We start from the raw sequence: 57,671 nt of genomic DNA on the forward strand, positions 1-57,671 counted from the left end.
CGTGCCCTGCCCGCCGGCGCCGCGCCCCCCGCGCACGACCTCGCCTGGTACAAGGCGCAGCGCTTCCCCTATGCACCAGGTCACCCGGAATGACGGGGAGGAGCAGACCCGGGAGAGGTCTGGTTGCCCGGCGGCGTCCATCTGCGACCGGTGCCCGCGGCGGACTTCGCCCATGATCTCGCCGACGGGCTGCGCCGCCGGCTCGCCGCGTCGCAGGGGATCTCGCCCCCGAATGTCGCCGCGCCGCCGCGGGCCGAGGACGGCCCCCCGGCGCCGTCGGTTACCGTCACCATCGACGACGCGGACAGCGGCGTCGGCGTGCAGGCGCCCCTCACCGACCTGCCCGGCGCGTTCACCTCGGCGCTACCGATCGGGGACGGACGCGCCGGGAGACATCGCCGCGGCCGAGCGATAAGGGCTCCGAATGAGCCGGCTGCTGCTGTTCAACAAACCGTACGGGGTCCTGTCCCAGTTCACCGACCGCGGATCGCCGGCGGTTCGGTCGACGTTGTCGGACTTCATCGACGTGAAGGGCGTCTACCCCGCGGGGAGGCTCGATCGGGACAGTGAGGGCCTGCTGTTGTTATGCGATGATGGCCGGTTCCAGGCGCGCATCGCCGATCCACGCTACAAGATGCCCAAGACCTATCTCGTCCAGGTCGAAGGCGATCCGCGCGCGGCGGATCTGACCCGCCTGCGCCACGGCGTGCGGCTCAAGGACGGCATGACCCTTCCTGCCGAGGTCGACCGCATCGACGCACCCGACCTGTGGCCGCGCGATCCGCCGATCCGCCGGCGCGCGACCATCCCCGACAGCTGGCTGAGGCTCACCATCCGCGAAGGGCGCAACCGGCAGGTACGCCGCATGACCGCGGCGGTCGGGTTGCCCACGCTGAGGCTGGTCCGCTGGTCGATCGGCGACTGGTCGCTCGCCGGGATCGCGCCGGGCACATTCGCGGTGCTGGCGGGCCCGGGCGCGCCCGCCGCCGGCCCGTCGGCGTGATGCCGAGGCGCGCCTGCGGACCGGCGGCTCGGACACAGGGAGGCCAGCAGGGCTCAGATCGCAGATGAATTATCGCCACTCCTTCCATGCCGGCAACAGCGCCGATGTCGTGAAGCACAGCCTGCTCATCGCCCTGGTACGGGCACTGCAGCAGAAAGACGGCGCGTTGACGCTGATCGACACGCACGCCGGCCGCGCGCTGTACGATCTCGGCGGCGAGCAGGCGCAGCGGACGGGCGAGGCCGCGCACGGCGTGCTGCGGGCCTTCGCCGACGCGAACCCCTTGCTGGACAGCTACCGCGCCGCCGTGCGGGCGGTGAATGCCGGGGCGGAGCCGCGGCTCTATCCCGGTTCACCGCAGGTCCTGACGCAGCTGCTGCGGCCGCAGGACGTGCTGATCGTCAACGAGAAGCATCCCGAGGACGCCCGCGCCCTGCGCGCCGCGATGCGCGGCACGCCCGCCGCCGTGCATGAGCGCGACGCCTACGAGTTGTGGCTGGCGCTGCTGCCGACCCGCACCGGTCGCGGCGTCGTGGTGGTCGATCCGCCGTACGAGCAGACCGACGAACGCGCCCGGATCACCGCCACCTTGGCCGCGGCTCACCGCAGATGGTCGCATGGCGTGACGGTGATCTGGTATCCGCTGAAGGACCGCGTGACGCATCAGCGATGGAAGGACGCTCTGCGGCGGCTCGGCATCCCGAAGGTCCTGTCGGTCGAGCATTGGCTGTACGACGCCGATGAGCCCGGCATCTACAACGGGTCCGGACTGTTCATCGTCAATCCGCCCTATGCCTTCACCCAGGCGTTGTCGCCCCTGCTGGAAGCCCTTCGCGTCGCGCTGGCGCCGGAAGGGCACCGCGGGAAGGTCACGGCGGAGTGGTTGAACGGGTGAGACCCGGTCAGCGCTCGGGCGAGGCGGCCGCGGCCGGCTGATCGCGTCATTGTCCGTCCCCGCGGGTGAGCCCGGGCGATCACCGTCGGGACGACACGCGCAGAGGCGATCCCGCTGGGATCGGCCTCGTGGGCGCGTCTGTCGTCAGAGTCGCCGGCGCGGCGCCTGCGGGCTGTCCCGTGGCAGGGTCGCGATCCGCTCGCCCGGCAGCCCGTTCGCGCCGGCAAGGCACCGCCGGGTGCACCTCGGCGTGGCGATCGATCCCAGACGCGTCTACACCTGCGCTCACGTGCCAGTCCGGGCATGCTCGAGGGGTCAACGATGAAGATCAGCGCGCGCAACCAGATCTCCGGTACCGTCGTGGGTATCACGTCGGGAGCCGTGAACGGCTCGATCAAGGTCAACATCGGCGGTGACATCATCGTCACCGCGAGCATCACCGAAGAAGCCATCCAGGAGCTTGGTCTTGCCGAGGGGGACACCGTCACGGTCATCGTCAAGGCGAGCGACGTGATGATCGGCAAGTGAGATGAAGATCGGCCCTTTATGGCTGAAGCTGCAGATCGCCTGCGGCGACGCGCTCGCCCTCGGCCCCGGCAAGGCAGACCTCCTCGGGGCAATCGTCGCGCACGGGTCGATCACGGCAGCGGCACAGGCGCTGGGGATGAGCTATCGCCGCGCCTGGATGCTCGTCGATGAGATGAACCGCTGCTTCGAGCCCCCGTTGGTCGAGACGCTGAAGGGTGGCGGACGCGAGCGGGGCGCGCGGATCACGCCTACGGGGCAGGACGTGCTCAAGGCGTATCGCGAGATGGAGCGAGAGGCGGGGCGCATCGCCGATCACGCGGCCTATCGGCGCCTGCGCTCTCACTTGCGCGACCAGCCGCGATCACCCGAGTGACGTCGCGACACCGGGCGCCCTGCACCGCTTCACTATATACGACGGAATATCGCCTCGATATATCGCCGAGCACAATGCCGCGGCCACGACCGCGAACAGGGGTGTTCCACGATGTCGACGCGTCTCGCCGTATGTCTGTGTGCGGTAGCCATGCCCGCGCTGAGCGCCTCCGCTCTCGCGCAGGACGTACCCGCTCCCACGAACGGCACGACTCGCGACGCCACGACCGCTGAGGGCGACACCGACGGCCTGCCCGACGTCACCGTGACCGCCCGGCGTCGCGCAGAGAACGCCCAGCGCGTGCCCGCGTCGCTGTCGGTCGTCGGCGGTGATCTCGTCGACCGAAGCTACACGGTGAACACACAGGGGCTGACGACGCTGATCCCCAGCCTCAACTACTCGTCGGCCAACCCGCGCAACACCGCTTTCACGATCCGCGGGCTCGGCTCCAGCGTCGTCGCGGTGAGCCAGGCCAATGACGGGCTGGAGCCCGGCGTCGGCTTCTACGTCGACCAGGTCTATCACGCCCGCCCCGCGACCGCGGCGTTCGACTTCGCCGATATCGAGCAGGTCGAGGAGCTGCGCGGCCCGCAGGGGACGTTGTTCGGCAAGAACACCACCGCCGGCGCGCTCAACATCACCACGCGCGCACCGAGCTTCACGCGGGAAGGCTTCGCCGAGCTCTCGTATGGCGAAGACAACTTCGCGCAGGCGAGGGGCTGGGTGTCGGGACCGATCACCGACAGCATCGCCTATCGCGTGTCGGGCGTCTCGACCCGCCGCGACGGCGTGGTCGCCAACGTCCGCACGGGACGCGACACCAACACGCTCGGGACGCAGGCGGTGCGCGCGCAGCTGCTGTTCAAGCCCGACGACACCGTCCAGATGCGCGTCATCGCCGACGTCACCAACTTCCAGGCCTATTGCTGCGGACAGGTATATCTGCGCACGGGCACCAGCCTGCGCGCGGCCGGCCGCCAGTTCGGCGGCCCGGGCGGCCTCGCCGCCCAGTTCGGCTACGCGCCCGCGAGCACGAACCCCTATGACCGCGAGACCGACATCGACGGGCCGCTCGGCGTCGACACCAACGAGGGCGGCGTCAGCGCGATCACGGATTGGAACCTCGGTTTCGCCACGCTGACCTCCGTCACCGCGTGGCGCTTCTGGAACTGGGACGCGGAGAACGACCGCGACTATACCGGCCTTCCGGTGCAGCTGTCGCAGCACATCCCCTCGCGCCAGAACCAGTACAGCCAGGAGCTGCGGCTCGCCTCGAACGGCGACGGGCCGCTGTCCTACGTCGTCGGCCTCTACGGCTTTCGCCAGCGGCTCACCGGTCGGCCGATCAGCATCTACGGCCCCGCGGCGGCGCGCTACCTGATCGGCACCACCACCGGCGCCAACAACACGCCCGTGCCGTCCAACCTGCTCGACGGCTACAGCCAGGACGGGCACACCGACTTCCGCAGCCTCAGCTACGCCGCGTTCGGCGAGGTCAATTACCGGATCGTGCCCGCGGTCACCGCCACGCTGGGGCTGCGCTACACGCAGGAGGAGAAAGACGGTTATTACACCACCACCGTCTCCGGCGGCCCCGCGACGACCAGCGCCGCGCTGATCAACGCGCGGCTGGGCGTGCTGCGGCCGCAGCGTTACGAGGCGCACGACAGCGACGGCAGCCTGTCGGGGCGCGGCAATCTCGCCTGGCAGGTGACCGAGCAGACCATGGCCTATGCGAGCTACGCGCGCGGCTTCAAGTCGGGCGGGATCAACATGTCGGGCCTGCCGCTCGACAACGCCAGCCAGCCGGTGCTCGCCACCGCGGTGGTGCGGCCGGAGCGCAACGAGACCTACGAGGTCGGCGTCAAGAACAATCTGTTCGACCGGTGGCTGATCCTCAACGTCGACGCCTTCTACACCAAGGTCCGCGACTTCCAGGCGACCGTGGTCGAGAACTCGCTGACGCAGACGGTGCAGCTGCGCGGCTATCTCTCGAACATCCCCGCGGTGACGGTGAAGGGCGTCGAGGCCGACGCCACCGCGCTGATCCTGCCCGGCCTCAGCGCGCGCACCAGCGCGGCCTATTCCGAGGGCGAGTACAGCGACTATCCCGCCGGCCCCTGCCCGCTCGAGGTGCAGACCGCGGCGACCACGCAGTGCAGCCTGACCGGCCGCCGCCTCGCCTCGCTGCCGCGCTTCGCGATCACCGCCGGGCTCGACTATGTTCGCCCGCTCGGCCGCGGCGCGCTGACGCTCCACGTCGATACGGCCTCGCGCAGCGGCTACAACGGCGATCCGAGCCTGTCGCGCTTCACCTACATCCGCGGCTACAATCTCACCAACGCCAACATCGGCTACCGCTTCGCCGGAGGCGTGGAGTTGATCGTGTGGGCGCGCAACCTGCTCGACGCCGACTACATCCAGAACGTGACGATCCAGGCGGGGAACTCCGGTCTGATCCTCGGCAGCCCGAGCGATCCGCGGACGATCGGCGGCACGGTGCGGCTGCGGCTGTAGCGCTGCCATCTGGCCCGTGACCAGACGCGAGACCGGTCATCGAGCCCGGTGCGGCAGGACAGCGGACGTGCGGCTTCTCAGCGGGATCGTCCGCGGTTAGCCTGAGGCCATGACGCTCCCTCAGGCCGATGCCCTCGCGTTCGAGACGCCGGAGGATCTCGCCGGCTGGCTCGCCGAGCACCACGCGACCAGCGACGAACTCTGGGTGCGCATCTACAAGGAAGGCTCCGGTAAGCGCTCCGTCAGGTGGGGCGACTGCGTCGTGGAGGCGCTGCGTGTCGGCTGGATCGACGGCCTGAAGCGGTCAGGCGACGCGTGCTCCTACCTCCAGCGCCTCACGCCACGCCGGCCCGGATCGAGTTGGTCTGCCAGGAACCGTGACCATGCCGAGCGGCTGATCGCTGAAGGTCGCATGACGCCGTCCGGACTCGCCCATGTCGAGGCCGCGCGCGCGGAGGGTCGTTGGGACACGGCCTACGAGGGCTCGGCCACGATGGTCATCCCACAGGACTTCCTGGACCTCCTGGCGGCCCTGCCCGAAGCAGAGGCATTTTTCCGGACGCTCGACCGGAAGAACCTCTACCCGATCTACTACCGCCTTCAGACGGCCAAGCGGCCGGAGACGCGCGCCCGCAGGATGAGGCAGATCCTCGAACGACTTGCGCGCGGTGAGCGCTTCCACTGACCGGACGCATGAGCGGACCTGGAGGGAGCTCCGGGCGTCACCCGTCTTCCGTCACTCGGTCGCCGATCGCCGATCGCCACCGCCGCCACCGGGCCCGATGACCGCAGCCCCGCGCCGCGTCTCTCCCGCGGCGGGGCAGGCTCTCGCCATGCGACGCGGATCAAGCGCCGCGGCCGCGGCGATCAGGCTGCGTGCGCGGCCGATACCGCCCGCCGGACGGCCGATTGTGTCGTAATGTGCATGCAACATCAACGTCCCCGGACCGTCACACGGCGCTTCTAACCGACCTCGAACACAGCAGAAATCGGGGAAAACATGTTCAGCACCACGGCGCGAGCGCGCCTGCTGGTCGGGGCGGCGCTGGCGCTGTGCCCGGCGATCGCCCATGCGGGCCAGGTCACCGGTACGGTGTCGGACGCGAGCGGGACGCGGACCTTGCCCAGCGCGCAGGTGTCGATCGTCGAGCTCGGTCGCTCGGTCGAGGCCGACAGCGCGGGCCAGTACCGCTTCAGCGACGTGCCCCGCGGCGAATACACGCTGCGCGTGCGCTACACCGGCGCCGACGCGGTCGACACGCCGATCACGGTCGACGCCGCGGGCATGGTGACGCAGGACGTCGCCGTCGGCGGCGGGGGTGACATCCTCGTCACCGGCCAGCGCGCCAATCTCGCCAGCTCGCTCAGCCGCCAGCGCGGCGCCGACGGCGTCGAGAGCGTGCTGACGCGCGACTCGATCGGCCAGTTCCCCGACCAGAACGTGGCGGAGTCGGTCCGCCGCGCGCCCGGCGTCAACGTGCTCAACGATCAGGGCGAGGGGCGCTTCGTCGCGGTGCGCGGGCTCGATCCCAGCCTCAACGCCGCCTCGATCAACGGCGTGCGCGTGCCCGCGCCGGAGGCCGACACGCGCTCGGTCGCGCTCGACGTGGTCGCGTCCGAGCTGATCGAGTCGATCGAGATCAAGAAGTCTCTCACCCCCGACATGGACGGCGACACGATCGGCGCCTCGGTCGAGATCAACACGACGTCCGCGTTCGACCGCAAGAAGGACCTGCTCGCGGGCTCGATTGAGGGCTCGTACAACCATTATTCGGGCGAGGTGACGCCCAAGGGCAGCGTCAACTTCACCAGGAAGTTCGCCGAGAATTTCGGCGTCTCGGGCGGCGCGTCCTACTATCTGCGCAAGTTCGAGACCGACAACATCGAGATGGACGGCTGGAACACCGACGAGGCCGGCAACGGCTTCGCCGACTCGGTCGAGTATCGCGACTACGACGTGCGCCGGCTGCGCACCGGCGGCTCGCTCTCGCTCGACTGGCAGCCCGCGCCCTCGACCCGGCTGTACGCGCGCGGCATCTACAATCGCTTCTCCGACCAGGAGGACCGCCGCCGGCTGATCTTCGAGATGGACGCCGATCCTGTCGCCTCGACCGCCACCGGCGCCAGCTTCGACAGCGCGGACGGCCGCATCCGCGTCGAGCGCGACCTCAAGGACCGCTTCGAGAAGCAGGTGATCCAGAGCTACTCGGTCGGCGGCGAGACCGAGACGGGGCCGTGGCGCCTGCGATATAGCGCGGCCTGGTCGCGCGCGTCCGAGCTGGAGAGCGGCTCGGTCGACCCGATCACCTTCCGCCGCGACTTCGACGGCGAGGATGGCGACGATCTCAGCGTCGCGTTCGACTATGGCAATTACCTGCGCCCGCGCTTCGCGGTCGGCGGCGCCAGCGCGGCCGCGTTCGACGACGCGGCCGAGTACGGCTTCGACAGTTTCGACCGCACGACGCTGAGCCGCTCGGTCGACCGCGAGTGGAACTTCCGCGGCGACGTGACGCGCAGCTTCGCGCTGGCCGAGGGCACGGTCGAGCTCCAGGCCGGCGGCAAGGCGCGGCTGCGCGAGAAGACCTACGACCTCCAGGTCGACACGTTCGACGGCTATGACGGCGACTTCACGCTCGCCGACGTGGTCGGCCGCCAGAGCTATCGGCTCGCCGCGCTCGGCCCGGTGGTGGCGAAGAAGGGCGAGCGCGGCTTCCTCGACGCCGAGGCGGCGGGCTTCGAGCGCGACTCGCTCGGCTCGGATTTCGCGTCGCTCGCCGAGGATTATCGCGTCGGCGAGGACATCTACTCGGGCTATCTGCTCGGCCGCTACCAGGCCGGGCCGCTGCGACTGATCGGCGGCGTGCGCATGGAGCATACGCGCAACGACATCCGCGGCAGCACGGTGACGCTGAACGAGGACGGCGACGCGGGCGAGCAGCTGCTCGTCACGCCCAACCGTATCCGCCGCCGCTACACCAACTGGCTGCCGAGCGCGGTGGTGCGCTACGAGGCGACCCCCGAGCTGGTGCTGCGCGCGGGCGCGTTCCGCAGCCTGGTGCGCCCGAGCATCGGCCAGCTCGCGCCGCGCTTCGCGCTGGAGCGCGACGGCGACGACCTGGAAGGCGCGTTCGGCAACCCCGACCTCAAGCCCTATCGCGCCTGGAACCTCGACGTCGGCGCCGAATGGTATTTCGCCACCTCGAGCGTGCTCCAGGCCGGCTTCTTCTACAAGGACATCGAGGACTATATCACGACGGTGACGTTCGAGGGCGACGACGCGCCCTACAACGGCAGCTATCGCGGCATCGCCTTCACCGAGGCCGACATCCCGCTCAACAGCGGCAAGGCCAGGATCCGCGGCGTCGAGCTCGGCTTCTCGCAGCTCTTCACGATGCTGCCCGCGCCGTTCGACGGGCTGCTGACCAACCTCAACTACACCTTCACCGACGCCGACGGCGAGACCTTCGACGGCGACACCGGCGGGCTGCGCACGATCCCGCTGCCGGCCTCGTCGCGCCACACGTTCAACGCGGTGCTCGGCTACGAGAAGGGACCGGTGAGCGTCCGGCTCGCGGGCACCTATCGCGACAAATACCTCGACGAGGTGCAGGCGGTGGCGGACGAGGATCGCTACGTGCGCCAGCACTTCCAGCTCGACGCCAGCGCGCGCTACCGCATCACGCCCAACCTCCAGCTCTTCGGCGAGTGGGTGAACATCAACGACGCCAAGTACGTCGCCTACCAGAACGCGCCGGTGACGCGCCGCCTGCTGCAATACGAGGAATATGGCTACACGCTGAAGTTCGGCGTGCGGGCGAACTTCTGATGCGCGCGCTGCTCCTCACCGCCGCCGCGCTCGCGGCCGCGCCGACGCTCGCCCCGGCCCCCGCGACCACGCCCGCCGCCGCACCGCCGATCCCGCGCACGCCGGGCACGCCGTACGCGCCGCGCTCCATCCCCGACCGGATCGTGCTGACCGCGGGCGCCGACCCGTCGCGCGAGATGGCGGTCGCCTTCCGCACCGACCGCGCGCAGGCGAGCGCGGCGGCGGAGATCGCGCTGGCGGTCGACGGGCCGACGCTCGAGCGCGCGGCGCGCACCGTCACCGGGACGACGCGCGCGATCGACAGCGCCAACGGCAGCGCCAACTACCATCAGGTGCGCTTCACCGGGCTCGCGCCCGACCGCGTCTACGCCTATCGCGTCCGCGGCGCGGCGGGGTGGAGCGAGTGGTTCCAGTTCCGCACCGCCGCCACCGGCTTCCGCCCGTTCCGCTTCCTCTATCTCGGCGACACGCAGAACGGCATCCTCACTTATGCCGCGCGCGTGATCCGCCAGGGCTTCATGGCGGGGCAGGTGGCGCTGACGGTCCATGCCGGCGACCTCGCCGCGCAGCGCGACGACCTCGACCACGACGACGAGTGGGGCGAGTGGAACCAGGCGGGCGGCTACAATTACGCCTCGACCCCGCAGCTGCCCGCGACCGGCAACCACGAGTATGTCGACACGCTGCTGCCCGACGGGCGCGAGAGCCGGAAGCTGGGCCCCTATTGGCCGCTCCAGTTCGCGCTGCCGGGCAACGGCGCCGCGCCGGTCAAGGCGACGAGCTACTTCGTCGACTATCAGGGCGTTCGCTTCGTCGTGCTCGACGGCACCGCCGCGCTCGATCTCGGCGCGCTCGACGCGCAGACGAAGTGGCTCGACGCGACGCTGGCGGCGAGCACCGCGCGGTGGAACGTCGTCCTCTTCCACCAGCCGATCTTCACCTGCGCGCGGCCCCAGGACACCGCGGTGCTCAAGGCGGCGTGGAAGCCGATCTTCGAGGCGCGCCGCGTCGACCTCGTGCTGCAGGGGCACGACCATTGCTACAGCCGGCTGACCGCGGAGGCGGGGCGCGACGCGGCGCGCGCGGCGCACGCCAGGGGCGCGGTGCAGGGGCCGGTGTATCTCGTCTCGGTGACGGGGTCGAAGATGTACGGGCTCAACGATCGCGCGCTGAAGCAGCCCGACCGCGTCGCCGAGGCGACCGAGCTGTTCCAGCTCGTTGACGTGGCGGAGAAGCGGCTGAGCTTCCGCACCTATACCGCGAGCGGGACGCTCTACGACGGCTTCGACCTGGAGCGCGGTGGAGACGGGCGAAACCGGTTGCGCGAACTCGGCGCGGCGCTGCCCGCGGAGCGCGTGTGCCGCGGCGCGATCGGACCCGATGGCGGCAACTGCGTGTCGCGCGCCAAGTGACTTCGCGGGCGGCGACGGAGCGCGCGCACGGGCGCCAACCAGGTGCCATAATCGACGCCGCCGCGTCGCGCTGATGTCGCCTCCCGTCGCCGACCTGCCCGCAGCAGGCGATCACGCTGCGGTCGAACCGCCGCTGGCAACTCGCGCGCGCGCCGATCATTCAACCGGCTCAGGAACGGTCGGAGACGCGCCATGAAGACCCGCAAACTCGGTCGCCAGGGATTGGAGGTCTCCGCCCTCGGCCTCGGCTGCATGGGGATGTCGGACTTCTACGGCGGCCGCGACGAGGCGGAATCGGTCGCGACGATCAACCTCGCTCTCGACCGGGGTGTCACCTTTCTCGACACCGCCGACATGTACGGCGTCGGCGCCAACGAGGAACTGGTCGGTCGCGTCGTGCGGGACCGGCGCGAATGGGTCGTGGTCGCGACCAAATTCGGCATCGTTCGCGGCGCGAACGGCGAGGCGCGCGGCATCAACGGTAGGCCCGAGTATGTTCGCGAGGCCTGCGACGCCAGTCTGCGTCGTACCGGCCTCGACGTCATCGACCTGTACTACCAGCACCGGGTCGATCCGGACGTACCGATCGAGGAGACCGTCGGCGCGATGGCCGCGCTCGTGGCCGCGGGCAAGGTCAAGTATCTCGGCCTGTCGGAAGCCGCGCCGGAGACGATCCGCCGCGCCCACGCGGTGCATCCGATCACCGCACTGCAGACCGAATATTCGCTGTGGAGCCGCGACCCGGAAGACGCGATCTTACCGACCGTGCGCGAGCTCGGCATCGGCTTCGTGCCCTACAGCCCGCTCGGGCGCGGCTTCCTCACAGGGCAGATCAGGACGCCCGACGACCTGGCGGCCGACGACACGCGCCGCAACCACCCCCGCTTTCAGGGAGACGCTTTCCAACGCAACCTCGATCTCGTCGGCGCGATCGACGCCATGGCCGCCGACAAGGGCTGCACGCCCGCGCAGCTCGCGCTCGCCTGGGTGCTGGCGCAGGGAGAGGACATCGTCCCCATCCCCGGCACCAAGCGGCGCAGCTATCTGGCCGACAATCTCGCCGCGCTTGACGTGGAGCTGAGCGACGCGGACGTCGCGCGGATCAACGACGTGCTGCCGCCCGGGGCGGCGAGCGGCACCCGCTATCCGGCCGCGGCGATGGTGACCGTCAGCCGCTGAGCGCGTCCTCCGGCGGGTGCCCCAGCGCTGACACCGCCGTCCTGTCAGCTGCCGGCGTGCTGTGCCGATGCCGCGAGTTGATCGAGCTTCCACGGACTGATCTCGAGGAGGAGGCCGCGCTGGCTTCTGCCGAAGGCGCTGAGCGGCACGCGGGCTTGGCCATGCGCTGTTCTGACGACCGCCTCACGATCGGTGACGTAGGTGATCGTGCCGATCGCCGGACCGTAGATGCTGTTCACCGTAGCGCCCACCACGACGTCGGAAGCTCTTGCTCGCCAGGCTGGCAGGAAACGCGGCTTGCTGGCGCGGCCCGCATAGCTCCACGGGTTCGGCCCGTACGAACCCGACGACGTTGAGGGGAGTGGCGGCAAGGGCTGCGGCGTCGAGGATTGCGCCATGGCGGCGCCGGTCAGCGCGGCGCAGGCCGCGATCGAGACAAGGTACGCTCGGATGAACATGGCACCCCCGGCGACGGCCCAAGACGAGAGGAGGCATGGTCGCATCGCGCCACGAGTCGCACAAGCCTCTGTGCGACGTTCGTCTCCCGGCGAGACGTGCTGGCCTAGTCCCGGCGCCTGCCGATCTTCCCGTCAGCCCACCGCAGGAAGGTGTCCATGTTCGGCGCGTCCGTGTGACCGCCCTCGTGCTGGCGCCAGGCGAGTTCGCCGTCGAGCAGGTCGGTGCTCGGCGGCGGCATCACGGCGCTCCGATAGTCGTTGCCGCGGCCGAGATCCCGTTTGCCCAGCAGGGTCCAGGCACGCCCGGCGGCAATCGTCGCCATGTAGCTGCCCTGCTGGTCGAGCCACTCTGCGTCGCCTTGCGCGGGGATGCCGTAGCTCACGAACGCCAGGCGCGGGGCGACGAGCGCGAGCAGTTCATGCGCGTCGACCGGTATGTCCGCCGCCGTCTTCCGGCCCAGCCGGCCCTGCTCCGTCCCGTATCTGAGGAAGTTGCCAGCCATCCAGTGATAGCTGCCGGCTCCGGTGAGATTCTCGACCTGCTCGCCCAGGTTGCGGCGATGCGGCTTCACCCCACCCTCGCCTGACGAGCCGATCAGGACCATCGCGAACCGCTCGTCGAAGGCTGCGGCGACCAGCGCCGCTTTGCCCCAGCGCGACACGCCTTCGATGCCGACATGGGCCGCGTCGACCTCCCGCCGCGTCGCGAGATAGTCGAGAAGGCGGCTCGCGCCCCATCCCCAGGCGCGCAACGCGCCCCATTGCTCCGGCGTACGAGCACGCCCCCGGTTGGCGAGGCCGATCACCCCCTCGCGCAGGCCGGCGCCATCGTCCGCCTGGATGCTCGCGGTGTCGAGCAGCGCCACACCCCAACCGTCCGCGATGAGCTTGGTCACCCGATCGTCGCGGGGCGGTGTCGGCGGGAAACTGCCGGGTTCCACGAAGGCCACGCCAGGGTGCGCGGCGAAGATCGCGGCGAGCGACGGATCGCGCTGGAGCAGCAGCGCCTTCATCGCCCCGTCCAGGCGAGCGGCCTCGCGGGCGTCGGGCTGCGAGGGCGCGGGATATCGTGCCGGCGCGAACATGATGAGCAGGGGGACAGGTCCCTTCGCGTTGGCGGGCAGGACGAGCGTGGCCCTCATCTCGACGGCGATCTGCGGCGCCGCTCGATTGTCGAGCTGCCCGATCAGCTGTTGCGCGATCGCCGGCCGGCCTCCGATGAACTCACGATCGGCGCTGTCGACGCGCCAGGTGACCGACGGCGCGGCGGGGGGAACGCGGCCGTAGATCTCGCGCTCGAACAGCTCGACCAGCTCGGGCCGTCGCTCGCGCTGCCACATGGCCGCGCTGGTCACCGGGCGGCCATCCTGCATCGTCAGGAGATCGGGCCAGACCGGATAAGGGTTCGCCCTCGCAGGATCGTAGTTGGCCGCATTCGGCGCCGACGGGTCGCCGCTGGGACCAGGTCGCAGCTGGACGATGCCTAATTGCCGCATCATGTCCAGGCGGTCCCGTTCGGCCGCCGTGGGCGCGTCACCCGCCGCCGAGAGGAGGAACGCCGCGAGCAGCCATCCACCCGTGCGCCAGCTATCCAGCAGCATCCCTCACCCTCCTCCGGCGCCCGCTCGCGCCGGGCTCGAAAGGTACCGCCCTCATGCGGCGCTGCAAGCCTGTCTGGCATTCGGCTGCCCGGGCGAGCCATGCTCATGGTACAGATCATACTTTCGATCGAGGCGAGTCAGGTGCGCTAAGGGAAGCCTGCGCCTCTCCCGCGACACGTTACAGAAGTGGCTTGATAATAAGTATGATATGTACCAGACACGCCATAGGGAGGTCCCATGCTGTTACGGTTACTGATCGGAGCCGGACTGCTCGCCGTGCCGGGATCGGCCTTCGCGCAAGCACGCTACGACAAGGGCTCGCGCATCTTCCGGCTCGACGGCGGTGAAGTCACCTATGCCTTCAAGGTCAACGCCTCCGGCATCCTCCAGTCGGTGTACTGGGGCAAGCGGCTGCCGGACAGCGCGCCGCTCGCTGCGCCTGAACTGTCCGGCCTCAGCGGCTTCGACGTTGCCACGAACGTAGTGCCACAGGAGTTCGCGGGGCAAGGCGGCGGGCTATACGCCGAGCCCGCGCTGAAGGTCACCTACCCTGACGGGAACCGCGACCTCGTCCTCTACTACCGAAGCCACCAGATCGACGGCGACGCGATCCGGGTGACACTCAGCGACCTGGACCGACCCATCTTCGTCACGCTGACCTACAGGATCGATCGCGCCACCGGGGTGGTCTCCCGCTCGGCGATGATCGAGAACCGCGGCACGGGGGACGTGCGCCTGGACCAGGTCGCCGCGGCGGGGCTCACCCTCCCCGTGGCCTATGACTATAGGCTTCACTATTCCACCGGGCGCTGGGCGGCGGAGTGGACGCTGCAGGAGAGGCCTCTGCGCCCCGGCGCCACCGTGCTCGAGAGCCGTCGCGGCTCCACCGGGAGCGAGAACAATCCGTGGTTCCAGATCACCCGCGCGGAGACGACCGAGGAGAGCGGTCCGGCCTGGATCGGAGCGCTGGGGTGGAGCGGTTCGTGGCGGATGTCCTTCGATCAGGACGTCACCGGGCGCGTGCGAATCGTGGGCGGCTTCAACCCGTTCGACTTCGCCTACAGGCTCCGCCCCGGCGCCAAGCTGGAGACGCCGACCTTCTACGTCGGCTTCTCGGACCAAGGCCGCGGCGGCGCCTCGCGACTCTTCCACCGCTTCGAGCGTGAGCGCATCTTGCCGCGCCACGGAGGCGACTCCCCCCCGCTTCGCAAGGTGCTGTACAACAGCTGGGAAGCGACCGAGTTCAAGGTCAACGAGGCGGAGCAGCTCGCGCTGGCGGATCGCGCGGCGAGCCTCGGCATCGAGCGCTTCGTCATGGACGACGGTTGGTTCGGCGCGCGCGACAACGACCACGCCGGCCTGGGCGACTGGACCGTCAATCCGCGCAAGTTCCCGAACGGTCTCAAGCCGCTGATCGACCGCGTGAAGGCGCTCGGCATGGACTTCGGCCTGTGGGTCGAACCCGAGATGGTCAACCCGGACAGCGACCTCTTCCGGGCCCATCCGGACTGGGCGATGCAGTACAAGGGCCGGCCGCGCACCGAGGGGCGCAACCAGCTGGTGCTCAACCTCGCGCGCACCGACGTGCGCGACCACGTCCTGAAGGTGCTCGACGATCTGCTGACGCGGAACGACATCGCCTTTCTCAAATGGGACTACAATCGCAACTGGTCCGAGCCGGGCTGGCCCGACGCCGACGTCGCCGACCAGCAGACGATCTACGTCGCCTACGTGCGCAACCTCTACTACATCCTCGACGAGCTGCGCCGCCGCCATCCCGCGGTCGAGATCGAGAGTTGCTCGGGCGGCGGCGGCCGGGTCGATCTCGGCATCATGGCGCGCACCGACGAGATGTGGCCGTCGGACAACACCGACCCGTTCGACCGCCTGCAGATCCAGGACGGCTACACCCAGGCCTATGCGCCCGGCACGATGATGGCGTGGGTGACCGACAGCCCCAATTGGGTGAACCAGCGGCAGACCACGCTGCCGTTCCGCTTCCTCTCCGCCATGCAGGGCGGTCTCGGCATCGGCACGAACCTCAACAAGTGGGGCGACGCGGACATGGCGACCGCGCGCTACTACGTCGCCTCCTACAAGCGCATCCGCGAGACCGTGCAGCACGGCTCGCTATACCGGCTCAACCGGGAGAACCCTGCCGACCCGCGGTGGACGAGCCTCTACGTCGCGCAGGACCGCGCCCAGGCGGCGCTGTTCACCCTCGTCGGCTCGACCCACAAGCTCGACGTGATGCCGACGATCCAGCTGCGCGGGCTCGATCCAGACGCCGTCTACCGGATCGAGGCGATGGACTCGACGCCGCTGCCCGCCACGATCCCGGCTCGCGCCACCGGGGCCTATTGGATGAACCACGGCGTGGACATCACGCTGCGGGGCGACTTCGTGGGCGTGGGCATGATCCTGACACGCGTTCGATGACGATAAGTCCGATATATAACGGCACGTTGTAGCTCCGCCGGTCGCGGTTCAACGACCGTCAACCACACTCATGCTGCTTGACAGCGAAGGTCGCGCCTGACCCGCCGGCCCAGGATGGGCGCCTCGCAGAATCAGACTAGACAAGTGCGGTAATATCATATTTGTTCTTCCCAGGCCTGAGAGCCAGCAGGGGAGACGACGATGTCGAACGCGAGATACCTTTCCGTGCTGATGTCGGGGGCGGCCATGAGCCTCCTCAGCCCCGCGTTCTCGGGCACCGCCGTGGCGCAGACCGCGCCGGCGGCTCCCACCGCGACCTCGCCGACCAGCCCTTCCGACGGCGAGCAGGTCGCCCCCGAGGGGCAAGCGGGCGACGACATCGTGGTGACCGGCATCCGCGCCAGCCTCGAGAGCTCGCTCGAGCTGAAGCGGGACACGATCGGCGTGGTGGACGCGATCTCCGCCGAGGACATCGGCAACTTCCCCGACGCGAACATCGCCGAGTCGCTGCAGCGCATCCCCGGCGTCTCCGTCGACCGGGTCAACGGCGAGGGCCGCGGCGTCACCGTCCGGGGGCTTGGCCCCGAGTTCAACACCGTCCTGCTGAACGGCCGGCTGCTGTCGACCGAGGGCGGCGGGCGATCCTTCTCGTTCGACATCCTCTCATCCGAGCTGATCAGCGGCGCGGAGGTCTACAAATCCTCCGAGGCGCGACTGCAGGAAGGCGGCATCGGCTCCACCGTGATCCTCCGCACCGCGCGGCCGACCGATCGCGCGGGCTTCCGCTTCGCCGGTAGCGCGGCGGGGCGCCACGACAACACGGCGGACAAGATCACCCCGGTCATCTCCGGCGTGATCAGCGGCTCGAACGACGAGCGCACCTTCGGCGTCCTGGCGAGCTTCATCTACGACAAGCGCATCTCGCGGCTCGGCAACATCTCGACCGACGGCTGGATCACCGACCAGAACATCGACACCAACGGCGACGGCGTGCGCGACTCGCGGCCCGCCGGCGGCGAGGGCGTCTCGCTTCCCCGGACGCTCAACTTCACCTCCACCTACAACGATCGCGAGCGGATCGGCGGCACGTTCGCGGTCGACTATTTCGCCTCGGACGCGCTCAAGTTCCGGTTCGACGCGCTGTACACGCAGCAGAAGACCGAGAGCGTCACGAACCAGCTCGGCTATTACACCGACCCGGACCGCGTCACCGCCGCGACGGTCAACGGCAACGGCACGGTCACCGACTTCACCGTCCTGCCGGCGACCGCGACGTCCGGCCTCGCCTCGGACAACATCCTGGCGACGAACCCGCAGAACGCGCGCACGTACCAGCTCGGTCTCAACGTGGAATGGAAGCCCGCCGACGCGCTGACCATCGTCGGCGACGTGGCGCACTCGAACACGCGCAACGATTCCGACCAGCTCTTCTACGTCGTCGGTACGCGCCAGATCGGCGTCACCCCGCGTTTCACGTTGGACGGTCCCGACGGCCTGCCGACGATCACGGACACGCTCGCGACGAACGACAAGTCCGCGCCGCGCCTGCACTGCTGCTCCGAGCGCGGCGGCCGCAACCGCGACACCGTCAATCAGGCGACGGTCGACCTGACCTGGGACGTCGGCAGCGTGCTGGACAAGCTGCAGGCCGGGCTGCTCTTCACCAACCGCAAGAAGACCACGGTGGTACGCGAGTCGCCGGAGCCGCTCGGCTGCTTCTACTGCGGCTACCAAGCGCTCGCGCCGGGATCGCTCTTCACGGACTTCAACGCCAACGTCCTCGGCCGCGACCTCACCTGGCTGACCTACGATCGCGACGCGCTGGTGGCCTATTACGGCTCGGCGGCCGCGGTGAACCAGGTCGGTGACAACTCGCAGTCCGCGATCGACGCGCGCAATCGCTTCCTCGCCGTCTACCAGGGCAACAACAACAGCCTCGATCCGATCGACCGTGATCGCGGCTCCGGTACGGTGCGCGAGAACACCTACGCGGCCTACCTGCAGACGCTGTTCAAGGGCGACCTCGGCAGCAGCCGGTGGAGCGCGATGCTGGGCGCGCGGCTGGTCCATACGGACGTCTACGCCACCGGCTTCTCGGTGACGCTGCTCGACGTGATCCAGAATCCGGCCGATCCGACCGCCGCGGTGCCCGTCTACAGCCCGACCGTGCCGGTCGACGCCACGAACCGCTACACCTATGTCCTGCCCACGGTGAACTTCCGCCTCGACGCTACCGACAAGCTGGTCCTGCGCCTCGCCGGCTCGCGCACTCTGACCCGGCCGACGCTCAGCCGGCTCGGGCTCAGCCAGGACTTCGTCTTCCGCCCGCCGAACTCCAACACGGTCAGCGGCGGCAATCCGTACCTGAAGCCCTTCCTCGCCTGGAACGCGGACCTCTCGGCCGATTATTACTTCTCGCGCGCGAGCTACGCGAGCGTGACCGGCTTCTACAAGAAGCTGCAGAACTTCATCATCTCCGGCCAGCAGCCGGAGGAGTATTTCGGCCTCGATTTCATCGCGAACCGACCCTACAACGCGCAGAACGGAGACGTGTACGGCGTCGAGGGCGCGGTGCAGGCGACGTTCGACTTCCTGCCCGCGCCGTTCAATCATCTGGGCGCGAGCGCCAACTACACGCTGGTGAAGAGCTCGATCAGCTTCGACCCATCGCTCAGCAACCAGACCTTCAACGTGGAAGGCCTCTCCGACACCGCCAACCTGGTGGCCTTCTACGAGGACGACCGCTTCCAGCTGCGCGCGGCCTACAACTGGCGCGCTCCCTTCCTGCGCCAGACCTTCGGCCCGCAGAGCCAGCCCGAGAACATCTTCGGCTACGAGCAGATCGACCTGAGCGGATCGATCAAGATCAACGATCGGGTCGCGGTGTTCGGCGAGGTGCTGAACCTCACCGACGAGCAGTTCCGCAGCTACTCGCGCTTCACGGAGCGGCTCATCACCGTGTCCGACCAGGGGCGCCGCATCTCGCTCGGGCTGAGGGCGAACTTCTGAGCACGGCGCCGGCGGCAGCCTTATGGTCGCTCCCGGCGTTCGGGCGTAGGGAGACGGCATGACCACCGCACCGGTCCACCAGCCGCACGTCCTCACCTCCGGCAGCGGGGTGACGGCGACCGTCGGCTCGTACGGCGCGCGCCTCATCCGCATCGACGCTCCCGACCGCGCCGGCCGGGTCGACCGGGTGCTGCTGGGCTACGACGATCCCGAAGCGAACCGCCGCGCCGCCCTGCCGGACGGCGGAGCGTATCTGGGCGCGACCTGCGGGCGCGTCGCCAACCGCATCGCCGACGCCGCCTTCGAGCTCGACGGGGTGCGTCATCGACTCGCCGCCAACGAGGGCGCACATCAGCGCCATGGTGGACCGGTCGGGTTCGATCGCGCGAACTGGTCCGTCCGCGAGGCGAGCGCGAGCCATGTCACGATGCACCACCACAGCCCCGACGGCGACCAGGGTTTTCCCGGCGCGCTCGACGTCACAGCGTCGTTCGACCTCTCGGACGACGGCGAACTCTCCATCGTCTATACCGCACGGACGACGCGACCGACCCACGTCAACCTCGTGTCGCACGGCTACTTCAACCTGTCCGGCGGCAGTGGCACCATCGCCGACCACAGGCTGCGGATCGACGCGGCCTCCTTCCTCGCGATCGATGCCGACCAGCTGCCGACGGAGAGGCGATCGGTGCGTGGCACGCCGCTGGACTTCACCGAGGCACAGTGGATCGGGAGACTGATCGAGAGCGATGACGAGCAGGCCCGTCTTTCCCGCGGCGGCAACCACACCTTCTGCCTCGACGGTGTCGGCATGCGCCCGGTCGCGTGGCTGGAGCACCCGGGCAGCGGCCGCACGCTGACGCTCTCGACCGACCAGCCCGGGCTGCAGCTCTACGCCGCCGGTTGGCTCGACGCCCCCTGGCATCCCCACGCCGCCCTCTGCCTTGAGGCGCAGGCCTGGCCGAACGCCTGCAACCGCGCCGATTTCCCTTCGACGCGGCTCGATCCTGGAGCGCTCTACCGCTCGGAGGTGCGGCTTCGCTTCGGGGTCGCGCCGGCGGGCATGCTCGGCTAGGCACGAGACATGACCGATGCATCAGCAGGGGAGCAACTCGCGCGCGAGGACGGCGCGCCGATGGTGCCGAGCGAAGGTCGCAACCTGACCGCGAGCATCGTCAACGACCTGGGTCTCGCCATCGTCACGCAAGCGTTTCGCGCAGACCAGCCGTTCCCGACCGAGGCCGAGCTATGCCAGCGCTACGACGCCAGCCGACCCGTGCTGCGCGAGGCGGTCAAGATGCTCACGGCGAAGGGGCTGCTGCTGGCAAGAAAGCGCGCCGGCACGGTGGTGCAGCCGGAGCCCAGCTGGAACCTGCTCGATCCGGACGTGCTGCGCTGGATGCTGCAGCGCGACTTCTCGATCGATCTCCTGATCGACTTCACGGAGATACGGATGTCGATCGAGCCGCGGGCGGCGACGCTCGCGGCGCACTCCGCCACGGGGCCGCAACGCCGCGCGATCAGCGAGGCGATCCAGCGGATGTTCGCCGCCGACCACGGCGACGGCGACGCGCTGGACGCCGACATCGCGTTCCATGTCGCGGTGCTGGAGGCGAGCAACAACCGGTTCATGCGCCAGTTCACCGGACTGGTGGAGACGACGCTGCGCTTCTCCATCCGGCGAACCAACGAATACAAGGGGGTTCCGCGTGCCAGCGCGCGGGACCACAAGCGCGTGGCCGATGCCATCCTCGAAGGCGAGCCGGCGCTCGCCGGCACCCGGATGAGCGATCTCATCCGCGGCGCGCTCGAGCTGCTGCTCGTCGCGGGCAAGCACCCGCTGCGACCATGATGATCGGGCTGGACGGGACTGAGGAGCGAGCATGAGCGATCATCCCGGCTTGGCTGCGATGCTAGCGGAGATGCGCCGGCAGCGTGCCGACGCGCTGGCGACGCTTGACGCACCCTGCCCGGCCGCGGACGCCATCGTGGAGAGCGTGCGCCGCACGGGCGCGCTGCTGCTCTACGCGATGGGCGGCTCGCAGCACGTCAACCGGATCGCGGCGCCGCTCTACCGCGATCTCGGCCTGGACGCCCGAACGATGATCGCCTCCGCGGCTCTGAGCGCGCCGCCGCCCGACCGGCCGCGCACCGCGCTGATCCTCTCGCAGTCGGGCGAGTCGGGAGAGATCCGCCAGCTGCTCGCGCGACCTGCCGGATCGGAGGAGCGGTACGGGCTGACGCTCGAGCCCGGGAGCACGCTCGCGCGCAGCGCCCGCGCCGCTGTCGTCGCGCACGGCGGCACCGAGCATGCCTTCGCCGCCACCCGCAGCATCGTGCTCAGCCTCGCGATGCACGGAGCCGTGCTGGAGCGGCTCGGCTCGCCGCAGTCCGCGCTGCGCCAGATCCTGGGGACCGACGCCGTCACCGATATGACCGCGGCGGCCGAGACGCTCTACGGCTGCGACGCCTTTGTCTTCGCCGGCTGGCACGCGATGCACGGCACCGCCGAGAGCGCCGCGCTCTCGCTCATGGAGCTCGCCCGGCTGCCGTCGATCGGCTTCGAGGGCGGGCAGTTCCGCCACGGCCCGTTCGAACTGCTTCGACCGGGGATCGGCGTGACCCTGCTCCGCAGCGCGGGTGCCGACGCCGCGCTGGTGCCGCCCACCGCGGCTGCGGTCGCGCGCACCGGTGCGGCGCTGGTCGTCCTCGACGCCAGCGGCTCGGCACCGCTCGCCGAAGGGACGCAGGTCACGCTCGCCGCCAACGACGGGCTCGCCGCCGCCACGGACATGGTTCTCGCCCTTCAGCAGCTCAACATCGCGATGGCACTCAAGTCGATCCCCGCCGGGATCGGCACGCCGCGTCACACGTCGAAGGTGACCGAGTGACCGGGTGCGCTCAGCGCCACTCGCGCTCGATCTGCTCGAGCGTCTTGCCCCTCGTCTCCGGCAGGCGGCGCAGGATGAACAGCCAGCCCGCGGCGCACACCACCCCGTAGCACCAGAACGTGTATCCCGTGCCCGCCCAGGCGTTGATCAGCGGGAAGGTGTAGGTCAGGAGGAAGCAGGCGCCCCACAGCGCGGTGGTCGCCACCGCCATGCTCGCGCCGCGCGCCTCGCCCGGGAAGATCTCCGCCAAGGCTACCCAGGTCACCGGCGCGAGCGTCATGGCGTAGACCGCGATCGCAGCCACCACCAGCAGCAGCAGCGGCCAGCCCTGGACGCCGGCGACATAGGCGCCGCCGAGCGCGGCGTAGATCAGCGTCAGACCGACGCAGCCGATCAGGAGCAGGCGCCGTCGCCCCCAGCGCTCGACCGTCGCGAGCGCCACCAGGGTGAAGACGCAGTTGACCGCGCCCGTGACGACGATGTTGAACAACGTGTCCGACACCGCGTAGCCCGCGCCCGCGAAGATCTCCTGCGCGTAGTTGAAGATGACGTTGATGCCGCACCATTGCTGCAGCACCGCCAGCACGACGCCGATCAGCAGGACGCGGCGGAAGCGGGGCTCCGCCACGACGGCGCCGAGACTCCGCCCGGGCGCCGCCGCCAGCGCGGCCCCGATCTCCGCGAGCGCGGCGCCGGCATGCGCCTCCCCGCCGAGCCGTCGCAGCACCGCGTCCGCACGGTCCCACCGGCCTCGCTGGGCCAGCCATCGGGGGCTCTCCGGGATCGCCAGGCAACCGATCACGAAGGCGGCGGCGGGCACCGCGGCCGCCGCGAACATCCAGCGCCAGCCGATCGTGCCGTTCCACGAGGCGGCGATGGCCGCGGCGTCGGCGCCCTCGGGTACCGGCGCGGCGATGAGCCAGTTGACGATCTGCGCTCCGAGCAGGCCCAGAACCACCGCGATCTGGTTGAGCACGACGAGACGGCCGCGGCTCCCGGCCGGCGCGATCTCGGCGATGTAGAGCGGCGAGAGGCCGGAGGCCATGCCGATCGCCACACCCCCCGCGATGCGCCACGCCACGAAGGCGCCGAAGCCGCCCGCCAGTGCGGTGCCGATCGACGAGACCACGAAGATCACCGCCGCCGCCAGCAGCGCTGGGCGGCGGCCGCGGCGGTCGGCAAGCACGCCCGAGCCGCTCGCCCCGGCGAGGCAGCCGATCAGCGCGCAGCTCACCGCCCACGCCTGCTGCCACGGCGTCACGAGTCCGAACGCCGCCTCGTAGAAGGGTTTCGCGCCCCCGATGACGACCCAGTCGTAGCCGAACAGCAGCCCGCCCAGCGCCGACACCGCCGCCGCCAGCCAGACCGCGCCGGTAACTCCGGGGGCGGCGGGCGCCGCGACGCCGCGCGTCGGCCCGAGATCGCCGACCTGCATGCTAGAGCCTCCCCATGCGACCGCCGTCGGCGATCACATCCTCCCCCGTGATGAACCGGGCCGCGTCGGAGGCGAGGAAGGCGACCAGCGCCGCGACGTCCTCGGGCCGACCGAGGTCGGCGGGGTCGATCACCTCGGCACCCGAACGGATGTTGGGGCTGGCGCGGAGCATCGCGGTGTCGATCGCGCCCGGCAGCACCGCGTTGACCCGTATGCCCAGCGGCTTGCCCTCGATCGCGGCGGAGCGGGTGAGACTGACCAGCGCGGCCTTGGCCGCGGCGTAGGGCGCGACGAGCGGCGACGTGCGACGGGCATGCACCGACGCCACGTTCACGATACAGCCCCCCGGCCGCATCCGGCGGAAGGCCTCGCCGGTGAGCAGCGCGGCGCCGATCAGGTTGACGTCCAGCAGCCGGCGCCAGTCGGCGGCGTCCAGCTCGACGATGGGCTTGTAGATCATCATCCCGGCGACGTTCACGACGACGTCGATGGTGCCGAACGTGGCATGCGCCTCGGCCACCGCCTCGGCGATGGCCGCCGCATCGGCCACGTCGACGCGGCGCACCAGCACCTCCGCGGCGCCGAGCGAGCGCAGGGCGGTCACGGCCGCGCCATGCGCCTCGTCGCGGGCGTCGAGCAGCAGGAGCCGGTCGCCCTCGCCGGCGAAGGCGCGCGCCGTCGCCATGCCGATGTCGCCGAGCCCCCCGGTGACGATGACCCCACGCCCCGTCACCATTCGCGCAGCTCGCCATGCGGTCCGCGCCACGCCGGGTTGCGCCAGCGGTGCGGCGTCGCGGCCAGCTCCCGGACCGCGTCCTCGTCGACCTCGACCCCCAGTCCCGCACCCGTCGGCACCGCCATGCTGCCGGCGTCGATCGCGAAAAGCGCCGGATTGCGCGTCAGTCCGGTAAGGTCGGGTGACGCCTCGTTGTAGTGGATCCCCATCGAGACCTCCTGGATCACGAAGTTGGGCGTCGCCACCGCGAGATGTAGACATGCCGCCAGCGCGATCGGCCCGATCGGACAGTGCGGTGCGACGGCGACGTCGTAGGTCTCCGCCATGGCCGCGATGCGGCGGCATTCGGAGAGGCCGCCGGCATGGGCGAGGTCCGGCTGGGCGATGTCGACCGCGCCGCTCTCGAAGAACGGGCGGAAGTCCCACCGACTGTAGAGCCGCTCGCCGAGCGCGAGCGGCACGCCGCTGAAGCCGGCCAGCCGGGCGAACACGTCGGGGTTGTCGCCCAGCACGATCTCCTCGGCGAAGAGCGGGCCGAACGGCTCGATCGCGCGCAGGACCTGCCGCGCCATCGGCTGGTGCACGCGCCCGTGGAAATCCACGCCGACGTCGATGCCGGTGGCGCGGACCTCGCCTAGGCGCGCCGCGAGCGCCTCGATCGCGTGAGGGCTGTCGAGCCAGCCCAGGTCCTCGGTGCCGTTCATCTTCACCGCGGTGAAGCCCTGGGCGATGCGCTCGCGCGCGGCCGCCGCCACGTCGGACGGCCGATCACCGCCGATCCACGCGTAGACGGGCACGCGGTCGCGCACGCGTCCGCCGAGCAGCTGGTAGACCGGCACGCCGAGCTTGCGCGCCTTGATGTCCCACAGCGCCTGGTCGACCCCCGCGATCGCGGACAGCAGCACCGGGCCGCCGCGATAGAAACCGAGCCGGTGCGAGAGCTGCCACGCGTCCTCGATGCGGTCGGGATCGTGACCGATCAGCCGATCCCGCATCGCGTCCAGAGCGCCCATGACCGCCTCGACGTGCCCCTCGAGCGTCGCCTCTCCCCACCCCACCGCGCCCTGCGACGTCTCGAGGCGGACGAACAGCCAGCGCGGCGGCACCGCGAACGCCTCGAGCCGGACGATCCGGTCGACCGAGCTGCTCATCGCATCCGGCTCGCCGCAGCGATCCTCGGACTTGGCGTGCCCTTCACGACGTCCCCCACCCAGATATCACGGGAACACCGTACCTGATCGCCACCCGTCGTCAACAAAGATCATATTTAATTGAGCGGCGCCCGTCGCGCTTCCCGTGATCCGTGCTGCCCGCAGCGGTCTCGTCGATATGCAGGGAGCCACGAACGCCGCGGCCCGTGGCCGAGCGGGCCGATTATAGCATACTTGGGACCGGGACGGAGCGGTTCGCCGAACGATCCGTCGTCCGGCTCCTACCCATGGAGACGATGACCGCTCGTGTCAGCTCGACCAGGGCCATCCGTCGTTCCGACGGACCGCACACTGGCGCATCGACCATGCACGCACACACGCGCGATCAGTCGATCGCTCGACGTTACAATGACTAACTTGATGAAGATCAAGGAGGAAATTTGGCGAGCCGTGCGCGTTACCTCGGCTGCACGAGCATACCGTCTCTGCTGCCTTGATCTCCAACCGAGTGCCTCGCGCGTGACAAAGGAGCCGTTTTCCTGACGAGCCTTTCGCGGCCGACCTCGATCCCCGACGCGACGTCGGACGTGGATCCGACGAGCCAGGGTTCTGCGAACCGACTCAACGTTCTCGCGGCGTGCAGCGCGTTCACGTCCCTGCTGATCGGCGTCGTCGTGATGCTCGGCTGGATGCTGGGGGACACGGCTCTCACGCAGTTCTTCACTCCGCGCAGCGCGATGCAGCCCCTCACCGCGGCCAGCGCCATTCTTCTCGGGGCGAGCGTCCTGAGCGCCAACGCCCGACGCATCCGGCTCGCCGCAGCGACCGCGCTGCTCGCCGCCGCCATCGCCGCGCAGTCGCTGGCGGAGCACGTCCTCCACCTCGATTTCGGCACCGATCTGCTGCTGTTCCCGCGCGCGGTCGCCGCCCAGCCGGTCCGTTACGCTTATCCCGGCCGCATGGCCGAGCCGACCGCGGCGTCGTTCCTGCTCATCGCGGTGGCAGTGCTGCTCGCCTTCCGCCGCGGACGGCGCGCGAGCCTGATACTCACCGCCTGCGCCACCGCGGTGCTGATGCTGGTGACGGTCGCGCTGTTGAGTCACCTGTACGCGGTCGCGCCGCTCAACGGGGTCCTGGGCTTCACGCAGGTCGCCGTGCCGACCGCACTCGCGCTGGGAGCGGGCGCGGTCGGCACGCTCGCGCTGCGGCCGAACGCCGGGTGGCTCGGCCTGCTGGTCGGGAGCAGCGTCGCGGCGACCGCCGCGCGCTGGCTGGTACCGACCGTCGCGATCGTGCCCGCGGGTGTAGGTTGGCTGGCCTCACGCGGCTCGGACGTCGGCCTGTACCCAGTCGACTTCCGGCTCGCCTTCACGACGGCCCTGACCGTGATCTTGCTCGTCGCGCTCGCCCTGTGGGGCACGAGGCAGCTCGACAAGCTGCTGACCGTGCGCCGCGCCACCGAGGCGCTGCGTGAGAGCGAGGCGACCTTGCGCGCCTTCTTCGAGACGGAGGGGTTGCTCGCCTCGATCGTCGAGCTGCGCGGCGACGATGCGCGGTACCTCACCGCGAACCGCGCACTGTCTCGGCTGTACGGACACGAGGACGTCAGCGGCCTCAGCATCCGCGACGTGCAACCGCCGGAGACGGCCGCGGCTTTTCTCCAGCGGCTGACGATATCACGAGGAAGCGGCGTTCCCACCAGCCTGGAGCGATCGATCGACGCTGCCGGCGGCGTACGGTGGTTCACCGTGACGATCAGCCCGATCGCTGGCAGCCCGCCCGACGCCCCGCGCTTCGCCACCGCCGCGCTCGACATCACCGACCGGAAGCGCGCCGAGTCGCAGCAGCAACTGCTGCTCCTCGAGCTCAATCACCGCGTCAAGAACACGCTCGCCGTCGTGCAGAGCCTGGCGCAGCAGACGTTTCGCGGCGACCAAGCCTCGCCCGCCGCGCGACGCGCGTTCGACGCGCGCCTGGCCGCGGTGGCGGCGGCGCATCACCAGCTCGTGCGCCAGGACTGGCGCGCGGCGTCGATCAACGTGCTGGTCGCCGACGTGGTCGGCCCAGGATGCGGCGCCAATGCCGAGCGCTTCGATATCGCCGGCCCGGACGTCATGCTGCCGCCGCGCACCGCGGTGTCACTCGCGCTCGCGCTGCATGAGCTGTGCACCAACGCGGTGAAGTACGGCGCGCTGTCGAACGACACGGGCCGGGTCGACGTAAGCTGGACGCTCGTCGGCGCGAGCCCGGACCGGCTCCGGCTGATCTGGCAGGAGAGCGGGGGGCCGCCGGTCACGGTGCCTTCAGCCCGCGGCTTCGGCTCACGCCTGATCGAGCGGGCTCTCGCCGCCGAGCTCGAGGCGCCCGTGGAGCTGAGCTTCCAGCCCGACGGCGTGCGCTGCGTCATCGAGACGATCTTCGCGGACGCGGCGGTGAGCGAGTCCTGAGAAGCCGGCCGGGCAGCCACGCGCCAGCAGGGCCGTGCGCCGCTGCCTGCTGGCGGTGCCGATCGCCCGCTCGCGTGCCCTCGCCGGCGCCGCCGCTCAGTGCCGTGCGCCCGAGAACAGGTTGATCACCACCGTGCCCGCCAGGATCAGAGCGATGCCGAGCAGCGCCGCCGCGTCGAGCCGCTGGCGGTACACGACGAAGCCGACGAGCGAGATCACCACGATGCCGATGCCAGACCAGACGGCGTAGGCGATGCCCATCGGGATAACGCGAAGTGCGAGGGACAGACAGTAGAAGGCCGCGACATAGCCCAGCACCACCACGACGGAAGGCAGCGGGCGGGTGAAACCAGCGGCCGCCTTGAGCGCCGAGGTGGCGATGATCTCGAACCCGATCGCTCCCGCAAGATACAACCAATGCAACTGCAGCGCTCCTGCCCCTCTCATCGCGACGAGAGCAGTTCAGTGCCGTCTCGTCGCCCTTCGCTCACCCAGCCCAGGGACCTAGAAGGTGATATCCGAGCCGTCGTCGTTGTCCGACGTTCGTCTGGGCGGAAACGCCGATGCCCGGCTCGCGCGCCTCCCGCCATCTCCTTCGGCTTTCCCGACAGCACCCGGTTCCGGGGATCGGGCCCGCGCTCACCGCCATCACCGCCCTGTTGCCGTCGAACAGCATCACCGCCGCCGGATTTCCCGTGAACCGGCGAGCGGCGAACGCGTCGACTTGGAACAGGCGGGCTCGCATCGCTCCAAGCTAGCGGGCGGTCGGCGGCGCTTCCAGCGTGTTCGCTCCAGGCTCGCTCGCTCGTCCATCTCGCCACATCCGCCATCGCCCGCCGGGGCCATCGGGATGACGTCAGCGCGGAGGCGCGCGGTGGAAGCGCGCGCGAGCTTCGTCCGATGCTCGAGCACGACCGCCTGCACCGCACCGTCGCACCGTGCCCCGCCGACGCGAGTCCGCTCCTGACCACGTCTCGCGAACCTTCGGTGAGAACGAACTGCGCGGCCGATCGCACCTCGCCAGCGGCAAGTGTGCGATCGATACCTGGCGAGCGACGAGCGACCAGGGCCGCGACCAACCCGCGGCATCGCCGGCGATTGTCACGGTTCCGTAGCGCCCTCGTCATCGAAGCGACCCGAACCCTGCCTAGGCGGGACGCCAACGGACGCCGCTCGAGCGGCGACACCCTGACATCGACAGGTAGGACCCAGATGGTTCCGAAGATCCTTCTTCTCGCCTCGGCGAGCGCCGTGATGGTCATCTCCGCGACCGCCTCGGCGCAGACGATCGCTCCCGCTGGCACTGTCGGGGACGGCGGGGGGGCGCGGGCTGCGGACGTCGAGGACGAGATCGTCGTCTACGGCAACGGCGAGGTGCGTCAGGAGCAGACGGTATCGCGCAAGGCGATCGAGATCCTCCCGCCAGGTAGTTCGCCGCTGAAGGCGGTCGCGCGCCTGCCCGGCGTCGCGCTGCAGAGCTCGGACCCGTTCGGCAGCTACGAGCTCGGCACGCGCCTCTCGGTGCGCGGCTTCAACCAGAGCCAGATGGGCTACACGCTCGACGGCGTCCCGCTCGGCGACATGTTCTACAACGGCCACAACGGCCTGCACGTCAGCCGCGCGATCGCGGCCGAGAACATCGCGCGGGTCGACGTGTCACAGGGGGCGGGATCGCTCGGCATCGCCTCGACCAGCAATCTCGGTGGCAACCTGGAGTTCGTGTCGCGCGCCCCGTCAGAGGTGCCGAGCGGTGAGGTGGCGCTGACGTACGGCATGTACGACACCGTCCATCTCTACGGTCGGCTCGACAGCGGCGAGCTGCCTACCGGCACGAGGCTGTCGGTCTCCGGCGTGGTCCACGACGCCGGCAAGTGGAAGGGCTTCGGCAATCAATCCGACACGAAGGTGAACGGCAAGATCGTCCAGGCGATCGGCACCGCCACGCTGACCGGCTGGCTCAACTACTCGCTCCACAAGGAGCGCAACTATGCCGATCTGTCGCCGGCGACCCTCGATCGCGTCGGTTACGATCTCGATTTCCTCCGCCCCGACTATGCCACCGCCATCCTTCTCTCGCAGATCAGCGCGAACCAGACGGCGCGCGCGGCGAACCGGGCGCTGCCCTTCCCGACGGCGGGTACGGCCTTCCCCTCGCCCTACAGCAACGTCAACGACACCTATTACGACAGCGGCGGCATCCGTCGCGACTGGCTCGGCGCCCTGACCCTCGACGTGCCGGTCTCCGCCTGGCTCGACGCGACGGCGACCTATTACCACCACTACGACAAGGGCAGCGGCGGCATCTACACGCCCGCGGTGTTCTCGCCCGATGGCTTCCCCCTCTCCGTTCGCACCACGGAATACGGGATCAAGCGCGACGGCGGCATCGCGAAGGCGACCGCGCGGCTGGGCGCGCACACGATCCAGCTCGGCTTCTGGCACGAGGACAATCGCGCGAGCACCGATCGCAACTATTACGCGGCGAGCCTCACGAACCGTCCCGACGTGACCGCCTTCCTCACGGCGGCGTTCAGGAGCGACTTCCTCACCGATCTCACGACCGTGACGAACCAGTATTTCGTGAGCGACAGCTGGCAGGTTCTCGACGCACTGACCGTCGCCGGCGGGTTCAAGGGCACGCGCGTGGCCAACGGCATCACGACGACCTTCGGCACGCCGTTCATCAACGGACGGATCGCCGCCAAGGACTGGTTCCAGCCGCAGGTCGGCGCGACCTACCGGATCGGCCGGCAGGAGCTCTTCGCCAATTACGCCGAGAACATGCGCGCCTTCATCAGCTCGTTCCGCGGGCCGTTCGGTACGACCCAGGCGGGCTTCGAGGCGATCCGCGACACGCTGAAGCCGGAGACGTCGCGCACGATCGAGGGCGGGTGGCGCTTCGACCTGGGCCGGCTGTGCGGCGTGGTGGCCGGCTACGACGTCACGTTCAGGAACCGGCTGCTCGCCGCCTTCAGCGGCGCGAACATCCTGGGCAATCCCAGCATCCTGCAGAACGTGGGCAGCGTGACGAGCCGCGGCGTCGAGGTGGGCGCGACCTATCAGGTGGCGCGGCCGCTCGCGCTGATCGCCTCCTATTCGTACAACGACAGCACGTACGACGACGACACGATCAACGGCACCGCCTTCGTGGCGACCAAGGGCGTCCGTACGGTGGACACGCCGGCGCACCTGGCCAAGGGCGAGATCAACTACGACGACGGTGCGGTCTTCGGCAACGTCGCCGGCGCCTATACCTCGCGACGCAACGTCACCTATACCGGCGACGTCACCGTGGGAGGCTACACGCTGTTCGACGCGGCGATCGGCTACCGCTTCCCGGCCAACAGCACCTTCGGCGGGGTCGAGATCCAGGTGAACGCCGTCAACCTGACGGACGAGCGCTACATCGCCGCGCTCGGGTCGGGGCAGTTCTTCAACACGGCGGCGTCGCTCAACAACACGCTGCAGGCTGGTTCGCCGCGGCAGGTCTTCGGAACGGTCCGACGACGCTTCTGACCTGGACTGCTCAGACGATCGCACTTGCGATCGGCCGCCTGCCCCTGTCAGACCGCCCGTGCCGATGCTCGCCGGGATCGCAGAGGATCCGCGCCCAGCTCTGACACCGCACCGGTCGTGATGATCTCGCAAGAAACGCCATGATTCTCAGGAGAAACACCATGTTCCCGCGTCTCGCTCTGGCCGCGCTGCTCGCCGGCACCGTTCAGCCGGTATTGGCGCAGCGCGCCGTGCCCGACCTGTCGCGCGCCGCCGCGGGTGACCTCAGCCAGCCCGGCGGCGCGCGGCGGCTGCGCGGCGACATGCGCGCCGCCTATCGCGCGCTCGCCTCGGACGGTGAGGTGCGCAACGTCATCCTGCTGATCGGCGACGGCATGGGCGATTCAGAGATCACGCTGGCGCGCGACTATGCCGAGGGCGCGGGCGGCTATTTCAAGGGCATCGACGCGCTGCCCTTCACCGGCCAGTACACCCATTACTCGCTCGATCGCGCCACGGGGAAACCGAACTACGTGACCGACAGCGCCGCCTCCGCGACCGCCTGGGCGTCAGGCGTGAAGAGCTACAACGGCGCGATCGGGGTCGACATCCGCGGCCTTCCCCATGCGACGTTGCTCGAGCGCGCCAAGGCCGCCGGGATCGCCACCGGCGACGTCTCCACCGCCGCGATCCAGGACGCCACGCCGGGCGCCCAGCTCGCGCATGTCGTCCAGCGCAGCTGCTTCGCGCCGGAGGAGACGAGCCGGACCTGTCCGCAGAACGCCTTGGAGCAGGGCGGCGCCGGGTCGATCACCGAGCAGCTGCTCGCGACCCGCGCCGATCTGGTGCTGGGCGGCGGCGCCGAGAGCTTCGCCGAGACCGCGCGGGCCGGTGCGTACAAGGGCCGGACGCTCCTCGATCAGGCGCGCGCGCGCGGCTATCGCATCGTCCGCACCGCCGCCGAGCTGGACGCGGTGCGCCGAGCCGATGCGCGACAGCCGCTCCTCGGGTTGTTCGCGGAGGGCAACATGCCGGTGCGCTGGACCGGGCCGCGCGCCACCCACCACGGCAATATCGACCGGCCGCCCGCCACCTGCCAGCCCAATGCCGAGCGCACCGCCGCGACGCCGACGCTGGCAGCGATGACGAAGAAGGCGATCGCGCTGCTGCGCGGCCGGCCCAAGGGCTTCTTCCTCCAGGTCGAGGGCGCCTCGATCGACAAGCAGGACCATGCCGCCGACCCGTGCGGCCAGATCGGCGAGACGGTCGACCTCGACGAGGCGGTGCAGGCGGCGCTCGCCTTCGCCGAGGCGGACGGCCACACGTTGGTGATCGTCACCGCCGACCACGCGCACACCAGCCAGATCGTCGGCAACGGCACGCGCGCGCCCGGCCTCACCGCCGCGCTCGCCACGCGCGAGGGCGGTGTGATCACGGTCAACTACGGCACCGCGGAGGAAGGCTCGCAGGGTCACACCGGCACGCAGCTGCGCATCGCGGCTTACGGTCCGCGCGCGGTCAACGTGAGTGGCCTGCTCGACCAGACCGACCTGCACTACATCATCCGCGACGCGCTCAAGCTGAGATGAGGGAACGACTATCGAGCGGCTACACCGCGCGGGCCGGCCGAACCGCTCGCCGTGAACCCGTCGCGGTGCGCGGCGCGCGTCATCATCCTGTCGCGCTAAGCTCCCTGACCTGACATGTCGCGCTCCTAACGCGCTGCGAACGCGTGCCGCTGGAGCCGCGCCGACCTGATCGACACCTACGATCGCGCGATGCGCGACGCGCCGCGCCTCCGCCTCATCCTGCTCACGCATCTGAGCCATCGCACCGGCCTGGTTCTACCGGTGCGCGAGATCGCCGCCGTCGCCCGGGCGCGCGGCGTGGACATGATCGTCGACGCCGCGCACGGCTGGCAGCAGCTCGACTTCACCCTGCCCGACCTCGACTGCGACTTCGTCGGCCTGAACGGGCACCAGTGGCTGGGTGCGCCGCTGGAAGTCGGGATGGTCCACGTCCGCGGTACCGCGCTCGCTCGGATCGATCGCGACCCCGCGGAGGAGCTTGGCGCCGCCGGCTCACTCCGCCATCTGGTTCACACCGGCACGCTCGACGATGCCGCACGGCTGACCGTGCCCGCGGCCCTCGCGTTCCAGCGCGCGATCGGCCGACCCCGCCGCGCCGCACGGCTGCGCTGGCTGCGCGATCGCTGGGTCGCCGCGGCGCGGCGGATCGACGGCGTCGAGGTTCTCACACCGGACGACGCGACGCTGCACGGCGGCATCACCCGTTCCGGCTGCGCGGTGTCACCGACAGGAAGGGCAACATGGCGCTGGCCGCTCGACTGCTGGACCAGCACGGCATCTTCACGGTCCACCGCGACGGCCCGGCCAGGGGCGCCTGCGTCCGGGTCACGCCCGCGCTCTTCACCCAGGCGTCCGACGTCGCCGCGCTCGCGGCGGTCGCCCGGCCGGCGGGATGACGACAGCCGCGCCCCGCGTCGAGTGCCACGCCCATGGCGCGCCGGCACCTTCGGGCCGATCAGCGTCGCTCACGGCGCGAGACTGTCACGGCGGCTTCACGAACGCCACATAGGCCAGGTCGCATCGTCCCCGACAACGCGCGGTGTGCAGCATGGCAGGATGGCGCGACAATGCCGCTACTCTTACGCCGGTCGAGTCGTCGATCGGGCTGGAGATGCCCGACGCGGCGCTCGAACGCGCGCTGCGCGCGTTCGTGGCCGGGCGCGTGCGTCAGCCGGCCGATCGCGACGACGTCGTGCAGGAGACCTATGCGCGCCTGTTCGGCTACCAGGCGATGCGGCGGGTCGGCGACGTCAAGGCGCTGTGCTTCGCGATCGCGCGCAACCTGCTGCTCGATCACCATCGCGCGGCGCGACGCGGCGAGACGGTCGAACTGGACGAGGCGGTGGCCTGCCCGTTGCCCAGCACCGAGCGGATCGTCGCGTTCCGCCGCGCGGTCGCGGTGCTCGCCGGTGCGCTCGAGCGCATGCCGCCGCTGCGGCGCGAGATCTTCCTGCGCAAGCGAGTGGACGGCCTCACCACCGCCGAGATCGCGGATGCGCTCGAGATGAGCCTGGCCGCGGTCGAGAAGCACGTCGTTCGCGCCTTCGCCGACCTGCGCGCGGCGCTCGCGCGGCGCGGCGTCACGCTGGCGGACGGCGCGTGAGCGCGCCGGCTGGCGACGCGCTCGTCCTCGACGAGCAGGTACTCGGCGACGCGCTGCGCGAGGCCGCGGCGCGCTGCGGCCGGCTCTCGGACGATCAGCTGCGCGCGCTCCGCCGGCGGCGCCGCACGGTCACGCGCGCGGCGGGCGGAGTATTGGGCGCGGCCGGTGCGCTGTGGCTCGCCGCCCCGGCGTGGCGAAGCGCGGTGGCGCCGCCCCCGGCGGCCTGGTCGCGCACGCTCGCGACCCGCGCCGGCGAACGCGGCACGCTGACGCTGACGGACGGCTCGACCGTGCGGCTCAACGGCGCGACGCGGGTGCGCGTGACGTATCGCGCCGGTGTACGTCGCGCCGAGTTGCTCGCCGGCCAGGCCTTCTTCGACGTCCGGCACGACGCCGCGCGCCCCTTCACCGTCGTGGCCGGTCGGACCAGCGCGCGCGTGCTCGGCACCGCGTTCGACCTCGACCTGACGCGGCGCCAAGTGGCGCTGTCGGTCTACCGCGGCGCGGTCGGCTTCGATCCGGCGGGCACGCGCGGCGTGGTGGTGCGGGCGGGCTACCGCAGCAGCATCGCCGCCGGGGTGGCGAGCGCGCCCACGCGCTTCGACGCCAATTCGCCCGACTGGCGCGCGGGCTGGGTCGACACCGACGGCATGCGGCTGGACGACCTGGTCGAGGTGCTCGACCGCGCCGGCGCGAACGTCGCCGTACCGCGCGAGCCGCTCGCCTCGACTCGCGTGTTCGGACGCTTCCGCACCGATCGGCCGCGCGCACTGCTCGGCGCGATCGGCGCGGGCTTCGGCTTCGCGGTCGCGGAACACGACGGCGAGCTGGTCCTGGAGCCGCACTGAGGCGGTCGACCCCGCGGCCGCTCTCGCCCCCGCGCGTCATCCCGCGCTCGTCTCGGCCCCCCGCCCGCGCTGTCGATCGCAGCGCTCCGGCTCACGCCCGGGCGGCACCGCTCGACCCCGAAGAATCACTGTCCGGATCGCGGCACCGCCGACGTCTTCCTCGCGGGCGGCGCGAAGATGCGTCGCACGTGGGGGAATGTATGAAGCTTCTGGTTGGTACCTCGGCTCTCACCGTCGCGCTCGCCGCGCCCGCGCAGGGACAGGCGGAGGCGCCGGCGGTGGCCTTCGCGATCCCCGCGGGCGACCTCGGTACCGCGCTGTCGCGCTACTCGAGCGTCACGGGCATGCAGGTGATCGCCGCGCCCGCGCTGGTCGTGGGTCGCCGCACCGCGGGGGTGAGCGGCAGCTACACGCCGCACGACGCGCTCGCTCTGCTGCTGCGCGGCTCGGGGCTGCGCCCGATGGCGCGCGACGGCGTGCTGCTGCTGCGCGAGGAGCCCGCGCGGCCGCGCCCCGCGGGCGCCACCGCGGCGGACGTGCCCGAGCCCGCCCCGGTCAGCGACGGCGCGCCCGACGCGCTCGCCGACGTCGCCCCCGGCGACATCGTCGTCACCGGCTTCCGCGGCAGCCTGCTCGCCGCGCAGCAGCTCAAGCGCCGCGCGGTCGGCACCGAGGACAATATCCTCGCCTCCGACATCGCCGCCTTCCCCGATCTCAACCTCGCCGAGGCGCTGCAGCGCGTGCCCGGCGTGGCGATCAACCGCGACACCGGCGAGGGCCGCCAGATCACGCTGCGCGGGCTCGGCCCCGATTTCACGCGCACCCAGCTCAACGGCATGGAGGTGCTGGGCAACACCGCCTCGGGGATGGACAATCGCGGCAACGTCAGCCGCACGCGCGGGTTCGACTTCAGCCTGTTCGCGTCCGAGCTGTTCAACCGCGTCAGCGTGCAGAAGAGCTATGCCGCCAACCAGGACGAGGGCGGCATCGCCGGCACGGTGCAGCTCTACACCGCGCGCCCGTTCGACTATGACGGCCCGCGCGTCGTGCTCTCCGCCAAGGGACAGACCAACACCAACACCGACGGGGTGACGCCGCGGCTGGTCGCGCTCCTCTCGCAGCGCCAGGGCGACGTGGGCGCGCTGGTCTCGGTGGCCTACTCCAAGATCCGCAACAACGAGTACGGCTATCGCAACTGGAACTGGGGCAAGGTCACCTACGGCGCGCGCAACATCGGCGCCGAGATCGACGATGCCACGCGCGCGCTGCTGCGCGGCGGCACGATCTTCGCGCCGCAGGCGCAGTCGCCCTCGACCTGGTACACCGAGCGCGAGCGGATCGGCGTCACCACCGCGCTGCAATACCACCCGGGCGAGCGGTTCACGCTCGACGTCGACCTGCTCTACGGCCGTCTGTCGGACGACCGCGACGACTGGGCGATCGCGGCGGGCGGGTATAACGCGCTGACCGGCAACGTCAGCGGCACGCAGGTGATCCGCTCCGCGACGATCGAGGGCAACTCGCTGGTGGCGGCGAGCTACAGCGGGATCGACCAGCGCACCGAGCACCACCGCGTCGTCAACTCCACCGACTTCTACCAGGCGGTGGCCAACCTCGGCTGGCAGGCGAGCGATCGGCTCAAGCTGACCGCGCTGGCGGGCTATCAGAAGTCCGACTTCGCGCAGCCGGTGTTCGACAAGGTGTTCCTGCAGGCGCGCAACACCGCCTTCGGCTTCGACATGCGCCCGACGATCCCGCGGAACAGCTACGGCTTCGACCTGACCGACCCGTCGCTGTGGAACGTGCAGCGGCTGGTGACGCAGGAGAACACGATCCGCAGCGACTATACCAACGCGCAGGTCCAGGCGGTGTACGACGCCAGCGACATCCTCAAGCTGGAGGTCGGCGGCGAGTACAAGCGCTTCACCAACGGCGGTTACCAGTATCTCACCAACATCTTCTACGGCACGCAGGCGACCGCCGACCGCGCCGTGCCCGACTCGCTCAAGTACGAGATCAACCGCGACAGCCTGCTGCCCTACGTCGGCGGCGACGTCGACGGCATCTACGCGCTGCTCGGCAACAACCGGGATCTCACCCGCGCCAACCTGACCGCGGGCAGCGACTTCGGCATCGTCGAGAAGACCTGGGCGGGGTTCGCGCAGCTCGACCTCGACACCTATGTCGGTGCGATGCGGCTGCGCGGCAACGCGGGCGTGCGCTACTATCACACCGACCTGACCTCGCGCGGGTCGCTGGCCACCGCCACCAACGGCGTCACCACCTTGGAGCCGGTGACCGCGCGGACCAGCAGCGAGGACTGGCTCCCCGCGCTCAACGTCGCGCTCGACCTCACCCAGCGGCTGGTCGCGCGCGGCTCGGTGGCGCGCAACGTCAACCGGCCCGGCCTCGCGCAGCTCGCCGCGGCGGGGACGCTGACGGTGGCGCCGTTCGGCGGCACCGTCTCGGTCGGCAACCCCTATCTCGCCCCGTTCCGCTCCACCTCGGCCGAGGGCGGGCTGGAATATTACATGGACCGCAACGGCTTCGCCTCGGTCGGCTTCTTCTGGAAGGACCTCGACAGCTTCATCACCTCGGAGACGTCGCAGGTGCCCTACAGCGCCACCGGCTTCCCGGTGTCGCTGCTGCTGCCCGGCCAGGACGGCACCACGCCGTACAATTACACGCGCCCGATCAACGGCGAGGGCGCGAGCATCCGCGGCGTGGAGGTGGCGTTCCAGCACGACTTCACCTTCCTGCCCGCCCCGTTCGACCGGCTCGGCGCGGTCGCCAACGGCACCTGGATCGCCGGCGACCAGAACGCGGTGTACAACGGCGTGAGCGAGCGCATCCCGCTCTACAACCTGTCGCGCTGGGCGGCGAACGCGACGCTCTACTTCGAGACCGAGCGCTTCGGCGCGCGCGTCTCCACCGCCTATCGCAGCCGGTACCTGACCGGCGCGGGGGGCAATGCCAACGTCGGCGAGGGCATCCGCCCGACCAACAACGTCGATTTCCAGATCCGCTACAGCCCGACGCCCAACCTGCGCTTCGTCGCGGAGGGGATCAACGTCACCAATCAGGCGATCGAGCAGTTCACCGATCGCACCGCCGACCGCACCCTGGTGTACACCACCAGCGGGCGGATCTTCACGCTCGGCGTCACCACCACCTTCTGACCTCGACGCGCGCGGCACGGACCGCGCGCGGGAGTGCGTGTGCGTAGCCTGTCACGAACGATCCCGGGAGATGACCATGACGACACGATCCTTCCTCGCCGCGCTGGGTGCCGCGGCGGCGCTGCTCGCGCCCGCCGCCGCGCCGGCGCAGGGCTGGCCCGCCCCGGTCAACCCGCTGCCCGAGCGCGCCACCGCGCTCGACAAGCGCTTCCAGCCCGCGATCGACTTCGACACCGACGTCTGCTTCAACGTCGCCGCGGTCGACTACAACGGCAACGTCAGCGCGGCCGCCTCGACCTACGCCACGCGCCCGCCCGCCTCGTGCCGCAGCGCCGGCTACCTGCGCAGCAGCAACGTCTACGCGCGCAGCCGCTGCAACAACGGCTATTGCGGGCGGGTCTACGCCTATTTCTGGCAGTCCGACTTCAGCCACGCCTACGACTGGGAGACGATCATCGTCTGGACCACCGACGCGGGCAGCGGCAGCCGCGTCGTCGGCGTGACCCGCGGCGACCACGGCGACTGGGACACGCGCGCGGTGAGCGGCGGCCAGCTGCGCTTCGTCAGCGACACGACCGGCGAGCACGCCAAGCTGGTGTTCCACTACGAGACCTGGGGTTTCTCGCACCTGTTCCGCTTCAGCAAGACCGACGGCAGCGACGAGCCGGCCGAGAACGGCACCGGCCAGTCGGTGATCCAGCCGCTGGTGAGCTGGAACGGCTATCCCTCACGCAGCGTGCGCGACCGCGTGGCCGGCTACGACTTCGGCAGCGGCAATTTCGAGATCAAGGACGCGCGCTTCGCCACCACCTTGGCCAACGCCAACAAGAGCAACATCGCGCCGGGCTTCGATCCGACCCTGGACGCGGGCAACGACTCGCCGGGGTGCCCAAGCGGCGCGACGACCTGCTGAGCCGCCGGGAGACGCCCTCTCCCCGACCGGTTGGGCCATGCGCCGTCATCGCGTCCGGCGGGGCGGGATGACGGCGCATGGCCTCCTCAGCTATGGAGACGCAAGGTGATGACCATCGTCCGCCTGGCTCGTTCGAACCGTCTACGCCGCGTCGGCGCGGCACTGCTCGTGCTCGCGACGGCCGGGCTCGCGATGTGGGCGGTCACGCCTCCGCGGCGCACGACCGCGCGCACCGACGCGGTCACCGTGGTCGCGGCCGCGCCCGTCGCGTCCCGGGCGCAGGCACCCATGCGCAGCCCCCCCACTTCCGCGCGCGAGCGCCCCGCGCCAGCGCCGCGCGTCGCCGTGGCGGCGGTGCCGCCTGGCCTGGTCCGGGCGCGCGTCACGCGCGCGCACCCGCTGCTCGCCGACGTGGCGATCGCGTGCTCGGCGGACACCTGCACGCTCGAGGCAACGGTACGGCCGGCGCTGGGCCAGGCCGCACTCGACGAGCGCCAGGCGATGCTGCTGGGTGGACTTGCGACGACGCTCGCGGACTCCGGCTACCGCATGGCGGTCCCGTTCGCCTTCGACGAGACGGGCGACAACGTCTTCCACCTACGCGCCGCGCTTACCCCAGCCGCCGTGACACCAGGCGCGTGACGGGCCGCCTGCCGGCCCGTCTAGCCGCGCCACGAGGGTGGCGAGGACCTTGAAGCGATCATGAGGCACCTGGTGCGGGTGCGCCTCGCGACCCCGGCCTCCGTTCGGCTCCCCCGGTCCGACGATCGTTGTGCCCTAGATCGAGACGGACCGGCGAGCGTACCGATTGCCGGACGGCGGGCGCGCCGCTCATCTTCCCCACGGTGTAGAAGCCGATTACGCTGCATCGCGATCGTCGGTCACCGGGGGGATAGATGAGGTTCACCATTGTCGTTGCTGCCGCTCTGGCAGCCGCTTCTGCGATGCCCGCTCACGCGGCCGTGCTCGAGTTCACGGGCAGCGGCACGATCGATGATGTGGTCGGCCGACTTCCGACGACCGGCATCGCGCCGATCGGGGGATCGACGACGATCCGCTTCAACCTCGATACCGCCGCATCGACCCTCTACGAGTCAGGCGTGGACTACGCCGTCTACGACCTGGCGGTGACCGGTGTCGCCGCGACGATCGGCGGCTACACCTTCACGCCGAACAGCGATACGCTGTTCACCCCCGCGCTCACGATCGACAAGGGCTTCTCCTTCTTCGGCGGGATCAGCTCGGAGGCATCGTACGCGGTCGGCTTCTACCTCTCCGACGTGCCGCGCTCGGCCGGTGGGGAAAATCCCTTCGACGTGGCGACGGGCAGCCGCGGCACGCTCTCGATCCAGGCGCTGTTCAAGGCGGATGAGATCGGCGACTGGGACCTCTCGCTCGGCCGACTGCCCGATCTCAGCAGGGCGGCCAGCCAGTCTCTCGCGTACGTCACTCGGGACGCCGCGACGGGTCGATCGGGGCAGCTGCGCGGCCGCTTCTCGGGGACGTTCAGCCCGAACGTCGCGGCCGTGCCCGAGCCGGCGACATGGTGCCTCTTGCTCCTCGGCTTCGGGCTCGTCGGCGCCGCGCTGCGCCGCTCGCCGCGGATCACGTCTGCCCGAACCGGTAGTTCGTCTACGCCGTAGAGACACAGCGCCGGGTCGGGGAACGGCCGGCCCGTCCGGCCGGCGACCGCCGCCAGCTCGGCGGGCACGCGACCCTCGAGCGGTCACGCAGCACTCGCTGCGGGACACCAGCTCGCGACGTTCGTTCGGGGGGAGCGCGTCGGACAGCTCGCGTCGTTCCGGCTCGCAGAGCGGCGGCAGTCCTGCCGGCGTCGGACGCCGGCGCCGCGCTACGGTGCGACGATCGTGCCGTTCTTCATCACCAGCCGCACGCTGCGGAGCGCAGCGAGGTCGACGGTGGGATCACCCGAGAGCGCGACCAAGTCCGCGAGCATACCCGGCCTCACCGCGCCAAGCCGATCACCGACGCGCATCCAGCGCGCGTTCCCCGAGGTGGCGGCAACCAGAACCTCCGCCGGCGTCATGCCGGCCGCCGCCATCAGCGCCATCTCGCGGGCGTTGCTGCCGTGGGCATAGACGCCCACATCGCCGCCCATGCAGATCGGCACGCCCGCCGCGCGCGCGCGGCGGAAACTCTCGCGCGCCGCCCGAACCGCCGGCGGCGCCGGTTCGTCGCCGGCCCAGCCGCGGTAGCGCGCGCTCGCGTCCGCGGCGGCGAGCGTCGGGCACAGCGTGATCCTCTTGGCGGCCATGCTGGCGAAGATCGACGTCGTCCCGCCATAGCCATGTTCGATCGTGTCGACGCCGGCCTCGATCGCGCGGCGCATGCCCTCCGGCGTAGACGCGTGCACCGCGACCGGGCGCCCGGCGTCGTGCGCCGCCGCGACCGCTGCCCTGATCTCTTCCAGGCTCAACGTCGGGCGCGAGTCCTCACCGGCGCGCCAGCGATAATCGGCGTAGAGCTTGATCCAGTCGGCCCCGGCAGCGATCTGCCGCCGGACCGCGGCCGCCATCTGCTCGACTCCTGACACCTCCTCCGCGCCCTGCGGGATCGCTACGCCGGGCTCGAAGCCTTTCGGACCGTAAGCGCCCAGCGCGACGATCGCACGCGTGGCGACGCTCAGGCGCGGCCCTTCGACGATCCCCTGATCGATCGCTTGCTTCAGGCCGACGTCGGCATAGCCCGCCCCCTCGGTGCCGAGGTCGCGCGCGCTCGTGAAGCCGGCGCGCAACGTAGCCCTGGCATGGGCGACCGCGCGCGCGGTGCGCAGCGCGAGCGGTTCGTGCAAGACCTGATCGTCCCAGCTCGCCTCGTCATAGGGGTGGAGGAAGAGGTGGCCGTGCCCTTCGATCATCCCGGGCATCAGCGTGTCACCGGCGAGGTCGACGATGCGCGCGTCGGCCGGGGCGCTGAGATCCGGACCGACCGCGACGATGCGCTCGCCACGCACCAGCACCTGCCAGCCGGCGTGGACCTTGCCATCGACGCCATCGAACACGCCGGCAGGCCTCAACAGCAAGGGCACGTGATCGGCCGACGCTCCCGCACCGGACGTCGCCGCGGAGGCGGCGGCGAGCAGCAGCGCCGTCGCCAGGGTCAGCGCTCGCCTCATCATCCGTCTCTCCGATCCACGACGAGCGTGACGAGTAACCGTCTTCGCCGCCTGTGCATACCGTCGCGGCCGACGACCGAGGTGGCGATGGCCACCGCTGCGCCCCAGCCCATAAAGAGCCCGACACCGACGCCCCGCCGGCCCCGGCGAGGCTCGACCGCCGTTCGTCAGCCATCCCCGAGTCCGGGCAGTCGCCTGCCACGGCGGCTAGCGTTCGCCGGTGACGGGCAGGGTCGACGAGAACCCGGCTTGCCACTTTAAGTCTACATATGTATACCTGCCCGGGTGGTTCGCTCCCGACGCCCGTCCCCGCAGATGATCGCGCTCCTCCTGGCGCTGTTCGAGGCGGCACCAGGCTGGACACACGGCTACGAGCTGATGAAGGTCACGGGGCTGAAATCAGGCTCGCTCTATCCACTCCTGCTGCGGATGACCGACCAGGGGCTGGTCGAGGCGGAATGGCGCGAGCCCATCGTGGTGGGACGGCCGCCGCGTCATGCCTATCGGCTGACCGCGCCGGGGCTGGCGTTGGCGCGCGAGGTGAGGAACGTTCCCGCGCGCGGCGGGGCGGCGGCGCTGCCGGCATGACCGCCTCGCTGGCGCGCCTGGTGATGAGGGTAGCGACCGCGAGCCTGGGTCCGCATCGTCGTGGTTGGAAACAGGCGATGGAGGCCGAGCTCGAAGAGGCGATGGCGGAAGGCCACGGCCTCTCCTTCGCCACCGGTTGTCTGACGACGGCGTGGCGCGAGCTGCCGGCCCACGTGGAAGGGCGGCGGGTTCTGGCCAGCTACGCCTTGGTGCTGGGCTTGATCCTGCCGGCGACGGCGCTGCTGATGGCCGGCGTTCTCGCCGGCTACCCCTTCCTTCAGCCCTCCTGCCCCGACGCCATGGGCGCCTTCGCGAAAGTCCGGGGAATCGTACCGTGGCTGAACACCGGCAATGCCGCCGCGATGCCCGCGCTCACGCTCATCGTGTTGCTGCGCGTCGGCAGCGACGTGCTGGTCGCATGGTTCGCGGCGGAGCGAGATTGGGCGCGGACGGCCGCCGCCCAGCGTTTCGGCGCGGCGACGACCGTCACGCTGGCCACGTCGGCTGGCCTGATCCTGCTCGACGGGACCTGCGCCTTGCTCCCCGCCCTGACCTTGGCGATCGAGGCCCTCGCCGTCGCCTCGCTGCGTCGCCTGCACGGCGTGGCCGAACGAGAGCACGCGGCGGGCCGAGCGACGTGATGCGGCGAGGTGGAGGCGCTCTCGGCGGGCCACCCCCACGTACTCCCCCGGCGACGCGCAGCGCGTCCGCGCCCCCGGACCTCCTCTACAACCTGCAGGCCCTGCGCGGCTATGCGGCGGTCAGCGTCGCGACCTATCACTTCGCGCTGATCCCGGCCGCATCGGTGCCCTGGCGTTACGGCAGCTTCGGCGTCGACCTGTTCTTCGTGCTCAGCGGCTTCATCATCGCGTGGAGCACGAGGGCCACGCACCATGGCTTTCTGATGCACCGTGCGATCAGGGTCCTGCCGGCCTACTGGATCGCGACCTGCCTGTTCGGCGTGATCGTGCTCGTCGCCATGCCCACCGACGCCGCGCTCGGCTGGATCGGGCGATCGCTCCTGTTCCTGCACGGCCCGGACGGCCGACCGCCGCTCCTCTTCGTCGGCTGGACGCTGGTCTATGAACTGGTCTTCTATCTGCTCTACGCCGGCGCGCTGCGCGCCGGACCGCGCCGCGCACCGCTCCTCGCGATCGCGGCATTGCCCGTGCTGGCTTACGGCGGGCGGCTGATCGGCGTTGCCCCGCGCGACTGGCCATTGCTGATCGAGTTCGGCCTCGGGCTGGCGATCTTCCTGTGGGTCGACCGGCGACCGACGCCGTTTCCGCCCGGCGCGGCGATGGCGCTGGTAATCGTAGCGGCCGCGCTCCTCTACCTGTTGGAACCCGGACGACACGGGCAGGACGGCGGCGTCGCCGACCTGATCCGGGTGGCGGCGCTCGGCGTGCCCGCCGCCGCGGTCGTGCTCGGGCTGGTGCAGCTCGAGCGCGCGGGCGTCGCGATGCGGAGCCGCCCCGTCGTCGCGCTGGGTGCCGCCTCCTACGCGCTGTATCTGCTGCACCCGATCGTCTTCTCCTTCGTCCTGCCCGTTCCCGCGGGATCGATCGCCCGGCGCCTCGCGATCTTCATCCTTCTGCTGGCGATCACCGTCGGCGTGTCGCTGGCGTTCCGCGCCTGGATCGAGGTGCCGATGCTGCGCCTCCTGCGGCGCCGGCCGACCGACATGGCGCCATCGACGAGCCAGGTCACCGCGAACCTATCGTCGGCGAAGGACGATGGGTGAGACGGTCTTGTACCGCATCCCTGCTGCTGGCGAGCTGGGTGGTGCTTCGCGCGTCGCATGCCGCTGCGCAGGGTGCACCTTCCGAGCTGCCGCACGCCGGCGATGACGCTGCACCGGACATCGTCGTCGTCGGCCGGCGCGGCTCGGCCGTCACCGACATCGCGCCGCTCGCCGTGCTCGACGCCAGCGCCATCGCCGCGCTCGGCGCGCAGAGCGTGGAGGAGGTGAACCGCGCCATCCAGGGCCAGACCCGGTCGGCCGACGGATCAGCGCCGATCCTCCTGCTCAACGCGCAACGCGTCTCGGGCTATCAGGAGATCCAGTCGCTCCCGCCCGAGGCGATCGAGAAGATCGAGATCCTGCCTGAGCCGGCCGCGCTGCGATACGGCTTTCCCCCGTCGCGACGGGTGGTGAACTACGTCACCAGACGCCGCTTCACCCAGATGGAAGCGCGCGCGGCGGTGGGATCGACGCTGCCGACCGGGCGCGGCACGATCAATGCTCGCACGGGCTACACCCGCCTGCGAGACGACGCGCGGCTGACCGCCAATCTGGACTATACCCGCTCCGATCCGCTCTACTGGTCCGACCGCGCACTGCGACCCGATCCCGATGTCCCGTTCGACGCACTAGGAAACGTGACCGGCCTCGGCGGTGGTGCGATCGATCCCGCCCTGTCCGCGCGGGCGGGAGGCGCCGTCATCATCGCGCCGGTCCCGGCCGATCCCGGCGCGCGTCGGACGCTCGCGGGCTATGCCGCGGCAGCGAACCGCCCGCGCCTGTTCGATTACGGGCGCACCCTCACGCTCGCGCCCGCCAACGACACGATCAAGGGCGAGGCGGTGCTGGGCGCTCGTGTCGGCGCGACGCTGGGCGGATCGCTGTCGCTGTCGCTTGAACACAGCCGCGATCGCTCGCTGGCGGGGCCGGCCTCCGCCTCGCTGATCGTGCCGCCGACCGGCCGCTACACGCCCTTCGACGGGCCGGTGGTGCTGAACCGCTTCCTCACCGAAGCGGCCCCGCTCCGTGTGCTCGACGGGCGCACCACGCTCGCCGTCGGCGCGACGCTACGCGGCGCACTCGCGGGCTGGCAGTGGGACGCGACCGTCTCGCTGAATCAGACCGTGCAGCGCGGCGTCACCGATCGGGCGATCGACCTCTCGGGTGCGCGAGCCGCGCTGGTCGGGGGAGCCGATCCCTTCGCGCCACTGAGCTCCGCGCTGCTCGCGGACCGGCTGGTCGACCGAACGTGGCAGCGTACCCGCACGCTCGCGGCCAAGCTCGTCGCCAGCGACGATCCCCTCCGCCTGCCCGCTGGCCGAGCGACCGTCACCGCCACGCTGGAGGGCACGCGATTGTCCGCCGCGTCCGCCCTGCGCGGCGTCGACACCTTCGATCTGCGGCTGGGGCGCGCCCAGGCCGAGGCCGGTCTGGCGCTCGACCTGCCGCTCACCTCCCGCGTCAACAACGTGCTGGCAGCCGTCGGCGACGTGTCAGCGAACGCGTCGGTGAACGTCCGCCAGGTCGAGGGCTTCGGAACGCTGTCCGACAGCACGTTCGGGTTCGCCTGGACCCCCTTCCGCGGGCTGCAACTGACCGGCTCCCTGCGCCGCAGCCGAGCGGCACCCGACCCGGCCCAGCTGTCCGCTCCGCCGCGCACGATCGAGAACGTGCCGCTGTTCAACCTCGCCAGCGGACGCACAGAGGTCGTGACGCTGTCACGGAGCGGCAACCCTGCCCTGCTGGCCGACCGCCGCGCGGTGCGATCGCTGTCGCTGACCTGGAAGCCTTGGCAGAGCAGCGAGCTGCGCGTGGGAGCGTCGTACGAGGCGACTCAGCTCCGCGACCAGACCGGCCTCCTGGCGACGCTCACGCCGCGTGCCGAGGCGCTGGTGCCGGGCCTGTTCGTCCGCGATGCTGATGGACGGCTGCGCTCGGTAACCTACCGCCCCGTCAACTTCGATCTCGAGCGTCAACGCAAGCTGCAGCTGACGCTGACCTCGACCGGCCGGATCGGCAGCCCTCCGCCGTCGTCGGGCGACGGCGCGACCGTGCCCGGGGACGAGCGGCCGAGCTACTACCTCGGGGTCGTCCCGACCTACGCGTTCGAAGACCGACTGCGGCTCCGCGAGGGATCCTTCTTCCTCGACCTGCTCAACGGCGACACGATCGGGAGCTACACGCCGCGCGTCTCGGGTTACGCCTATGCCGGGGTCAACAAGCGCGGCTATGGCGGAACGCTCGGCCTCTATTACGGCGGTGAACGCCTCATCCGCGGCGACGATCGGGTCAACGACCTGCGCTTTCGCCCCATCGTGCAGGTCGCCCTATCGGCCTATGTCCCGGTCGCCAGTCTGCTCCCCAGCCAAGACTGGGCGAGACACCTGCAATTGCGGCTGGAAAGCGCGAACCTCCTCGACTCTCGACAGGAGGTGCGGAACGGCGGCGGAACCACCCCGAGCCGGTATCAGACCGACCTCATCGATCCGCTCGGCAGGACCGTCACCGTGTCGCTTCGCAAACGGTTCTGAGGAGACGGTCTCCGGCTCTCGGTGGCGAGCCAGGATCGGCCAGTCGGGGGCCCTGCCGCGGCCTGAACCTTCTGTCACCCTGCGGGGGGTGCTGTCGCTCACCCCGCCGCCGTGGACCCCCGTCGCGACGCTATCCGGTCGCGAATCGCGTGTACTGATGGGCGCCCGCACACGCCAGCTGTACCGAAAACGAACATACGACCGAGTGACGATCGCTTAATCTCGCCGGGCGGAGCAGGCTGCGGCGCCGTCCAGTGAGGGCTGTACCACGGGAGCGCGTCCCAAATCGGGAGGCGATCAGGGGCACGAGCGCTTGCCCGCCCGACCGTACGGCTCATGCTGGCGTGAGTGCGATTGACCGACGGTGACGAACGAGCGGAGCGACGACGAGCAACCACCGCATCGAACAGGAGCGGACCGGGACAACCCGGCCGGAGCACAGGAGAGAGTGATGGTCAGCGTGCTGCATCCCTCGGCGATCGCGCCGATGATCGAGCAAGGCTACGTCCAGACCGCTGCCGCCATCGCTCCGCCGCACCCCGGGCCGCCGGCGCCGATCGCCGATGAGCACGTCGAACCTCTCCTCGATCTCGCCGGCGAGGTCACCGCCCTCATCGGCGCGGACGGCCTTCTGATCGCCTCCCCGCTTCGAGACGGTCGCGCGACCGTGCTTGCCAGCACCGGCGCGTGCGCCACGACCGAGCGCGGCGAGGCGCTACTCGCGCTGCTCGCCCGCGGCGATCCCGGAGCGGCGGCACGGCCGGCCCCCGCATGGCTCAAGGTCGGCGCGGCGTCACCCGGCGCGGAGGTGCTGCACGCCGGAGTGACGACCCCCGACTTCGCGATCGATATGCTCGCGCTGTACGAGACCAGCGACGCGGCGATCCGGGCGCGCGGCTGCGAGCAGGTCACGCGGCTGCTGCCGCTGTTGCGGTCATCGCTCGCGCTCTGGGCCGAGCGCACGCGCGCCCAGGCGCAGGCGCGCGGGCTCGCTGAGGCGGTCAACCACGCCGACGTCGGCGTGCTGCTGGTGAACGCGCGGGGCCAGTTGATGCTCGCCAACGCGGTCGCCGAGTCGCTGATGGCGCGGCAGGACGGACTCCGCCGCAGCGGCACGCTGCTGAGTGGCGGCCGACTGCCCGACACGCTGCGCCTGCAGACGGCGATCGATCATGTCGTCGGCGGGGGCGGCACGGCGCGCGGGCGCGGCACCGCGCCCGTGATCGCGCTGAGCCGCGCCGACCGGCGACCGCTGCTGGTCGCGATCGTCGCCACCGAGCAGCCGCCCGCCGGCGCGGAGGACTGCGCCGCGATCCTCTACGTGTTCGATCCGGCGCAGGAGCTGCGCCGGCTGATCGAGCCCGTGTGCAAGCTCTACGGCTTGTCTCCGGTCGAGACCCGGCTCACCTGCCTGCTCGCCGACGCGCTGAGCCTGGCCGATGCCGCCGCGGCGATGCGCGTGCGCGAGCAGACCGCGCGCTCCTATCTCAAGCAGATCTTCCTCAAGACCGACACCAACCGGCAGGCCGAGCTCGTGTGGCTGATGCTGAAGAGTGCGGTGCGCGTGGCGCCGACCTGCCGCACGTCTTTCGTGTGAACACCCCCTGAACGAGGGGGGCGGCTTTCCCCGAACGAGGGCAAGGGAATCACTTATGTCGGGGCAGAGAAGCGTCGGCGGAGTCCGCATACCCATAGCGTACCGAGGATACGGTGCCGCACCGCTCCTCCGACGACGGCGACGTCGCGCGGTCAACAGGGGGCGTGGCGATCACGTGATAGCGAGGAACGCCGACATGAAAGCACAATTTTTCCGCTCCTGCTCCGTCGCCGCGCTGCTGATCGCAGCCCCCGCGGTGGCGCAGACCGCCGATCCCAGCAACGGCGCGAGCGCGGGGCAGAACGCCGCGGCGGGCGGCTCCACCGCCTCGACCGACAGCTCGAACAACTCGACCAACGATTGGTCGAACAGCTCCACGAACGATAATTCGAACAGCTCGACGACGGACAACTCGAACAGCTCGACGACCGACAACTCGAACAGCTCGACGACCGACAACTCGAACAGCTCGACGACCGACAACTCGAACAGCTCGACGACCGACAACTCGAACAGCTCGACCAACGACTATTCGAACAATGCGGTGACCACGTCCGACAGCTCGAACAATTCGACCAACACCGCCGACAGCTATAACACCTCGACCTCGGACAGCTCGAACAACTCGACCACGACCACGACCACGGACGCATCGGACAACTCGACCACGGACAATTCGGCGACCACCAGCGACAGCGGCAATGCCAGCGCCTCGGCGGGGCAGGTCGCGGCGAACAACAGCGCCACCGCTACGGACAACACCGACAACTCGTCGAGCGACTCCTCGAACAGCTCGACCAACACGACCGACAGCTACAACGACAACTCCACGACGACGACCACGACGACCGACGCGTCGGACAACTCGTCGACGGACAACTCCGACAGCTCGACGACGGACAACTCGAACAGCTCGACGACCGACAACTCGAACAGCTCGACGACCGACAACTCGAACAGCTCGACGACCGACAACTCGAACAGCTCGACGACCGACAACTCGAACAGCTCGACCAACAACAGCAACAACGACAGCTCGACGACGACGACGACAGACGCGTCGAACAACTCGACCACGGATAATTCCGACGACTCGACCACCGATAACTCGAACAGCTCGACCAACGACAATTCGAACAGCTCGACGACCGACAATTCCGACAACTCGGTCAACGACAGCAATAATGACAGCTCGGACAACTCGACCGACAATTCGGTCGCCGACAGCAACAACGACAGCTCGGATCACTCGATCTCGCTGGTCGGCACCTCGGCGACCGCCTCCGCGTCCAACGCCAACGTCTTCGGCGACAACGCCATCGTCGCCAGCTCGACGCTGTCGAGCTACGTCACCGGCGTGTCGGTGACCTTCGGCGGCGGCGGCGAGGGCGGCACGCCCGGCGCGGCCAACCAGCTGAGCAACAGCGGCGGCGCGTTCCAGAACTATGCCGGCATGCAGGCGCTCAACCAGAACACCGGCGTCGGCGCCTCGCAGAACGCGAGCGTGTCGGTCGCGGTGTCGACCGGCGACGTCGCCTTCTGACAGCCTCGGGCCGGCGGCGGTGAGCCCCGCCGCCGGCCCACCTTCGACCAACGAGGAGCGTGCCGATGCCCCGCCTCATCCCCATCTGCCTCTGGGCATCGTCGCTGCTCCTCGTCGGCGCGCTCGCCGCCGCTCCCGCCGCGGCACAGACCGCCGCGACGCCCTTCGCCACCGCGGCGCTCGAGGAGAACGCGCTGGCGCAGGTCGCCGGCCGCGAGGACACGCGCCAGTCGGCGCTGGCCGAGCAGAACGCCGGCGTCGCGCACAACAGCGTCGGTGACAACGTCCGCACCGGCGACGCCACGATCGACGGCCAAGCCTTCCAGAACATGTCCGGCCTGTCGGTGCTGAGCGTCAACACCGGCAACAACGTCGCGATCAACGCCGCGATGAACGTCACGATCGCGCTCTCGCCCGCCCCATGATCCGAGCCGCGCCCGCCTCCCGCCTGGTCGCGGCCGTGTCGCTGGCGCTCGGCGCCGCGGGGTGCGCGGGCGATGTCGCGCCCGGCGCGCGCTTCGTCGGCGGCGCCGGCGCGGGGCCGGTCGGCGACTATCGCGTGTCGGTCCGCTCGCTGGCGGAGCGGCGCTTCGACGGCATCGTGCGCCAGCGCTACGACTTCAGCTGCGGCTCGGCCGCGCTCGCGACGTTGCTGCGCTACCACTACGACCTCGACGTGCGCGAGGATCTCGCCTTCCGCGGCATGTGGCTGCGCGGCGACCAGCCGCAGATCCGCCGGCTCGGATTCTCGCTGCTCGACATGAAGCGCTGGCTCGCGAGCCGCGGGCTGCGCGCCGACGGCTACAAGGTGACGCTCGACAAGGTGCGCCAGACCGGCGTGCCCGGGATCGCGCTGATCGCGGTCCGCAACTATCGCCATTTCGTCGTGGTGAAGGGCGTGAGCGCGCGCGAGGTGCTGCTCGGCGACCCGTCGAGCGGCGTCACCGTGCTGCCGCGCGCCGCCTTCGAGCAGGCGTGGAACGGCATCTACTTCGTGCTGGCCGACGACCAGCCGCTCGCCAAGTCGCGGTTCAACCGCGAGGCGCAGTGGCTCGCTTACGCGCGTGCGCCGATCGGCGGCCGCTTCTCCGATCCGGTCAGCCAGCAGGCGCTGTCGATCACCGCGCCGTCCTATGGGGACATATCGTGAGCGGCGCGGCGCTGATCCTGCTCGGGCTGGGCCAGGCGCTGTTCGGCGCGCTCGCCCCTGTCCCCGACGCGACGCTGGCGGAGGAGCGCGGCGGCTTCATGCTGCCGGGCGGGATCGACGTCGCGCTGACGGTGCAGACGCAGACCGCGGTCGACGGCGCGGTGGTGCTGCGCACCGTCTTCCAGGCGAGCCAGGGCACGCCGACGCTGACGGTCTACGCGCCGCGCGCGGGCGAGACCGTCGCCGCCGCCCCCGCCGTGGCCGCCGGCAGCGCCGGTGCGCGGGCGCCGAGCGTGACGTACGACTCACGCGGCGGTTTTCAGGTGACGCCCGGCACGAGCGCGCCGGGGATCGGCGTCGCCGCGGCGGGGGCGGCGGCGGTGCCCGCGGGGCTCGAGGCGGTCGCCGGCGGCATCACCGACCATGGCGTGATCACACAGGGGCAGCAGGGGGGCACACGGACGGTGGAACTGAGCGGCAGCGATCTCACGGTGACCCATCTCGCCGGCAACGTCTTCGGCACGGCGATCGCCAACTCGGGGAGCGACCGCGTGATCGACACGCAGACCAGCGTCGCGATCGATCTCGGCGCGGCGGGTGCGGAACTGCTCGCCGGCTCGGCGCTGCTGCGCGTCGGCGAGATCGCGGGCGCCGCCACCGCGATGCGGGCGCAGTGATGCGGCGAGTCGCCCTCGCCTTGCTCGCCACGACGATCATCGCCCCGTCTGCCGGCGCGCAGCCGACAGGTCGGCGCGCGCCGCTGCAGCGCCAGCTCGACCAGGCGCTCCAGCTGATCGAGGCGCAGCGCGCGCGGCTCGACGCGCAGGCGGCGGAACTCGCCGAGCTGCGCCGCCGCGTCGATGCGCAGGCGCAGGCGGTCGCGCGGGCCGAGGCGGCGCCGCTGCCCCAGCTCGCCGCCGCGCCGCCGCGCGCGCCCGCGCTGGCCGCGGCGCAGGGCGCGGCGCCGGGCGCGCCGGGCGACCCCGCGGGCGTGCTCCAGCCCCCGCTCGAACGCGTCGGCCAGGCGCCCGAGGACGCCGAGCAGCCGATCCAGCTCGCGGTGCTCGACAGCCAGTCGAGCGTCGTCACGCGCAAGGGCCAGCTCACCGGCGAGTTCCAGGTCGACTACGCGCGCGCCGACCGCAGCCGCGCGGTGTTCCGCGGCGTCGAGCTGGTCGAGGCGGTGCTGGTCGGCGTGTTCGACATCAACGAGAGCCGCCAGGACGTGCTCACCGCGTCGGCGGCGCTGCGCTACGGCCTCACCGACCGGTTCGAACTGGGCGTGCGCGCGCCGTTCATCCACCGCGCCGACGCCTCGATCATCGCGCCGATCGCGGGCAGCACCAACAACGACCAGGCCGCGACGATCGACAGCTCGGTGAAGGGCACCGGGATCGGCGACATCGAGCTGACCGCGCGCTATCAGCTGCTGAGCGGCGGGAACGGCCGGCCCTATCTGATCGGCAACCTCCAGGGCGTGCTCCCGACCGGCACCGACCCGTTCGCGATCCGCCGCGACGACCTCGGCCGGCCGACCCGCGCGGCCACCGGCGCGGGCTTCTGGGGGATCGCGCCGAGCGTCACCGCGATCCTGCCGAGCGACCCGGTCGTGCTGTTCGGCACGCTCGGCTACACCTTCAACCTGCCGCGCGACGTCAACACGCGCATCCCGCCGGTGGTGATCACCTATGTCGACCCGGGCGACGCCATCTCGGGCTCGGCCGGGATCGGCATCTCGCTCAACCAGCGCACCACGGTGAACTTCGGCTACGCGCATACCTGGGCGTTCGGAACGCGGACCCGCACCATGCTGATCGAGCCGACCGCGGCCTGGCCGGGCGAGCGCGAGACGATCTCGCGCGACCTCCAGATCGGGCGATTCCTGTTCGGCGTGACCTATCGCGTCACCGATCGCGCCAGCCTCAACTGGTCGGTCGAGGTCGGCGCCACCGAGGACGCCACGGACCTACGCACGATCCTGCGCGTGCCCGTGGTGCTGCTTACCGGGGGATGAGGCGCACGCGTCGCCCGAGTGGCGTCGCGGCTGCCCGGTCGAGGGGAGCGGGTCACCGTGTCGGAGAGATCCGCCGCGCAGAGATGCGCCGGTGGTCCTGCGAGGCCAACCAGGCCGCCCCCGCGGCATAGCCGATCACGATCACCAGACCCGCGAACAAGGCGTACTTCAGCGCTACCGGGGACGTCACGACTTCTGGGAACGCTGCGCCGAGAAGGGGCAGCAGGAGCGTGATCAGCGATGGAATGATAATGAGATAGGTCAAACGCGCGGCAGACATCTCGGCATCTCCCCGTGTCAGCAACGCCGATCGTACGCGCGACTCGGCGCGGCTGCTAGTGGGTGATCGCGGCGTGCTTCTCGCTCACGGCGAGGCCCGATGGCGGGCCGCCTAGGGCTCACCGCCAGCTGATCACACGTCGCGGTCCGTTCGGATCCTGGCGGCTCTGGCCGCGCGGGTACCATCCCGATCGCGAGCGCTACCGGCATCGTTCGGTGCGCCCTTCCCTCGAGGCGCTCAAGGTGCTTCATGGACGGATGGACCGGTGGCGACACGCGGCGGCCCGACAGCGGCCGTCCGCCAGGCCTGACAGGGAGATGTTCACGGCTATGATCGCGCGCCTGCTTGCCTCCGCGGCTCTCCTCTCGCTGCCGGTGGCGAGCTTGGCCCAGACGTCTCCGGCGACGATGGACGCGACGGCGCGTGAACACGCCTTCGATACCCAGATCAGCAGTGCCGACCAGCTCGCGTGGCTGAAGGACATGAGCTCGGCGCCCAATCATGTCGGCAGCCCGCACAACCTCGCCAATGCCGAGCTGCAGCTGGCGCTCTTCAAACAATGGGGCTGGGACGCGCGGATCGAGACGTTCGAGGTGCTCTACCCGACACCGATCAGCACCACGCTGGAGCTGATCGCGCCTGAGCGTGCGACTCTCGGCGGACAGGAGCCCGCTGTCGCGGAAGACCCGAGTTCCGCCAACCTGCGAGGCGCGCTGCCGCCGTACGTCGCCTACCAGGGCGACGGCGACGTCACCGCGCCGGTCGTCTACGTCAACTACGGCATGCCGGACGATTACGATGCGCTGGCGGCGCGCGGCATCAGCGTGAAGGGCAAGATCGTGCTGGCGCGATACGGCGGCGGATGGCGCGGATTGAAGCCCAAGCTGGCACAGGAGCATGGTGCCGCCGGCTGCCTGATCTACTCCGATCCAGCCGACGACGGCTATGGCGAGCGCGACCCGTTCCCGCGCGGTGGGGGACGCCCGGAGGCGGGCGTTCAGCGCGGTTCCGTGCAGGACATGACACAATATCCGGGCGATCCGCTCACGCCGGGCATCGCGGCTACGCCCGGTGCGAGACGGCTCACGCGTGCGACCGCGCCCACGATCCTCAAGATCCCGGCGCTGCCGATCTCCTACGGCGACGCGACGAAGATCATGACCCGACTGGAGGGGCCGGTGGTCGGGGGGAAGGAACGAGGCGGCCTGCCGCTCGCCTATCACTGGGGCGGCACCGACGCGGTCAAGGTCCATCTGGCGGTCAGGTCGGATTGGTCGATGAAGACGCTCCATGACGTCATCGCGATCATGCCCGGCAAGACCCGTCCCGATGAGTGGGTTGTGCGCGGCAACCACCACGACGGCTGGGTATTCGGTGCGAGCGACCCGCTGACGGGGCAGGTCGCCCTGATGAGCGAGGCCAAGGCGCTGGGCGCGCTGGCGCGGACCGGCTGGCGACCGGATCGGACGATCGTCTATGCCAGCTGGGACGGCGAGGAACCAGGACTGCTCGGGTCGACCGAATGGGTCGAGGCACATGCCGACGAACTTGCGCGCAAGGCGGTCCTCTACATCAATACCGATGGCAACGGGCGCGGCTTCCTTAATGCGGAGGGAAGCCATGATCTCCAGCACTTCGTCAACGCCGCCGCCCGCGATGTCACTGACCCGCAGACCTCGGTGAGCGTGCTCGACCGGTTGCAGGCCCATGTTCGCGCCGACGCCTATGCCGGGCAGACGGGGCGGACCGATAACGCGACCGCGCTCGCCGCAGCCAGGTCGGGCGGCGACATGCCACTGGGCGCGCTCGGCTCCGGGTCGGACTATTCCGCCTTCCTCCAGCACCTGGGCATTCCGTCCCTCGACATCGGCTTCGGCGGCGAGGGCGGTGGCGGTGGATCGTACCATTCGATCTACGACAGCTTCTACCACGTCACCAGGTTCGACGATCCGGGCCTCGTCTATGGCGCGGTGCTGTCGAAGATGGTCGGCCGGTTGGTACTGCGCGCGGCCGACGGCGCGCGGGTCCCGGCACGCTACGGCGATTTCGCGACCACGGTCTCGCGCTATGTCGCCGACGTGAAGATGCTCGCTGCCGACCAGCGTGAGAAGGATCGGGCGCTGCGCGACCTGGCCCGCGCGGACGTCTTCAAGCTCGCCTCGAGCCCGGATGATCCGACGACCGCGCCCGCTGACAGGGGCGTCACGCCCTTGATCGACATGCTCGCGCTGGAGGACGCCGCCGACCGGCTGGGCCGTTCCGCCCGTGCTGCCGACGCGGCAGTGGAGCGGATGGCAGCGCTGCCGCCGGCGACCCGAGCCCGCATGCTCGCTCTGCTACGGAACGTCGACCAGTTGCTGATCGACCAGAGGGGCCTGCCCGGGCGTCCGTGGTTTCGCAACCTCGTCTACGCACCCGGCACGCTCACCGGCTACGGCGCCAAGACGTTGCCCGGCGTCCGTGAGGCGATCGAGCAGCGTCGGTTCGCTGACGCGACCACCTATGTCGCTCGTACGGCAGCAGTCCTGAACGCCTATGCCGACAGGCTCGACGCGGCGGCGGACGCGGTCAAGTAAAGCTGACTCGCAGCGAGCGGCACGGACGTCGACCCGCGACGCCTGGCGAAGGGCAGCGGCGAGGGAGTGCGAGTTGCTGCATCGGCAGACCTCGTGGCAGGCAGCTCCGACCGCTTGATGCGACATCAGGGCGAGCGCGAGCTGGTCGGGCGACATGCGTGAGCGTCCCGCGGGTCCGGCCGTCTCGGCAGCCGTCGCCATCCGCTTAGTCCCTCGATCCTGTTCGACCATCGGCTGCCAACACAACGGCGCACAATTCTATCCGTCTGGTGATCTCCAACTTGGTGAAGATACGCCGTAGATGGGTGGCGACCGTCCAGTGACTGATGCGCAACCGCTGACCGATCTCCTTGTTCGAGAACCCCTGGACGGTAAGTCGCGCGATCTCCTCCTCGCGATGCGACAGGTGTATCGCGCACTCTGGTGCGGGAAGGTCGTGAGGCACTGCCGCGCGGTCCATCAGCTGCGGTGGCAAAGCAGCGCTGCGCAGGGCGAGTGGGTGAGCCATCTCATGTCCTCCGATCAGGCGCTGCGCGCCTGCACCTCCGCGGCGCTGCGCGCGACCGGCTTGAACGTCACGACGTTCCCATGGGTCGGCGCGGCGACGCGCTGCAGGCCGAGCGACTCAGCGCTCGTGAGCCAGTCGTCGCACGCATCCACGATCGCCTCCAGAAGCGACTCGAAGTCGATCCTCACCGACGTCAGCAGATAGTCCTCGGCGAGCCAGCGCAGGATGTCGCGCCCGGTCACCGCCATCCGGCTTCGCTGTGACGTGACCGGCGTCTCACGCATGTAGCGCTTGAGCACCTCCTCCAGCACGTCCCAGGCGTTGTCCGCGCCGAACAGGTTGATGATGTCGGGCGCACCCAGGATCGCGAAGGCGTCGTGGAGGAGCGACATGACCTCGGTGCGCAGCACCGCGACGTGGCCGTACGAGACCTGCTTGAGGTTGGCGCGCAGATCCAGCCCGGACCGCCGCACCACC

45 protein-coding genes and 1 pseudogene (1 of these 46 running past the window's edge) are annotated in these 57,671 nt (G+C 70.4%); 36 read left to right on the forward strand and 10 right to left on the reverse strand.

Annotated elements, in window-relative coordinates; all coding sequences use genetic code 11:
- Window positions 1-424: 424 nt before the first annotated feature.
- The 9 genes from FHY05_RS21035 to FHY05_RS21075 all read left to right on the forward strand — a co-directional run bounded on the left by FHY05_RS21035 (window position 425) and on the right by FHY05_RS21075 (window position 11,733).
- The gene (locus FHY05_RS21035; protein WP_183946401.1) at window positions 425-1,003 is read left to right on the forward strand and encodes a pseudouridine synthase; all 579 of its coding nucleotides are present in this window, start codon (window positions 425-427) and stop codon (window positions 1,001-1,003) included.
- Between the two features lie 64 nt (window positions 1,004-1,067).
- Window positions 1,068-1,898 carry a 23S rRNA (adenine(2030)-N(6))-methyltransferase RlmJ gene (locus tag FHY05_RS21040; RefSeq protein ID WP_183946402.1) on the forward strand — a complete coding sequence of 277 codons (831 nt, stop codon included), beginning with the start codon at window positions 1,068-1,070 and terminating at the stop codon, window positions 1,896-1,898.
- Window positions 1,899-2,219: 321 nt separating this feature from the next.
- Complete coding sequence (locus FHY05_RS21045; RefSeq protein WP_183946403.1) at window positions 2,220-2,426, forward strand: molybdopterin-binding protein; 207 nt, start codon at window positions 2,220-2,222, stop codon at window positions 2,424-2,426.
- Window position 2,427: 1 nt separating this feature from the next.
- The gene (locus FHY05_RS21050) at window positions 2,428-2,799 is read left to right on the forward strand and encodes a winged helix-turn-helix domain-containing protein (RefSeq protein WP_183946404.1); all 372 of its coding nucleotides are present in this window, start codon (window positions 2,428-2,430) and stop codon (window positions 2,797-2,799) included.
- Window positions 2,800-2,910: 111 nt separating this feature from the next.
- A complete protein-coding gene (locus FHY05_RS21055) occupies window positions 2,911-5,316 on the forward strand; it encodes a TonB-dependent receptor (protein WP_183946405.1) in 2,406 nt (801 codons plus the stop codon).
- Between the two features lie 109 nt (window positions 5,317-5,425).
- On the forward strand, window positions 5,426-6,001 hold the full coding sequence (locus FHY05_RS22720) for a YdeI family protein (protein WP_183946406.1): 576 nt from the start codon (window positions 5,426-5,428) through the stop codon (window positions 5,999-6,001).
- Between the two features lie 315 nt (window positions 6,002-6,316).
- On the forward strand, window positions 6,317-9,142 hold the full coding sequence (locus FHY05_RS21065) for a TonB-dependent receptor (RefSeq protein WP_183946407.1): 2,826 nt from the start codon (window positions 6,317-6,319) through the stop codon (window positions 9,140-9,142).
- On the forward strand, window positions 9,142-10,554 hold the full coding sequence (locus FHY05_RS21070) for a metallophosphoesterase family protein (RefSeq protein ID WP_183946408.1): 1,413 nt from the start codon (window positions 9,142-9,144) through the stop codon (window positions 10,552-10,554). The genes FHY05_RS21065 and FHY05_RS21070 overlap by 1 nt, the downstream gene beginning before the upstream one ends.
- 192 nt (window positions 10,555-10,746) lie before the next feature.
- Window positions 10,747-11,733: an aldo/keto reductase gene (locus tag FHY05_RS21075; protein WP_183946409.1), complete on the forward strand. Its 987-nt coding sequence runs from the start codon at window positions 10,747-10,749 to the stop codon at window positions 11,731-11,733.
- 44 nt (window positions 11,734-11,777) lie between these two features.
- Here the strand turns inward: FHY05_RS21075 and FHY05_RS21080 are convergent, their stop codons facing one another.
- Complete coding sequence (locus FHY05_RS21080) at window positions 11,778-12,191, reverse strand: hypothetical protein (RefSeq protein ID WP_183946410.1); 414 nt, start codon at window positions 12,189-12,191, stop codon at window positions 11,778-11,780.
- 104 nt (window positions 12,192-12,295) lie between these two features.
- Window positions 12,296-13,792 carry a hypothetical protein gene (locus FHY05_RS21085; protein WP_221191358.1) on the reverse strand — a complete coding sequence of 499 codons (1,497 nt, stop codon included), beginning with the start codon at window positions 13,790-13,792 and terminating at the stop codon, window positions 12,296-12,298.
- Window positions 13,793-14,029: 237 nt separating this feature from the next.
- Here FHY05_RS21085 and FHY05_RS21090 point away from each other — a divergent pair, with 237 nt between their 5' ends.
- From FHY05_RS21090 to FHY05_RS21110, 5 genes are all read left to right on the forward strand, one after another.
- Complete coding sequence (locus FHY05_RS21090) at window positions 14,030-16,231, forward strand: alpha-galactosidase (RefSeq protein WP_183946411.1); 2,202 nt, start codon at window positions 14,030-14,032, stop codon at window positions 16,229-16,231.
- Window positions 16,232-16,432: 201 nt separating this feature from the next.
- Complete coding sequence (locus FHY05_RS21095) at window positions 16,433-19,240, forward strand: TonB-dependent receptor (RefSeq protein WP_183946412.1); 2,808 nt, start codon at window positions 16,433-16,435, stop codon at window positions 19,238-19,240.
- Between the two features lie 58 nt (window positions 19,241-19,298).
- Window positions 19,299-20,315: an aldose epimerase family protein gene (locus FHY05_RS21100; protein WP_183946413.1), complete on the forward strand. Its 1,017-nt coding sequence runs from the start codon at window positions 19,299-19,301 to the stop codon at window positions 20,313-20,315.
- 9 nt (window positions 20,316-20,324) lie between these two features.
- Window positions 20,325-21,092 (forward strand): FadR/GntR family transcriptional regulator, encoded by a 768-nt coding sequence (locus FHY05_RS21105; protein WP_260181759.1) that lies wholly within the window; start codon window positions 20,325-20,327, stop codon window positions 21,090-21,092.
- A 31-nt stretch (window positions 21,093-21,123) separates the two neighbouring features.
- On the forward strand, window positions 21,124-22,131 hold the full coding sequence (locus tag FHY05_RS21110; protein WP_183946414.1) for an SIS domain-containing protein: 1,008 nt from the start codon (window positions 21,124-21,126) through the stop codon (window positions 22,129-22,131).
- A gap of 10 nt (window positions 22,132-22,141) precedes the next feature.
- Here FHY05_RS21110 and FHY05_RS21115 read toward each other — a convergent pair whose 3' ends face one another.
- From FHY05_RS21115 to dgoD, 3 genes are read right to left on the reverse strand one after another with little or no spacing between them, the layout of a single operon-like run.
- Window positions 22,142-23,566: a sugar porter family MFS transporter gene (locus tag FHY05_RS21115; protein ID WP_183946415.1), complete on the reverse strand. Its 1,425-nt coding sequence runs from the start codon at window positions 23,564-23,566 to the stop codon at window positions 22,142-22,144.
- Between the two features lies 1 nt (window position 23,567).
- Window positions 23,568-24,302 (reverse strand): SDR family NAD(P)-dependent oxidoreductase, encoded by a 735-nt coding sequence (locus FHY05_RS21120; protein WP_183946416.1) that lies wholly within the window; start codon window positions 24,300-24,302, stop codon window positions 23,568-23,570.
- The gene (gene dgoD / locus FHY05_RS21125) at window positions 24,296-25,453 is read right to left on the reverse strand and encodes a galactonate dehydratase (protein ID WP_183946417.1); all 1,158 of its coding nucleotides are present in this window, start codon (window positions 25,451-25,453) and stop codon (window positions 24,296-24,298) included. The genes FHY05_RS21120 and dgoD overlap by 7 nt, the downstream gene beginning before the upstream one ends.
- A gap of 587 nt (window positions 25,454-26,040) precedes the next feature.
- Here dgoD and FHY05_RS21130 point away from each other — a divergent pair.
- The gene (locus FHY05_RS21130) at window positions 26,041-27,900 is read left to right on the forward strand and encodes a sensor histidine kinase (RefSeq protein ID WP_183946418.1); all 1,860 of its coding nucleotides are present in this window, start codon (window positions 26,041-26,043) and stop codon (window positions 27,898-27,900) included.
- 96 nt (window positions 27,901-27,996) lie between these two features.
- On the opposite strand, the gene FHY05_RS21135 is transcribed toward FHY05_RS21130, so the two are convergent.
- A complete protein-coding gene (locus FHY05_RS21135; protein ID WP_260181760.1) occupies window positions 27,997-28,323 on the reverse strand; it encodes a multidrug efflux SMR transporter in 327 nt (108 codons plus the stop codon).
- A gap of 789 nt (window positions 28,324-29,112) precedes the next feature.
- On the opposite strand from FHY05_RS21135, the gene FHY05_RS21140 reads away from it, so the two are divergent.
- From FHY05_RS21140 to FHY05_RS21180, 10 genes and pseudogenes are all read left to right on the forward strand, one after another.
- Window positions 29,113-31,416: a TonB-dependent receptor gene (locus FHY05_RS21140; protein WP_183946420.1), complete on the forward strand. Its 2,304-nt coding sequence runs from the start codon at window positions 29,113-29,115 to the stop codon at window positions 31,414-31,416.
- 161 nt (window positions 31,417-31,577) lie between these two features.
- The gene (gene phoA / locus FHY05_RS21145) at window positions 31,578-32,984 is read left to right on the forward strand and encodes an alkaline phosphatase (RefSeq protein WP_183946421.1); all 1,407 of its coding nucleotides are present in this window, start codon (window positions 31,578-31,580) and stop codon (window positions 32,982-32,984) included.
- A 189-nt stretch (window positions 32,985-33,173) separates the two neighbouring features.
- Window positions 33,174-33,605 (forward strand): annotated as a pseudogene (locus FHY05_RS22725) (aminotransferase class V-fold PLP-dependent enzyme); the annotation flags it as partial.
- Window positions 33,606-33,724: 119 nt separating this feature from the next.
- On the forward strand, window positions 33,725-33,880 hold the full coding sequence (locus tag FHY05_RS22730) for a hypothetical protein (protein WP_260181761.1): 156 nt from the start codon (window positions 33,725-33,727) through the stop codon (window positions 33,878-33,880).
- A gap of 152 nt (window positions 33,881-34,032) precedes the next feature.
- Complete coding sequence (locus FHY05_RS21155) at window positions 34,033-34,587, forward strand: RNA polymerase sigma factor (RefSeq protein ID WP_183946422.1); 555 nt, start codon at window positions 34,033-34,035, stop codon at window positions 34,585-34,587.
- The gene (locus tag FHY05_RS21160; protein WP_183946423.1) at window positions 34,584-35,435 is read left to right on the forward strand and encodes a FecR domain-containing protein; all 852 of its coding nucleotides are present in this window, start codon (window positions 34,584-34,586) and stop codon (window positions 35,433-35,435) included. The genes FHY05_RS21155 and FHY05_RS21160 overlap by 4 nt, the downstream gene beginning before the upstream one ends.
- Window positions 35,436-35,635: 200 nt before the next feature.
- Window positions 35,636-38,614 carry a TonB-dependent receptor gene (locus FHY05_RS21165; protein ID WP_183946424.1) on the forward strand — a complete coding sequence of 993 codons (2,979 nt, stop codon included), beginning with the start codon at window positions 35,636-35,638 and terminating at the stop codon, window positions 38,612-38,614.
- Window positions 38,615-38,690: 76 nt separating this feature from the next.
- Window positions 38,691-39,527 carry an NPP1 family protein gene (locus FHY05_RS21170; protein ID WP_183946425.1) on the forward strand — a complete coding sequence of 279 codons (837 nt, stop codon included), beginning with the start codon at window positions 38,691-38,693 and terminating at the stop codon, window positions 39,525-39,527.
- A 105-nt stretch (window positions 39,528-39,632) separates the two neighbouring features.
- Entirely contained in the window at window positions 39,633-40,169 is a 537-nt protein-coding gene (locus FHY05_RS21175) for a hypothetical protein (RefSeq protein WP_221191359.1), read from the forward strand.
- 320 nt (window positions 40,170-40,489) lie between these two features.
- The gene (locus FHY05_RS21180) at window positions 40,490-41,170 is read left to right on the forward strand and encodes a PEPxxWA-CTERM sorting domain-containing protein (RefSeq protein ID WP_311732549.1); all 681 of its coding nucleotides are present in this window, start codon (window positions 40,490-40,492) and stop codon (window positions 41,168-41,170) included.
- Between the two features lie 209 nt (window positions 41,171-41,379).
- Here the strand turns inward: FHY05_RS21180 and FHY05_RS21185 are convergent, their stop codons facing one another.
- Entirely contained in the window at window positions 41,380-42,663 is a 1,284-nt protein-coding gene (locus tag FHY05_RS21185; protein WP_409321852.1) for an amidohydrolase family protein, read from the reverse strand.
- 315 nt (window positions 42,664-42,978) lie between these two features.
- Here FHY05_RS21185 and FHY05_RS21190 point away from each other — a divergent pair, with 315 nt between their 5' ends.
- The 10 genes from FHY05_RS21190 (at window position 42,979) to FHY05_RS21235 (ending at window position 53,830) form a co-directional block, all read left to right on the forward strand.
- The gene (locus FHY05_RS21190; RefSeq protein WP_183946429.1) at window positions 42,979-43,251 is read left to right on the forward strand and encodes a PadR family transcriptional regulator; all 273 of its coding nucleotides are present in this window, start codon (window positions 42,979-42,981) and stop codon (window positions 43,249-43,251) included.
- Window positions 43,248-43,892 carry a hypothetical protein gene (locus FHY05_RS21195; protein ID WP_183946430.1) on the forward strand — a complete coding sequence of 215 codons (645 nt, stop codon included), beginning with the start codon at window positions 43,248-43,250 and terminating at the stop codon, window positions 43,890-43,892. Before FHY05_RS21190 ends, FHY05_RS21195 begins: the two co-directional genes overlap by 4 nt.
- Window positions 43,892-44,995, forward strand: a complete 1,104-nt coding sequence (locus FHY05_RS21200) for an acyltransferase (RefSeq protein ID WP_183946431.1) — start codon at window positions 43,892-43,894, stop codon at window positions 44,993-44,995. The genes FHY05_RS21195 and FHY05_RS21200 overlap by 1 nt, the downstream gene beginning before the upstream one ends.
- On the forward strand, window positions 44,992-47,526 hold the full coding sequence (locus FHY05_RS21205) for a hypothetical protein (protein WP_183946432.1): 2,535 nt from the start codon (window positions 44,992-44,994) through the stop codon (window positions 47,524-47,526). The genes FHY05_RS21200 and FHY05_RS21205 overlap by 4 nt, the downstream gene beginning before the upstream one ends.
- A gap of 451 nt (window positions 47,527-47,977) precedes the next feature.
- Window positions 47,978-49,123: a hypothetical protein gene (locus FHY05_RS21210; protein ID WP_183946433.1), complete on the forward strand. Its 1,146-nt coding sequence runs from the start codon at window positions 47,978-47,980 to the stop codon at window positions 49,121-49,123.
- Between the two features lie 196 nt (window positions 49,124-49,319).
- Entirely contained in the window at window positions 49,320-50,666 is a 1,347-nt protein-coding gene (locus FHY05_RS21215; RefSeq protein ID WP_183946434.1) for a hypothetical protein, read from the forward strand.
- Between the two features lie 65 nt (window positions 50,667-50,731).
- A complete protein-coding gene (locus FHY05_RS21220) occupies window positions 50,732-51,091 on the forward strand; it encodes a hypothetical protein (RefSeq protein ID WP_183946435.1) in 360 nt (119 codons plus the stop codon).
- Window positions 51,088-51,816, forward strand: a complete 729-nt coding sequence (locus FHY05_RS21225) for a C39 family peptidase (RefSeq protein ID WP_183946436.1) — start codon at window positions 51,088-51,090, stop codon at window positions 51,814-51,816. The genes FHY05_RS21220 and FHY05_RS21225 overlap by 4 nt, the downstream gene beginning before the upstream one ends.
- The gene (locus tag FHY05_RS21230; RefSeq protein ID WP_183946437.1) at window positions 51,813-52,493 is read left to right on the forward strand and encodes a hypothetical protein; all 681 of its coding nucleotides are present in this window, start codon (window positions 51,813-51,815) and stop codon (window positions 52,491-52,493) included. The genes FHY05_RS21225 and FHY05_RS21230 overlap by 4 nt, the downstream gene beginning before the upstream one ends.
- The gene (locus tag FHY05_RS21235; protein ID WP_183946438.1) at window positions 52,493-53,830 is read left to right on the forward strand and encodes a transporter; all 1,338 of its coding nucleotides are present in this window, start codon (window positions 52,493-52,495) and stop codon (window positions 53,828-53,830) included. Before FHY05_RS21230 ends, FHY05_RS21235 begins: the two co-directional genes overlap by 1 nt.
- 52 nt (window positions 53,831-53,882) lie before the next feature.
- Here the strand turns inward: FHY05_RS21235 and FHY05_RS21240 are convergent, their stop codons facing one another.
- Window positions 53,883-54,110, reverse strand: coding sequence for a hypothetical protein (locus FHY05_RS21240; RefSeq protein WP_183946439.1), 228 nt, complete (start codon window positions 54,108-54,110; stop codon window positions 53,883-53,885).
- 329 nt (window positions 54,111-54,439) lie between these two features.
- On the opposite strand from FHY05_RS21240, the gene FHY05_RS21245 reads away from it, so the two are divergent.
- A complete protein-coding gene (locus tag FHY05_RS21245; protein ID WP_260181762.1) occupies window positions 54,440-56,686 on the forward strand; it encodes a transferrin receptor-like dimerization domain-containing protein in 2,247 nt (748 codons plus the stop codon).
- A gap of 205 nt (window positions 56,687-56,891) precedes the next feature.
- Here the strand turns inward: FHY05_RS21245 and FHY05_RS22940 are convergent, their stop codons facing one another.
- Window positions 56,892-57,194, reverse strand: a complete 303-nt coding sequence (locus tag FHY05_RS22940; RefSeq protein ID WP_183946441.1) for a LuxR C-terminal-related transcriptional regulator — start codon at window positions 57,192-57,194, stop codon at window positions 56,892-56,894.
- Between the two features lie 14 nt (window positions 57,195-57,208).
- A protein-coding gene (locus tag FHY05_RS21255) for a hypothetical protein (protein ID WP_183946442.1) crosses the window boundary here: on the reverse strand, window positions 57,209-57,671 show its 3' end. 677 nt of this gene lie beyond the right edge of the window; 463 of the gene's 1,140 nt are visible here — the last part of the coding sequence; the start codon falls outside the window, past its right edge; the stop codon is at window positions 57,209-57,211.

The sequence above is a fragment of the Sphingomonas sp. BK580 genome, assembly GCF_014194975.1.
In the GTDB taxonomy this organism is placed as follows: domain Bacteria; phylum Pseudomonadota; class Alphaproteobacteria; order Sphingomonadales; family Sphingomonadaceae; genus Sphingomonas.

What these genes read in the sequence shown, in the direction of transcription:
- FHY05_RS21035 (WP_183946401.1), top strand. Translation starts at nt 425, where the DNA reads ATGAGCCGGCTGCTGCTGTTCAACAAACCGTACGGGGTCCTGTCCCAG.
- FHY05_RS21040 (WP_183946402.1), top strand. Translation starts at nt 1,068, where the DNA reads ATGAATTATCGCCACTCCTTCCATGCCGGCAACAGCGCCGATGTCGTG.
- FHY05_RS21045 (WP_183946403.1), top strand. Translation starts at nt 2,220, where the DNA reads ATGAAGATCAGCGCGCGCAACCAGATCTCCGGTACCGTCGTGGGTATC.
- FHY05_RS21050 (WP_183946404.1), top strand. Translation starts at nt 2,428, where the DNA reads ATGAAGATCGGCCCTTTATGGCTGAAGCTGCAGATCGCCTGCGGCGAC.
- FHY05_RS21055 (WP_183946405.1), top strand. Translation starts at nt 2,911, where the DNA reads ATGTCGACGCGTCTCGCCGTATGTCTGTGTGCGGTAGCCATGCCCGCG.
- FHY05_RS22720 (WP_183946406.1), top strand. Translation starts at nt 5,426, where the DNA reads ATGACGCTCCCTCAGGCCGATGCCCTCGCGTTCGAGACGCCGGAGGAT.
- FHY05_RS21065 (WP_183946407.1), top strand. Translation starts at nt 6,317, where the DNA reads ATGTTCAGCACCACGGCGCGAGCGCGCCTGCTGGTCGGGGCGGCGCTG.
- FHY05_RS21070 (WP_183946408.1), top strand. Translation starts at nt 9,142, where the DNA reads ATGCGCGCGCTGCTCCTCACCGCCGCCGCGCTCGCGGCCGCGCCGACG.
- FHY05_RS21075 (WP_183946409.1), top strand. Translation starts at nt 10,747, where the DNA reads ATGAAGACCCGCAAACTCGGTCGCCAGGGATTGGAGGTCTCCGCCCTC.
- FHY05_RS21080 (WP_183946410.1), bottom strand. Translation starts at nt 12,191, where the DNA reads ATGTTCATCCGAGCGTACCTTGTCTCGATCGCGGCCTGCGCCGCGCTG.
- FHY05_RS21085 (WP_221191358.1), bottom strand. Translation starts at nt 13,792, where the DNA reads ATGCTGCTGGATAGCTGGCGCACGGGTGGATGGCTGCTCGCGGCGTTC.
- FHY05_RS21090 (WP_183946411.1), top strand. Translation starts at nt 14,030, where the DNA reads ATGCTGTTACGGTTACTGATCGGAGCCGGACTGCTCGCCGTGCCGGGA.
- FHY05_RS21095 (WP_183946412.1), top strand. Translation starts at nt 16,433, where the DNA reads ATGTCGAACGCGAGATACCTTTCCGTGCTGATGTCGGGGGCGGCCATG.
- FHY05_RS21100 (WP_183946413.1), top strand. Translation starts at nt 19,299, where the DNA reads ATGACCACCGCACCGGTCCACCAGCCGCACGTCCTCACCTCCGGCAGC.
- FHY05_RS21105 (WP_260181759.1), top strand. Translation starts at nt 20,325, where the DNA reads ATGACCGATGCATCAGCAGGGGAGCAACTCGCGCGCGAGGACGGCGCG.
- FHY05_RS21110 (WP_183946414.1), top strand. Translation starts at nt 21,124, where the DNA reads ATGAGCGATCATCCCGGCTTGGCTGCGATGCTAGCGGAGATGCGCCGG.
- FHY05_RS21115 (WP_183946415.1), bottom strand. Translation starts at nt 23,566, where the DNA reads ATGCAGGTCGGCGATCTCGGGCCGACGCGCGGCGTCGCGGCGCCCGCC.
- FHY05_RS21120 (WP_183946416.1), bottom strand. Translation starts at nt 24,302, where the DNA reads ATGGTGACGGGGCGTGGGGTCATCGTCACCGGGGGGCTCGGCGACATC.
- dgoD (WP_183946417.1), bottom strand. Translation starts at nt 25,453, where the DNA reads ATGAGCAGCTCGGTCGACCGGATCGTCCGGCTCGAGGCGTTCGCGGTG.
- FHY05_RS21140 (WP_183946420.1), top strand. Translation starts at nt 29,113, where the DNA reads ATGGTTCCGAAGATCCTTCTTCTCGCCTCGGCGAGCGCCGTGATGGTC.
- phoA (WP_183946421.1), top strand. Translation starts at nt 31,578, where the DNA reads ATGTTCCCGCGTCTCGCTCTGGCCGCGCTGCTCGCCGGCACCGTTCAG.
- FHY05_RS22730 (WP_260181761.1), top strand. Translation starts at nt 33,725, where the DNA reads ATGGCGCTGGCCGCTCGACTGCTGGACCAGCACGGCATCTTCACGGTC.
- FHY05_RS21155 (WP_183946422.1), top strand. Translation starts at nt 34,033, where the DNA reads ATGGCAGGATGGCGCGACAATGCCGCTACTCTTACGCCGGTCGAGTCG.
- FHY05_RS21165 (WP_183946424.1), top strand. Translation starts at nt 35,636, where the DNA reads ATGAAGCTTCTGGTTGGTACCTCGGCTCTCACCGTCGCGCTCGCCGCG.
- FHY05_RS21170 (WP_183946425.1), top strand. Translation starts at nt 38,691, where the DNA reads ATGACGACACGATCCTTCCTCGCCGCGCTGGGTGCCGCGGCGGCGCTG.
- FHY05_RS21185 (WP_409321852.1), bottom strand. Translation starts at nt 42,663, where the DNA reads ATGAGGCGAGCGCTGACCCTGGCGACGGCGCTGCTGCTCGCCGCCGCC.
- FHY05_RS21190 (WP_183946429.1), top strand. Translation starts at nt 42,979, where the DNA reads ATGATCGCGCTCCTCCTGGCGCTGTTCGAGGCGGCACCAGGCTGGACA.
- FHY05_RS21195 (WP_183946430.1), top strand. Translation starts at nt 43,248, where the DNA reads ATGACCGCCTCGCTGGCGCGCCTGGTGATGAGGGTAGCGACCGCGAGC.
- FHY05_RS21200 (WP_183946431.1), top strand. Translation starts at nt 43,892, where the DNA reads ATGCGGCGAGGTGGAGGCGCTCTCGGCGGGCCACCCCCACGTACTCCC.
- FHY05_RS21210 (WP_183946433.1), top strand. Translation starts at nt 47,978, where the DNA reads ATGGTCAGCGTGCTGCATCCCTCGGCGATCGCGCCGATGATCGAGCAA.
- FHY05_RS21215 (WP_183946434.1), top strand. Translation starts at nt 49,320, where the DNA reads ATGAAAGCACAATTTTTCCGCTCCTGCTCCGTCGCCGCGCTGCTGATC.
- FHY05_RS21220 (WP_183946435.1), top strand. Translation starts at nt 50,732, where the DNA reads ATGCCCCGCCTCATCCCCATCTGCCTCTGGGCATCGTCGCTGCTCCTC.
- FHY05_RS21225 (WP_183946436.1), top strand. Translation starts at nt 51,088, where the DNA reads ATGATCCGAGCCGCGCCCGCCTCCCGCCTGGTCGCGGCCGTGTCGCTG.
- FHY05_RS21235 (WP_183946438.1), top strand. Translation starts at nt 52,493, where the DNA reads ATGCGGCGAGTCGCCCTCGCCTTGCTCGCCACGACGATCATCGCCCCG.
- FHY05_RS21240 (WP_183946439.1), bottom strand. Translation starts at nt 54,110, where the DNA reads ATGTCTGCCGCGCGTTTGACCTATCTCATTATCATTCCATCGCTGATC.
- FHY05_RS21245 (WP_260181762.1), top strand. Translation starts at nt 54,440, where the DNA reads ATGATCGCGCGCCTGCTTGCCTCCGCGGCTCTCCTCTCGCTGCCGGTG.
- FHY05_RS22940 (WP_183946441.1), bottom strand. Translation starts at nt 57,194, where the DNA reads ATGGCTCACCCACTCGCCCTGCGCAGCGCTGCTTTGCCACCGCAGCTG.